A 40,954-nucleotide genomic window follows, 5' to 3' on the forward strand; every position below is an offset into this window, starting at 1 on the left:
CGGCAGCGCGAGGCCCGCGATCCGCCACCGGCGAAGCGGATCGCGCCGGCCGGCGGCTGGCGAAGCGGGGCGGCGGGGCGCGAGCGTGTCGTCGCGGGCGGCGGTGTCGGTCATGGAGGGCAGCTCAGCGCGACGCGTCGACGAGCGGGCGCGCGAACGACGGATCGATCAGCGTATCGACGATCTTCGCGGGATCGACGCCGGGCTTGGTCAGCTGTTCGGCCGTCAATACGGGGGCGGCCGCCTTCAGCGCCGCGCGCTGGATGTCGCCCGGAACGGGATCGCTGAAGTCGTTGCGCTGCAGCTGCAGTTTCGCCACCGGCAGCGATACCTTCGATTCGTCGGCGACGATCTGAGCGGTGTCGGCCGGATGCGCGACGATCCACTGGCGCGCGCGATCGTAGACCTTCAGCACGCGCGTGACCGCCTGCGGGTACTGGCTGGCGAACGCGTCGCGGACGTTCAGGAAGCCATAGGTGTTGAACGCAACGTTGCGATAGAGCAGGCGCGCGCCGTCGTCGAGCTGCGCCGCGGCCATGTGCGGATCGAGGCCGGCCCACGCATCGACCTGGCCGTTCGCGAGCGCGGTGCGCCCGTCCGGATGCTGCAGGTTGACGATCTCGACGTCGTCGCGGGTCAGGCCGACCGTGTGCAGCGCGCGTAGCGTGAACAGGAACGGATCGGTGCCGCGCGTCGCGGCGATTTTCTTGCCCTTCAGGTCCGCGAGCGAGCGGATCGGCGAATCCTTGCGAACCACCAGCGCGGTCCACTCGGGGCGGGAGAACACGTAGACGGTATGGATCGGGTTGCCGTTCGCGCGTGCGAGCACCGACGCGAGGCCCGCGGCGGAACCGAAATCGACCGCGCCGCTGTTCAGGTATTCGAGCGCACGATTGCTGCCCAGGCTCAGCACCCAGCGAATCGACGTGCGGTCGGCCTTGAATTCGTCTTCGAGCCAGCCGAAGTGGCGGATCACCAGGCTCTCCGGCGAGTAGTACGCGTAGTCGACGCGGATCTCCGCGGGCGTCGCGGCGCGTGCGTGCACCGGAACGAGGCTGGCGAGCGCGGCAACGACGAGGGCCGCGGATTGCCACGCGCGGGACCAGGACAGCTTCATCGGGGATTCTCCGGAAGGGCGGCAAGATGCCGCGAACAGGCAGGGTGACCGGTCAATGTAACGAAGCATCGGCGCGCCGTGAACGAAGCAATTCGCGATTGAACATGCACGCTGCTGCTAAGCGTGGACGGCGGGCAACTTTATGACGCGGGCCGATTAATTTATCGATTTATATCGCTTGGGATAACGGAATCGGGAGAACAGAATGCGTGCTGCCGGAACGTGATGGCGTCGCGTGTCGGGAAGCGCTCGGCTGCCTGGGTTCTCTGCCGGTCGCGATTGAATACGCCCGACTTCCGGCTCCATGCGGACCTCGCCGGTCATGCGGCGAAAAACTAAGGAATGCGATGAGTTCGATCGATCTGAACGCCGTGACACCGGTTTCCTCGCCCATTCGTTCGGCAAGCGACGTCGCGCGGCTGATCAACACGGTGGACAGCTCGGTCAGTCATGCCCGGATGATCGTGCTGCTGGCGCTCGGCGGCGTGTTTCTCGATGCGTACGACCTGACGACGCTGTCCTACGGGATCGACGACGTGGCGCGCGAGTTCGGCCTGACACCCGCGCTGACCGGGCTGGTCGGGTCGGCGATCATGATCGGCACGATCTTCGGCAGCCTGATCGGCGGATGGCTGACCGACAGGATCGGCCGCTACCAGGTGTTCATGGCCGACATGCTGTTTTTCGTGGTCGCGGCGATCGCGGCCGGGCTGGCGCCGAACGTCTGGGTGCTGATCGGCGCGCGCTTCGTGATGGGGCTCGGGGTCGGCATCGACCTGCCCGTCGCGATGGCGTTTCTCGCGGAATTCTCGAAGTTCAACGGTCGCGGCAACAAGGCGTCGCGGCTCGCGGCGTGGTGCCCGATGTGGTACGTGGCGTCGTCGGCCTGCTTCCTGCTGATCTTCGGGCTGTATTTCCTGCTGCCTGCCGAGCACGCGGGATGGCTGTGGCGCGCGTCGCTGATCTTCGGCGCGGTGCCCGCCCTCGTCATCATTCTGTTCCGGAACCGGTTCATGAACGAATCGCCGCTGTGGGCCGCGAACCAGGGTGACCTGGCCAACGCCGCGCGGATCCTGCGCGAGTCGTACGGGATTCATGCACACGAAGCGGAAGATGCCCGACGCGCGCCGAGCCAGCCGCCCGTGCGCATTCGTGTGCTGTTCCAGCGCCCATACCTGGGGCGCACGATCGTCGCCAGCGTGATGAACCTGTGCATCCCGTTCGAATACACGGCGATCGCGTTCTTCCTGCCGTCGATCCTGTCGCAGTTTCTCGGCGCGGGCGTGTTCGAAACGATCGCGGCGTCGCTGGCGCTGAACGTGCTGTTTGCGTTTACCGGCGGCTTGCTGGGCATGCGCCTTGCCCATCGCCATGCGTCGCGCCATGTCGCGATCGCGGGGTTCGCGCTGCAGTTCGTCGCGCTCGTGGCGCTCGCGCTGGCAGGGCATCCGCATGGTGCAGTCGCGATCGGCTTCGTGCTGCTGATGCTCGGCACCTGGCTGTTCGCCGAAGGGTTCGGGCCCGGCGCGCAGATGATGATCTACCCAACGCTGTCGTATCCGGCGGCGATCCGCGGCACCGGCGTCGGCTTCGGGCGTTCGCTGTGCGGCATCGGCCAGGCGCTCGCGCTGTTCGTGCTGCCGATCCTGCAGGCGCGGCTCGGCACGGACATGTTCTGGGTCGTCGCGATCAGCGCCGCCACGCCGATCGTGTTCCTGCTGATCGTGCGTTACGAGCCGACGGCGCGGGATATCGACGACGACGGCGCGGTTTGAACGCGATCGAGGTCGCTCATCGTCAGGGAAACGCGCGCACGGTGGGTGCGCGCGTCGTCGTGGGTTGGGTTGCCGCGGCCGTAAGATTCGCCCGCTCGAGGGACGAGCGCGGAAGCAGCGCCCGCATCGGGGCTGCACCGGTTGTCGAGTGAGGGAAGAGGGCCGATCAGGCGGCGTGCCGGGCGAGTGGCGGCCCGACGCACCGGTTGCTGCTCATCGTGAAGCCGGCCGGCCCGCACACTGCGGGCCGACCAGCCGCCGAATGTTGTCACGCTCAGGCAGCCGCCCGTTCGGCATCGCGCTTGACCTGCTCGATGTCGCGATACTGCGCGGCCGGATGTTCGTCCGGCAGCCGCGCCGACCCGCCGAACAGTTTCTCGCGCAGCGTGCCCGGCGCATAGCCGGTCGGATACACGCCGCGCCGCTGCAGTTCGGGGACGAGATAACGCACGACGTCCTCGAAGGTTTCGTGCGCCACCGCATACGCGAGGTTGAAGCCGTCCACGTCGGTGGCCGCGACCCATTCCTGCAGGATGTCCGCGACCGTTTCCGCCGACCCGACGAACACCGGCCCCAGGCCGCCGATGCCGCCCCAGGCCGCCAGTTCCTCGATCGTCCACGCGGTGTCACCGCCCGCGAGGTGCTCGACCGCCGACACGATCGCATTCGTTTCGACGCGCCGGACGGGGTCGTTCGGCGCGTACTGGCCAAAGTCGATGCCGGTCCAGCCGGACATGAACACCAGCGAGCCGTCGTACGACACGTACTTGCGGTATTCGTCAAACTTGGCCTGCGCCTTCTCGTCGGTTTCGTCGACGATCACGGTGACGAGGTTGTAGATCAGGACCTTGCTCGCGTCGCGCCCGGCGGCCGTGGCCTGCGCGCGCACCTCGGCCACGTAGCGCGCGAGCTGCGGGCGGGTCGGCGCGGCGACGAACACGCATTCCGCGTGCTGCGCGGCGAACGCCTTGCCGGGGCCGGACGCGCCGGCCTGGAACAGCACCGGCGTGCGCTGCGGTGACGGCTCGCACAGGTGGTAGCCGGGCACGTCGAAGAAGCGGCCCTTGTGGCCGATCTCGTGCACCTTCTCCGGATGCGTGAACACGCGGCCGTCGCGATCGCGGACGACCGCGCCGTCTTCCCAGCTGCCCTCGAACAGCTTGTACAGCACCTCGACGTATTCGGCCGCGACCGCATAGCGGTCGTCGTGCGTGCGCAGGCCGTTGTCGCCGACGTTCTTCGCACCGCTTTCAAGGTAGGACGTGACGATGTTCCACGCGAGCCGGCCCTTCGTGTGATGGTCGGCGGTCGACAGCCGGCGCGCGAACGTGTAAGGGTGCTCGAACGTCGTCGACGCGGTGATGCCGATGCCGAGATGCTCGGTCGCCATCGCGATCGGCGCGGCGAGCTGCAGCGGATCGTTGACCGGGATCTGCGCGGCCTGATGCAGCGCGTGGTAGTTGCTGCCCTTGTAGACGTCGTAGTAGCCGATCACGTCGGCGATGAAGATCGCGTCGAAAATCCCGCGTTCGAGCACGCGGGCGAGGTCGGTCCAGTAGTCGAGATCCTTGTATTGCCACGACCGGTCGCGCGGATGGGCCCACAGCCCGGGCGACTGGTGGCCGACGCAGTTCATCTCGAACGCATTGAAGCGGATGGTCTTGCTCATTGGGCGGCTCCTGTCTCTGCGTGCGTGCTCGCGCTCGAACTCGCCCCCGGGCCGTTGCCGATCTGCCAGACGAACGGCGGCGTGCGCCCGTTGATGACCCAGTCGCCGACGATCCGCGCCTTGTAGACGAGCGGGTTGTGCGACGACACGGTGCGCGCGTTGCGCCAGTGACGATCGAGCGCCGTCGTGCTGCGGGTCGCCGACGCGCCGAGCGCGTCGAACAGGCGCGTCGCCGCGCGCAGCACGAGGTCCGACACGACGAGCTGGCTTTGCGCGGATTCGATCTCGGCCGCGACGTTCGCATCGTGCTCGGCCGCCTCGTCGCCGCCGAAGTGCGCTTCGTAGGCCCGTTGCAGCGGCTGCGCGGCGCGCAGCGCGAGCGCGTCGGCCGCATAGGCCCACGACGCGATCTCGCCGATCACCTGCTGCAGCTGCGCGTCGTCGGCCGCGCGCGGGGCGTTGCCGTGGCTGTACACGCGGGTGCGGCGACGCACCAGGTCGCCCGCGTCGCGCACGATCGCGTGGCCGATGCCGGCCAGCGTCGCGACGTGGAAGAGCTGGTAGAACGCCGTCTGGTACTTGAAGCGTCGCGCGAAGTCGATCACGTCCCGTGCGTCGACCGTCGCGTCTTCGAAGCGCGTGGTGCCGCTGCCGGTCGTCGTCTGGCCGAAGCCGTCCCAGTCGTCTTCGCGGATCACGCCGGGCTGCGCGGTCGAGACGGCGACGATCACGTCGCTGCCGTCGTCCGCGCGTTGCGCGAACACGTCGATCCAGTCGGCGAACAGGCTGCCGGTGCTGTAGAACTTCCGGCCGTTCAGCACGAGCCGGCCATTCTTTTCGGATACTTTCGTGATGGTCTGGCCGAGCGCCACGTCGCCGGTTTCCGTCCATGCGTTGCCGACGAGCTGGCCGCTCGCGAAGCGGTCGAACCAGGTCTGGCGATCGGCGCCGGGCGGCGCGTTCAGCCAGTCCTCGACGAACGCGAAGTGCCCGCGCAAGGCCTGCGGCAGATTGGAATCGGCGGCGGCGAGTTCGGTCAGCAGCCGGAACAGCTGCGGCAGCGACGCGCCGGCGCCGCCGTCGCGCACCGGCAGCCGCACGGCGCCGAAGCCGGCGGCCTTCAGCCAGCCGATCGCCTCGTGCGGCAGCTCGCGGCGGCGTTCGCGTTCCGCGGTGCCGGCCGCGATGCGTTCGAAGATCGGCCTGAAGCGGCTGGCAAGCGCGTCATAGTCGGTGCCGGTGGAAAGTTCGGTTGCTGCGGGAGACGAAGTCATGCGGAGGTCCTTGAAAGGCGGGGCCGTCGATGCCGGCAGGCCAGTATAGGAATCACGCTGCGCACGATCCAATAACGGATTCGTACATCGTTATCGTCACCGGGCATTACGCGGGCGAGGCGGCGTGGCGTCGATGCCGGGGCGTCGATTTCGTCGCTGACGCGCGATTCATGGCGGGCCGCGCACCGCATCGTTTGTCATGCGAAGGAATATCGTTGTGCGAATCGCTCGGTTTGCCGGCGTGCGGGGCGCTGCTAGATTGAATGTTTCCGTCAATCAGCAGGAGAGCCCGATGTCAGAGACGAGCGCCACGATCCAGGAACGGCCGGCCGATACGCAACCGCAAGCGGCGCACGTGATCGCCGATGACGCGCAGGCCATCGCGGCCGCGCATGCACTTGCGCAGCGGCTCGCGGAAGGGGCGGCCGAGCGCGACCGGGAGCGCCGGCTGCCGCGTGACGAGATCGAATGGTTCTCGCAGTCGGGGCTGTGGGCCATCACCGTGCCGAAGGCATACGGCGGCGCGGGCGTGTCGCACGTGACGCTGACGGAGGTGGTGAAGATCGTCGCGGCGGCCGATCCGTCGCTCGGGCAGTTGCCGCAGAATCATTTCGGGCTGGTCGACGTGATCGCGCTGACCGGCACCGACGCACAGAAACGCCACCTGTTCTCGGAAGTGCTGAGCGGCAAGCGATTCGGCAACGGCTTTTCGGAGAAAGGCACGAAGCACGTGCTCGACCTGAAGACGCGCGTGCGGCGGGACGGCGACGATTACGTCGTCGACGGCACCAAGTTCTATTCGACCGGCGCGCTGTTCGCGCACTACGTGCCGGTGCTTGGCCTCGACGACACGGGCCAAGCGTGGCTCGCGTACATTCGCCAGCCCGCGCCGGGGCTGACCGTGATCGACGACTGGTCGGGGTTCGGGCAACGGACCACCGCGAGCGGCACCGTCGTGCTCGACAACGTGCGCGTGCCGGCGTCGCATGTACTGCCGGCGCAGCGCGTGTCGGATCTGCCGACGCTGAACGGCCCGCTGTCGCAGATCATCCAGGCCGCGATCGACGCGGGCATCGCGAAGGCCGCGCTCGACGATACGCTGGCGTTCGTGCGCTCGCGCACGCGGCCGTGGGTCGACAGCGGCGTCGAGCGGGCGGCCGACGATCCGCTGACGATTCGCGAGGTCGGCCACCTTCACATCCAGCTGCATGCGGCGGAGGCGCTGCTCGAGCGCGCGGCGCGTACGCTCGACGAGATCGCGGCGAGCGGCGACGTGACCGACGACGATGTCGCGCGTGCATCGGTGGCGGTGGGCGAGGCGAAGGTGCTGACGACGGAGATCGCGCTGCTCGCGGGGGAGAAGCTGTTCGAGCTGGCGGGCACGCAGTCGACGCTGGCCGAGCACAACCTCGACCGGCACTGGCGCAATGCACGCACGCATACGCTGCACGATCCGGTGCGCTGGAAATATCACCTCGTCGGCAACTACTACCTGAACGGCGTGCGGCCGGCGCGCCATGCGTGGAATTGAACGCGTGACGATCGTGGTGTCATGGCTCGGTGACGAATGAGTGCGTTACCGCGGTCGAACACCACCACGCGATCATGATCGAACCCGGCATTGCCTTCGTCGAAGCGCAATCGCCGGGTATCGGGCAGGCGAATGCTGTACGGAGAGCGCTACTGCGCCAGCGCGGCGACGCGACGAAATCGCCGCATCCCCATGAGTCGCCTTACCGAGACGAGTCAGGCAACGTGTAGTCGAAGCGGTACGAATGCAGGCCGTTGTCGATGATGATGATCATCGAGCCGGCGAGCCCCAGCAATTCTCCGGTGCCGGAATCGGGCACGACGGTGATCGACTGCTGCGGCTGCCCGCGCGTCATGGTGGAGCTGTGCTGCAGGACGAAACTGCCGTGGCGGCCGCCCAGCGCGCCTTGCACGGTTTCCATCGCCACATAGCCGGCGGAGCCCTGGACGCTGCTTCGAAACGCGAGCATCTCTCCCTGGCTGACGGCTTCCAGGTCGCCGTGATACTGCTTGTCCAGCGACATGCGGCCGAGCCCGGTCGGTTCCGCGACGGCACTCAGGGATTCCGGATTCAGCTTCACTTCAAACGGACCATTGGCCAGCAGTGTCATTGCAGCGCTCCTCGTCGAATTGGCAACCCGCACTATAAGCCAACCGGGTGTTGCAGGAGGTAACGGTTTGCCTGATCGGTCGGAATCAAGGGCGCATCGGATTGCGGATCGTATGCCGCGCGTCGCTTGCGGCGATAATCGGGATCCCGACCTCGACCGCTTTCCCCGATGACTCTCCCTGCGTTCGCATCCTTTCAGGATCTGGCCAACGCGTTGCTGGCTTGACGAAGACTCCACGGTTCGATTGTTTCGAATCGCCGCGACCCCGTCGGCGCGCAACGCGATGCTTCAATCGTCACCTGCCTGATAAAGCGCCCGCACCTGCGTCAACTCGTCGATGAACTGCTCCTTGAGCGCTTGCGGCCCGAGGATCTTCACGTGTGCGCCGAACCCCAGCAATTTCCGCGCGCCGTGCTCGATCGATTCGATCGGCATCAGGAACGCTTTCCATCCCGGCGGCAGCTCCGTGTTGCCTTGTTCCGGCGCGACAGGCTCGGCCTTGATCCGCGCATTGGCCAGCCAGGTTTCGCCGCGTGGCGACACGGCGATATGGGCGGTCAGCCGATTGAGGTCGGCTTCGTACCGGCTCATCGCGTCGCGCCAGTGCGTCGCGAGGTCGAATCGCGCGGGCCGCTTGAAGCGGCGGCGCGATGCATCGAGTTCGAGGATATTCGCGAGCCGGAACGTGAGTACGCCGGGCTTGCCGGCCACCCGGGCAACCAGGTACCACGCACCGCCCTTGAGCACCAGGCCGAGCGGTTCGAGTGCGCGGCGGGACACGCCGCGCCAGCTCCGATACTTCACGTCGATACGGTACGAACCCCACACCGCATCGGCCACTTCACGCAGGAAGGCCGGCGTTTCCTGCGCGCGGTACCAGTCGACGGTGTCGACGTGCAGCCGGCTGGCGACGCGATCGGCATGCTCGCGCGAGCCGGGCGGCAGGCTCGCGATCATCTTCAGCCGAGCGGAAGTCGCCATGCCGTCGAGGCCCAGTTCTCGCGCCGGCCCGGGCAAGCCCGCCAGAATCAGCGCGTGCGCTTCGTGCTCGGTGAGCCCGGTGAGATCGGTACGCCAGCCGTCGCTCAATTGAAAGCCGCCGTTGCGGCCGCGATCGCCCCAGATCGGCACGCCGGCCGTGGAGAGCTGGTCGATGTCGCGCAGGATCGTGCGCTCGGACACTTCCAGCGCTTCCGCGAGCGCCGGTGCGGTCATCCGGCCGCGCGCTTGCAGCATCATCATGATCGACAACAGGCGGCTCGCTTTCATGAACGACACGTTACCTCAAATACCTGACATGAGGTGTCATGTTTTCGGGCTTATGCTTTTCCACATTCCCGATCCGTTTCATCGACGCGGGTGACGCAGCATGACATCACGAGGGATCAAACGATGAAGATCATTTCCGGGCCACTGAGCATGTTCGGGGCGAAGGTCGAGATCGCGGCGCACGAGAAGGGCATCGAGTTCGAACTGGTGATGGTGCCGTTCAGCCAGCGTCGCGGCTACGATCCCAAGCATCCGGACGTGCTGCGGATCAACCCGAAGCGGCAGGTACCGGTGCTGATCGACGGCGATCTGGAACTCTTCGATTCCACGCAGATCTTCGAGTATCTCGAGGACCTGAAGCCCGATCCCGCGCTATGGCCGGCGCATCCGGCGGCGCGCGCGATCGCGCGTCAGCTCGAGCACTGCAGCGACGAAATCCATTTTCCGCATGTCGTCAGGCTGATGGGGCTGGAGGAGACACCGGACGATCCGGCGGCACAGGCTGCGCGCGCCGCGGCAGCCGAATACTATCGGCGCATGGAGCACGTGCTGGCGGATCGCGCGTTTCTGGCCGGAACGTATTCCTATGCCGACATCGCGTTCTACATGGCGCAGCTGTTCGGCGCGCGCAAGGGCGCACCGATGACGGACGAAACGCCCCGCCTGCTCGCGTGGCGTGAACGGATGACGGCACGCTCCGCCGTGCGCAAGGTCGCCAGTGCGATGGCCGGCTATCTTGCGTCGATCGGTGAAGCCGTTCCCGACTTTCTTCGCGGGCTCGACTAGCCACGTTCGAGCGCGGGCAGGAGACGCCCTTCAGATGCAAGGGCAACTGAAGGCCGCACGGGCACCGTCGGTGTTCAGCCGCGGATGAACGCGAGCAGATCGGCGTTGATCGTCTCGGCGTTGGACGTGGGCATGCCATGCGGGAAGCCGGAATACGTCTTCAGCGTGCTGTTCCTCGCCAGCTTCGCCGACAGGAGCCCGGAATCCGCATACGGGACGATCTGGTCGTCGTCGCCATGCATCACCAGCACGGGGATCGTGGTGCTTTTCAGGTCCTCGGTGAAGTCGGTCTGCGAGAACGCGACGATGCCGTCGTAGTGGGCTTTCGCGCTACCCATCATGCCCTGCCGCCACCAGTTCCAGATGACGCCTTGCGATGGCTTCGCGCCGTCGCGGTTGTAGCCGTAGAACGGGCCGGCCGGCACGTCGTAATAGAACTGCGCGCGGTTCGCCGCGAGTTGCGCCTGGAGGTTGTCGAACACGTCTTTCGGCAGGCCGCCCGGATTGCTGTCCGTCTTGACCATCAGCGGAGGAACGGCGCTGATCAGCACGGCCTTGGCCACGCGGTCCTCGCCGTGACGGGCGACGTAGTGGATCACCTCGCCGCCGCCGGTCGAATGGCCGACATGAACGGCGCCTTGCACGCCGAGGTGATTCACGACCGCGGCGACGTCGTCCGCGTAGTGATCCATGTCATGACCGTCCCAGACCTGGCCGGAGCGCCCGTGGCCGCGACGGTCGTGTGCGATCACGCGATAGCCCTGTGCCAGGAAGAAGAGCATTTGCGCATCCCAGTCGTCGGCGCTGAGCGGCCAGCCATGATGAAAGAAGATGACCTGCGCGTCGCGCGGCCCCCAGTCCTTGTAGAAGATGTCGACGCCATCCTGCGTTGTGACGTATCCCATGTCTGCTCCTGTTCGGTGGGCGATATCGATCCGTGACGGTCCTGCCGGTCGCGAGCGTCGCCGGGCCGGCGCTGCGCATGCGGTGGCATCCGCGGCCCGCCTGCCTTGGCGATGCACTTACTCTAGGTTTAAAGTTAGGTTTAATGTCAACACGCTGGAGAGGCAGGTATGCGAATCGGGGAGCTCGCGAAGCGCAGTGGCCTGACGGCCTCGCGGATCCGTTTCTACGAGGCTGAAGGGTTGCTCACGGCCGTCGAGCGCGGTGCGAATGGTTATCGGGACTACGGCGAAGACGCGGTGTGGATGCTCGAGATCATCGCCGGCGCGCAGAGCGCCGGGTTCTCGCTGGAACAGATCCGCCATCTGCTGCCGTTGAAAGCGGGCAACTGGCAGCATGACGGGCTGGTGGAGGCGCTCGAACGGAAAGCCGCCGAGATCGACGCGATGCAGAAGCGCCTCGAGGAGAACAAGGCGCAACTGCGCGTCGCGATCGACAGCATCAAGAACCGGCCGACCGAACTGACCTGCTCGGAGCGTACGCGCTGGGTGATGGACCGGTTGCGCAATCCGGGCGAGGTGTCGACACCCGGCAAGGGTCGTCGCACGACCGCCAAATGATCCGGCACTGGCATGCTGAGCGCCTGCCGGTCGCCCGGATGCAATCCGACGTACCCCTCTATTCGTGCCCTTGACCTTGAAGTTGACTTAAATCTTAGAGTGCTTGCTGACGGCGGTGAGTCAGCGGGCATCGGGTGTTGCCTGCCACGGTCGATCATCGACGAGAGGCAACGAACATGGACAGGCGTTTTACACAGGTCGAATTCGGTCCGCACAAGGTCGACGTGCCCGAAGGCGGGTACTACGACCGGTTCCGGATGAACCCTGACCTCGACGAGGTGGCGCGCGATCCCGCGGCGGGGAACATCGATTTTTTCCGTCGGATTCCGAAGCGTCAGGTCGCGTCGCGGGTCGGCCCGACCTGGGCGCCGAATTTCTACTACCGTTCCAGCAGCATTCAGCTGCTGTTCCTGGCGCCGCTCGAACGCCTGCGGACCACGCTGCCGGTGCCGCTCGAGCCGCTGCGCGCGCTCCCCGGGTACGGGCTGGTCGCGCTGACCTTCTTCTCGTATTCGGTGTGCGACAACGATCCGTACGACGAAGTGTCGGTCGCGTTGGTGATCCGCCGTCCCGGCGCAACCGGGTCGCACGCGCTCGAGCTGCTCGATTCGATGCGGCGCCGAAGCTTCTTCGCGCACGTGCTCGCGCTGCCGGTCACCACGGAAATCGCGCGGGTGCGCGGCGTGCACGGCTATCAGCTGCCCAAGTGGCTCGCCGATATCGACGTGAACCTCGGCGCCACCGCCAGCGCCCGCATTGCCGGCCCGGGCGGCCGGCCGGACCTCAGCCTGAGCGTGCCGATGCCCGCGCTGACGAACGTCGCGTCGCAGTCGCACATGGGCACGTCGACGATGATCAACCGCATCGACGGCGAATGGCACCAGACGTTGGTGCAGACGAATGCGCTATCGTTCGCCCAGCGCCTGCTGCCGCGCAACGTCGAGCTCGTGCGGCACGGCGGCCCGCTGAGCCAGTTGCTCGACGGACTGGGCGCGTCGACCATCCTGCGTCTGGACGTGGTGAAGGACGCGCAACTGGTGCTGAACCTGCCGACCCCGTTGAAGGCCTTCGATGAACCCGGAAAGCCACGCTGACGCCACGCCACTTCGCGGCACGCCCGCGCCGAAGGAATCGCCCATGACCCGTCCGACCCACGATCTCGTCGTATTCGGCGCCACCAGTTTCGTCGGGCAGATCCTCGCCCGCTACCTGGCCGAGTACCTGTCAGGCAGCGGCGAAACGCTGCGCTGGGCCATCGCCGGCCGCTCCGAAGCAAAGCTCAGGCGGGTCAGGGATACGCTGGGCGCGGCCGGGCAGTCGGTGCCGATCATCGTCGCCGACGCGGCCGACGAAGCGCAGCTTCGCGCGCTCTGCGCGCAGACGCGGGTGGTCGTGTCCACCGTCGGCCCCTATGCGCTTTACGGGGAGCCGCTGGTCAGGGTCTGCGCGGAAACCGGCACCGACTACTGCGACCTCACCGGCGAGACGCAGTGGATCAAACGGATGATCGACAAGTACGAGCCAGCGGCCCGGCAATCCGGCGCGCGCATCGTCCATTGCTGCGGTTTCGATTCGGTGCCGTCGGACATGGGCGTGTTCTTCCTGCAGCAACAGGCGCGACAGCAGTGGGGCGTGCCGGCAGCGCAGGTGAAGATGCGGGTGAAAACGCTGAAGGGCGGCGCGTCGGGCGGCACGGTGGCGAGCGTGATCAACGTCGTCCGGGAAGCGGCGGCCGATCCCGCGTTGCGAAGGGAACTGCTTGATCCGTATTCGCTGTGCCCGAAGGGGCATGGCTTCACGGCCCGCCAGCAGGCGGTGCGATCCGCTTCATTCGATCGCGACTTCGACGCATGGATCGCGCCGTTCGTGATGGCGGCGATCAACGAGCGCGTCGTGCATCGCTCCAATGCGCTGGCCGGCAACGCGTACGGCAGCCGCTTCACATATGACGAAGCGGTGATGACGGGCACGGGCCTCAAGGGCCGCCTGACCGCGGTGACGATGGTGGCCGGTCTCGGCGCGTTCATGGTGGGTGTCGTCATCAAGCCCGTGCGCAGCCTGATGGAGCGCTTCCTGCTGCCGAAACCCGGCGAGGGGCCGAGCGCCGCGGCGCAGCTGGCCGGCCGCTACGATCTGCGCTTCTTCGGCCGCACCGACGACGGGCAGACCCTGCGCGTGAAAGTCACCGGCGACCGCGATCCGGGCTACGGCTCCACCGGCAAGATGCTCGGCCAGGCCGCGATCAGTCTCGCGCTGGATTGCGTCGGCGACGGCGTCAAGACCGGTCGCGGCGGCGGCTTCTGGACGCCCGCGACGATGTTCGACGCGCGCTACATCGAGCGCCTGGAGCGCCATGCGGGGCTGCGTTTCGAAGTGATTTGAGCGCGCATCGTCCGCGCGCCATTCGACAGGAAGCCGATAAAGATCGGATTGCGAATCAACATCGGGAGACAGCTGACAGTCACGACGACACAGATGGCACAGATGGCCGGGCACGATTCGGCCGAGGAGTATCGGAACATGAAGATCGGGGAACTGGCGGAACGCACCGGCCTGACCCCTTCGCGCATCCGCTTTTACGAACGCATCGGTCTGTTGACGCTCGTCGAGCGCGAAGCGAACGGCTATCGCACCTATCCGCAGGAAGCGGTGACGGTGCTCGACCTGATCACGGCCGCGCAGAAGGCGGATTTCAGTCTCGACGAGATTCGCACGCTGATGCCGGCCGACCTCGCGCAGTGGCCCTGCGCTTCGTTGCTGGACGCGCTGTGTCGCAAGGTGCGGGACATCGAGGCGCTGGAGGCGCGGCTCGCGCAAAGCAAGGCGCAGATCATGTCGCTGATCGCCGACATCGCCACGAAACCGGAGTCGGTCGATTGTGCAACCCATGCGAAGCGGTTACTGTCGCGCATCCCCTCGGGGCATGCGGTGGAGGGTGGCGGGGCTGCGACTGCCGCCGCGGATCTCGATGAAGCGGTTGTGCGCCGCCGGTCGCCCCGCACCTAGCGGCACCGCGCCAGCGCATCCCGTCACAGCAACGCGACGACCTGTTCCGCGGTCGCTTTCGCCGATTGCGGATTCTGGCCGGTCACGAGCCGGCCGTCGACGACGACATTCGACGTGAACGGTAGCAGCGCCTTCTCGTAGCGCGCGCCACGCAGCTGCATCTGCGCCTCGACGTTGTAGGGCACTTTCTTCGCGACGCCGGCCAGGATTTCCTCGACCCACGAATAGCCGGTGATCCGGCGGCCGGCCACCAGCAGCGAGCCGTCCGACAGCTTGGTATTCAGCAGTCCGCAGTAGCCGTGGCAGACCGACGACACGATACCGCCGCGCTCGTAGATCTCGCGCGTGAGCCGCTGCAGCCCAGCATCGTCCGGGTAGTCCCACATCACCGCGTGGCCGCCGGTGAAGTAGATCGCATCGAAATCGGCCGGATCGATCTCGTCGGGGCGCGCGGTGGTGGCCAGCAGCGCTTCATTGGCCTTGTCGGCGCGCCACGCTTTCGTGGCCGCGTCGGCGTGCGGCCATTTGAGCGAGCGCGGCTCCAGCGGCGACAGGCCGCCCTTGGGGCTCACCAGCCGCTGCTCATAGCCTTTCGCCGCGAAGATGTGATGGGCGTGGGTCAGCTCGGACAGCCACAGGCCGGTCGGTTGCGACGGATCGGCGTAGTGCGCGACATTGCTGACCACGTGAAGGATGCGCTTGCTCATGATGCGGTTCCCTTTCATCGGCCACGGGCGGACGTCGTCGACGCGCCGCCGGATTGTCGGATGGCAGTACCCATACCCATGGCCTCGATACGCTGCCGAGGCAAACCATAACCTTTAAGCGAAGTTGAAGGTCAAGGTCTTTTCGCCTTCGCCGACCGCGCGGGGCGGGCGGGCAGCACGAGACCGTCCAGCAAGGTGGTCAGCGCATCCTCGATCGCGTGATCGCCGACCTTCTCGCGCACCAGCCGCCCGTCGATCGCCAGCATCGTCAGCCCATGCAGATGCGCCCAGCAGGCCGTCGCCTGGCCGAGCGCCGGGCGCGGGCGAATCGTGCCGGCGCGCTGGCCGTGTTCCAGGATCTCGACGACCAGCAGGAACGGCGCCTGCACGCGCGGATCGAGATGGATGTCCGAGGGCTCGCCGGCATCCGCGGCAAACATCAGTCGATAGAGATCCGGGTTGCGCCGGCCGAACGCGAGATGGGCGTAGGCCAGCGCGAGCAGCACGTCCGGTGCGTCCGCTGCAGGATCGACGGACGCGGCGAGGTCTTCGTTCAGCCGATCGAAGCCGATCAGCGCGAGCTCGTGCAGCAACGCGGCCTTGTCCGGGAAATGCCGGTACGGCGCCGAATGGCTGACGTTCGCGCGCCGCGCGATTTCGCGCAGCGTGAACTGCCAGCCCTGTTGCTCCTGCAGCGTGTCGAGCGCCGTGTCGATGATCGCGCGCCGCAGATCCCCGTGGTGATAAGCCTTTTGCCCGGCGTCCGCAGCCTCATCCGACGACATCGCGTTGCTCCTATGTTGACAGGGAACACATTGTGAGCCTATGATCCGCCGCATGCAAGTTGACAGTGTCTACATCGACGCAACCTCGTGAGGTGCACCATGGCCGTTTCCGCAGAATCCAGCTCGAGCTTCGACCCGGCGGCGCTGCTGGCCCGTCAGCGCAACGCATTCGTCAGCGAGGGGCCGCCGAGCGTGCAGCAGCGCAAGGCGCGGCTCGCGCGGCTGCGCGCCGTGGTGCTTGCGTATCGCAGCGAAGTGGAGGAGGCGGTCAGCGCCGATTTCGGGCACCGCTCGCGACACGAGACCGCGATCATGGAACTGGTCGGCGTGATCCAGGCGATCGACTACCTGACGCGCAACCTGCGTCGCTTCATGAAGCCGCAGCGCCGGCACGTCGGGATCTTTTATCGGGCGGGGAACGCGCACGTGGAGTACCAGCCGTTGGGTGTCATCGGCGTGATGGCGCCGTGGAATTACCCGTTCGCGCTCACGTTCATTCCGCTGGCCACCGCGCTGGCCGCGGGCAACCGCGCGATGCTCAAGCCGTCGGAACTGACACCGCGCACCAGTGAGGTGATGCGCCGGATGCTCGCGGAAACCTTCCCGAGCGAGGAAGTCGCGGTCGTGCTCGGCGGCCCGGAAGTCGGCGCCGCTTTCAGCGGTTTGCCGTTCGATCATCTGCTGTTCACCGGCAGCACGCAGGTGGGCCGCAAGGTGATGAAGGCCGCCAGCGACAACCTGGTGCCGGTCACGCTCGAACTCGGCGGCAAGAGCCCGGCGATCGTCGCAAGGGGGCACGTCGACGGCCGGACGATGTCCAGCATCGTGTTCGGCAAACTGTCGAACGGCGGGCAGACCTGCGTCGCGCCCGACTATGCGCTGGTGCATGAAGACGACCTCGACGCGTTCGTCGCGCAATACGATGCGGCCGTCGCGCGCTTCTACCCGGGCGGGCCGACCAGCCCCGACTACACGTCGATCGTCAGCGACCGGCATTTCGATCGCCTGAAAGGTCTCGTCGACGAAGCGCGCAGCAAGGGCGCGCGCGTGATCGAGGCGGGCGTGAACCCGCGGCAGGCGGCCACCCGCAAGCGGACGCTCGCGCCCACGCTGATCGTCGGGGCCGGTGACGATACGACCGTCATGCAGGAAGAGATCTTCGGGCCGATCCTGCCGGTGCGCACGTATCGCACGCTCGACGAAGTCGTCGACTACGTGAATGCGCGTCCGCGGCCGCTCGCGCTGTATTACTTCGGCGTGCAGGACAGCGATTGCGAGTCGTTGCTCAAGCGCACCACGTCGGGCAACGTCGGCATCAACAACACGCTCCTGCATGTCGCGCAGGACGACTTGCCGTTCGGCGGCGTCGGTCCGAGCGGGATGGGCGCGTATCACGGCATCGAGGGATTCCGCGCGATGAGCCATGCGAAGGGCGTGTTCGTGCTGGGGCGCTGGAACCTGCCGAGCCTGCTGCGTGCGCCGTTCGGCAAGCTCGCGGATCTGTCGCTGGCGGCGCTGCTCGGGCGCAGCCGGGAACCGGCGGGCGTGCGGGCGGGATTGAGCGCGAAGCGCTGAGACCGGCGATGCACCGCGACCGGCGCGCGGCTGCTTTGCACGCAGCGCGCCGTTGTGGACGAACGCTCAGGCGTCGGTGAGTGCCTGGATCGAAGCTCGGCCGTGACGGGTGCCTGCTAGGGCCGGTTGAGCATGCCGGCCCCGTTGCGAATCGCGGTTTCATCGACAAGCGTCGCGGCGAATTCGACGGCGGCCGGCATTCCCGCGTCGTGCATCATCACGAATTCCATGTCCGGCAGCGCCGGCAAGCCTTCTGGCACGCCCAGCTCGCGGAGCGTGTCGTCGATCGCGCTGCGCGGCACCGGCGCGATCGCGATGCCGGCGCGAGCGAACGTGCGGATGCCGGTGACGCTCGGGCTTTCGCAGGCAATGCGATAGGGCATGCCGGCCAGCGCGAGCGCCTTGATGGCCGCGCCTCGGTACGGGCACGGATCGGGGAAGCACGCGAGCGGCACATCGCCTTCCGGCAGCGGCTCGTGGCGCGCAAACGCCCAGACGAGCGGCTCTCGCCACAACGTCGCGCCCTGGCCCGTGTGCGCGCACCGGCTGCCGATCACGAGATCGAATTCGCCGTTGGCGTGCCGTTGAAACAGGCTGTCGCCGATGTCGACCGTCAGATTCAGCCGCAAGCCGCGCCGCGCGGCGCCATGGCGGCGCATCACGTCGGGAAGCCAGCCTCCCGCAAAATCCTCCGATGCGCCGATCCGCAGCGTGACATCGACTGCGTTGCCGGTGCCCAGTTTCGTCCGCGCTTCCTCGCTCAGGTTGAGCATCGCGCGCGCGTAGCCGAGCAGCATCCGGCCATGCTCGGTGAGCGCGACGCTGCGCGTATTGCGCACAAGCAGCGCCCGGCCGACCTGCTCCTCGAGGCGAGCGATCTGCGCGCTGACCGCGGACTGGCTGAGATGCAGCCTGCGACCTGCACCGGTAAAGCTCCGCACGTCGGCGATGGCGACGAACGTATGAAGCAGTGATGTGTCGAGCGGCGGGTTCATTGATCACCAATTCGGGTTAATTCGATCAATTCATATCGTTTCCGGATTATAGGTCGATCCGATAGGCTGCGAAGGGCAGTGGGCGATCGCGCATCCCGCGCGTCGCCGTCACTTTCGGCAAGGACCGGTTTCATGACACGCGTGCTCTATATCGAAGGCTCACCCAACAAGGACTATTCGGCATCCATCGACGTGTGCAATGCCTTTCTCGATGCGTACCGCCATACGCATCCCGAACACGAGATACAGAAGCTCGACATCTGGAATCTGGCGATACCCGAATTCGACGAAGCCGCGCTGGCCGCGAAATATGCGGGACTGAGCGGCAAGGCATTGACGCCGGCTCAGGCGGCGGCATGGCAACGGATCGAGCAGCTTGCGGCGCCGTTCCACGAGGCGGACAAGCTCCTGTTCGGCGTGCCGCTGTGGAATTTCAGTATTCCGTACAAACTCAAGCACCTGATCGATGCGATCTCGCAGAAGGATGTGCTGTTCACGTTCGACGGCACAGGTTTCGCCGGCAAGCTGGCCGGGAAAAAGGCGGCGGTGGTCTACGCGCGCGGGCTCGGTTATCAGTCGCCGGGCTCATTTACGCCTGCGGCCGAATTCGATCTTCAGCGCCCGTACATGGAGACCTGGCTCAAGTTCGTGGGCGTGAAGGACGTCACCGGGATCGTCGTCGAGCGCACCTTGTTCGGTCCCGACGGAGCGGTCGATCGCAGTCGTGCGATCGATGAAGCCCGCACGATCGCGCGGACGTTCTGACACTGCCGAGTGGCGCATGCGGCACGCCGGCGAAGCGCGCCCGTTGGTTGGCATCGACGGGTGGCGCGCCGTTTCGAGTCAGCGCCCGCCGCGCGCGATGGCGAGCGCGACGCCGAAGCCCACGAGCAGGCAGCCGAAGGTGCGGTCGATCCAGTGCCGCAGCGCCAGCAGGCGATCGCGGACGGCCGTCGCGGAGAAGCACAGGGCCACCAGGCTGAACCAGCCGGCGTGTGCGACGGCGATGAACGCGCCGTAGCCGATCTGCACGGTCAACGGCGTGTCGGGCCGCACGGCCTGCATGAACAGGCTGACGATGAACACCGTGGTCTTGGGGTTCAGCGCATTGGTCAGGAAGCCGGTGCGCAGCGCTGCCAGGTCGGACAGCGGTGCGGCCGGTGCATCCGTGTGCCCGTTGCCGGCCTTCGTCATGAGCATCTTCGCGCCGAGGTAGATCAGGTAGATCGCGCCGACCAGCTTGACCGCATTGAAGAGCCACAGCGATTGGCGGATCAGCAGGCCGACGCCTAGCAGCGTGTAGCTCACGTGAACCGTCACGCCGAGCCCGATACCCAGCGCGGTGAGCACGCCCGAGCGGCGCGACAGCATCAGGCTGTTGCGCGTGACCATCGCGAAGTCCGGCCCCGGGCTGATCACGGCCAGCAGCGTGATGGTGACTACAACTATCAGTTCGGTCATCGTCTTGTCCTTGCGATTGATGGCTTGATGGCGCAATCTTATGGATCATGTTCCATCGGGGAAAGCGATGATTTCTGACCAGCATGGTGAGATTGACTCACCATCCGTTCGCACGAACCTGCCCTCGCTGATGGCGTTGCGTTGCTTCGAGGCGGCGGCGCGTCACGAGCATTTCAGCCGTGCGGCCGACGAGCTGTGCCTGACCCATGGCGCGGTCAGCCGCGCGGTGCGATTGCTCGAGGACGACCTGGGCGTCGCGCTGTTCCAGCGGCGCAGCCGTCGCGTGTTCCTGACCGATGCGGGCCGCAAGCTGGCGCAGGCCGTTCACGACGGGCTGGGGCTGATGCGCCACGCCGCGCAGGAATTGCGTACCGAGGCCGCCCGGGCGCGGCGCTGGGTGCTGTCGTGCGAACCGACGCTGCTGATGCGCTGGCTGATTCCGCGCTGGCCGGATTTTCAGGCGCGGCATGCGGGCGTCGACATTCACCTGGCTGCCGCGGGCGGCCCGTTTTCATTCGACAGCGGCATCGACATGGCGATTCGTCGCAATGACTTTGCGTGGCCGGCGGGCTATCACGCGGAGCGGCTGTTCGCGGAGCAGGTGGGGCCGGTCTGCCGGCCGGATAAGGTCGATGCGTGGTTTTCCGCGCGACGTGGCAGTCGATCGTTGAAGACGGATGTTCCGCGATTGCACACGCGGACACGGCCGGACGCGTGGAAGGAATGGGCGGCGGCGGCGAATCAGCCGGCCGCAGGCGGGCGCGGGCAGATGTTCGACCATTTCTATTTCAGTCTGCAGGCGGCGGTCGCGGGGCTCGGTGTCGCGATCGGCCCGTGGCATCTCGTTCGCGATGATATTGAAAGCGGGGTGCTGGTCGCGCCGATGGGGTTCGTCGAGGACGGTTCGCATTACTCCTTGTTGACGCCGGAACCGGTGGTGACCGGGAGTGCGCAGGGGGAGGTGCTGGGGTGGTTGAGGGCGGTGGTTTGATGGGCGTGTGTGTGCGCAAATGGGGGTGACGCTGCGCGCCCCCATCGAAGGGGCGTGGTGAAGCTCGGCGCAGGCATCGCGATCGGTCGTCCCGGCGCACGGTATCGCATGCCACGGTGATTGGCGTCGCTACTGCCGCGAATCCGGTGCGAAAGTCCTGCCCGTCACGCCAGCGATGAAGTCGATCGCCGCGCGAATCGACGGCGAATGCCGGAGATCGGCGTGCACGACCAGCCAGATGTCGCGGGCGTGCGGTTCCCCGTCGAACGGCAAGCGCTGCAACCCCCGATCGCCGTCGCCCATGAACACGGGCAGGCCCGCTACGCCGATGCCCGTCCGGGCCGCGACCTGCTGCGTCGTGATGTCGCTGACTTCGCACGCGATGCGGCGACCTCGTGCGATCGACTCGAGCCACTTCTGATGCGGCATTTCCGCGAATTGCGCGTCGTAGCAGATGAACGCCCAATCATCGGGCGTCGACGCGTGCGCATAGTCGCGACACGCATAGAGCCCGAAAGCCATCTCGCCCAGCTTGCGCGTCACGTTTTGCGGCTCCTCGGGGCGGAACAGGCGCACGGCGATATCCGCTTCACGACGGGCGAGCGAAACACCGACAGCCGAATTCCCGGATGCATTTGCGCGAACGCATACAGATGATTCGCGTAGAAATTGTTGGCGAGCACGGGCGGCACGCTGATCGTCACGGTGCCGTGCATCGGCAGATGTTCCGTCAGCGCGAGGCGCTCGATCGCAGTTGCGTGCTCTTCCATTTTCCCGGCGAACTCGAGAATCTGCCGGCCGGCGGCGGTCGGCCGGCACGCGCGCGGCAATCTCGCTAGCACCTTGCGTTGGTGCCGGTTTCTATTAGGGAAATCCCGATAAAGCTAAGGGTTATCAGACGCGATTAACTTATATCAAACAAATTTTGACGACGATTTATGTTCCTGATATGGTTTTTCGCACCTGCAAAGCGCGCCTTGGCTGCGTAGTTGCTTGGCGAAGCGGTTCGCGCCCGTCGCCAGCGGCTGACCGGCCGCTCGATCGACTTGCGGTCGAGGCGGGTATGCCCAGGCCGTTCGTCGTCGCGGGTGGAGCGTGGTCCGGTTTCGTCATCGCTGACCGCGCTCGCGGGTAGTGCATGGGCTTGGTCCATGACAATGGAGTACTTCTTCGAAATGCCATCGGAGAAACGTTCGGCTTGGCGTGCTAGTCCGCTCGAGTTTTTCGGCTTTGTGGAATCGGCACATGACCCATCCACGGTGCCGCATGGCTCGAGCGACAACAAAAGCAAGGCGGCGGCTTTCGTCCAGGCGGGACGCCGCGATGGTTCCAATCGATGGAATGCCGGGCAGGTCGAGATGCGAGGCGCCTTCCTGCATGAAATTTTGAGGATGACGAAATGATCGAGTCGAATATGCCGAACTGGCGAACATGAAGCCGGTTGTTGCAACCTGAGACGACGCGCGGGCCGTGCGCCGTCATCTGCATTCTCGAATACAACAAAACCCGTTTCAAACAATCCCGCAACCACTCCTGACAGTGAAATACAGATGAAAAACAAGAAAATCAAGGTCAGCGTTATCGCTGTTGCCGCCTTCGCAGCATCGTCGGCAGCAATGGCACAGTCGTCGATCACCCTGTACGGCATGCTCGATGCAGGTATCGGCTACACGTCGAACATCAATGGCCACAAGCGGTTCGGCCTCGATGGTGGTGCCGCAGGTTCGAACAAGTGGGGCCTCAGGGGGACGGAGGATCTCGGTGGCGGCCTCAAGGCGATCTTCAAGATCGAAAACGGCTTCAACATTGGTACCGGCGGCATAGGCGGCCAGGGGCCTATCGGTTCCACGCGTTCGTTGTTCAACCGCCAGGCCTACGTGGGCCTCTCTTCCGATCAGTACGGTACCGTGCGGTTGGGGCGCCAGCTCGACGCCGTGACGGAAATGGTTCAGGTCCTGACGGGCGACGCCATTTCGGCGTCGACGTTCTCGACCCCGGGCGACGTGGACAACAACGACAACACGACGAACCAGAACAGCGCCGTGAAGTACATTTCACCGCTGTACCACGGCTTCCAGGCTGAAGGCGCGTACTCGTTCGGCGGCGTGGCCGGTTCGACGGGTTCGGGTCAGTCGTGGTCGGTGGCCGCGAACTACGCTCAGGGTGGTCTGACGGTCGCCGGCGGCTACTTCCGTGCTGTCAACCAGGGTGCGAACGGGTGGACCAACGCCACGGCGCAACCCAGTTTCGGTGGTGCGCTGGGCTATCCGAGTTCGGGTTACAACGGCGGCAATGCATTCAAGAGCGCGGGCATCGCGCAAGTCGCGACTCAGTACCAGATTGGTCCTTACACGGCGGGCTTGCGCTACTCGAACGCCCAGTACCAGGGCAACGCCGGCCAACCGTCGATCCACTTCAACGTGCTGGGTGCCCTTCTGCAGTACCAGGTCAACCCGGCGCTGTCGCTGGCGACCGGATACACGTATGTGTACGGCTCCGCGGCCACGCCCGCGCTGGCTGCCGAAGGCCGCACGATGGCGTCGATCAACCAGGTGTCGCTGGGTGCGACGTACTCGCTGTCGAAGAGCACCGCGCTGTACGCGATGGGCGGGTACGTTCATGCCAAGGGCGCTCAGGCTTCCGTTGCCGACTTTGGCAACACTGCATCGGGCGGCAACCAGGTTCAAGTCAACATCGGTATGTACCACGGCTTCTGATCGCCGGCGTGGAAGTCCGGAGTAGTGGCTGCACTACTCCGGCAAAGCAGCATTCTTCTGGCAGCACCTCACCTCGAGCGGGTGTCGTGAGTTGAAAATTCCCCTCATCGGTCGTTCGTTCTGCAGATAGTGACGAAGTCGATGCATGGCGGGATGATGATCCCGCATCCGCATCCGCATCCGCATCCGCATCCGCATCCGCATCCGCATCCGCATCCGCATCCGCATCCGCATCCGCATCGCGTACAGCGGCGTATGTCGGTTGCTGGGATTTCCAATGACCGATGGGCCGCCTCCGGCGAACATCAACCGCCAGGTCGCGCTCAGATTCCCATCCGCTCCGCGACACCATCCCGATCGACGAACTTGTGTTTCAGCCCGGCCGCGACGTGCATGACCAGCAGCAGGCCAAGCGTCAGCACCAGCGCGCGATGCAATGCATCGGTCAGGAGTCGCAGCGGTTCGTCGCGGCCAACCAGCACCGGCAATTCCGTGATGCCGAAGAAACTGACCGGATGGGCGCCAGCGAGGCGGTGCACGTAGCCGGTCAGTGGCACGAGACACAGCAGCAGGTACAGCACGCCGTGCAGTACACCGGCGATCCGCGCCTGCCATGCCGGAACGCTGGCCGGCAGCGGCGGCGGCGTATGCGTCGCACGCCACGCGAGGCGCGGCACGGTCAGCATGAAGATCAGGCTGCCGATCGACGCGTGATAGAACAGGATGCCGTTGAACTGAGTCGAGTTGTGCGGAAAGGTATCCATGTAGATCCCGATCATCAGGTTCAACAGGATCAAGATGGCGATCGACCAATGCATGGCGATCGCGAAGCGTGTGTAGGCGGCGTGGTTGGGCTGTGACATTGCGGTCTCTCCGTTTCGGTTGGGCGTCGTGCACCGGCTCGTTCGGCGTGGTGAGCGGCCTGACGCCCCGATATACCGGAGCCCGCATGGTTTTATTCCCGCGGTACGGATCGATCGCGATGCTTTTCGCGTGGAGGGCAATCGAAATGTCTTGAAAGGAATCGGATGTCCTTGGCGGCATTGCACCAGCCGCAATACCCGAAACGCATGAGGGGCGGCTTGTTTCGGCGCGGCCATCACCGATGTTCGACGGCTATGCCAACGGTCGCTTTCCGTCACGGCGCCGATCCTGCCGCGAGCGTGCGCGCGATCGTTGCGATGGATCCGCCGACATCGATGCCGAAACGGTCAATCGGTCAGCCTGTCACGTCCGCTCCAGACATGCCGAACAGCCGGGCGACGACCGAACGCAGCCAGCGATTGCCGGCCTCCTGGTGGTAGCGTGCGTGCCAGTGTTGCCGAACGGCGAAGCCCTCGACGGGAATGGGGCAGGGATGTACCGAGAGATCGCTGGCCTGAGCCAGCGTCTCGCCGATATGGCGCGGCAAGGTCGTGATCAGATCGGTGGTCTGCACAATGGCGCCGAGCCCCAGAAAGCCGGGCAATTCAAGCACCACCCGCCGTTCAATGCGTTCCCGCACGAGCGCCTGCTCGAGCAGCGCCGTGCCCGTTCCCCCCGTGATCGCCACATGGCCTTCGGTGCGATACGCGTTGACGCCGAGCCGCTTGTGAATACGCGGATGATGGCGATTCGCCAGGCACACCCAATCCTGCTCGTATAGCTGTTGCTGATAGATGCCGCCGCTCAGCCACGGCACGTAGCCAATCGCAAGATCGGCCTCGCCCGATTCGAGCGCCCGTTCCGTGTGGCCGTCGATCCGCGCGGCTTCCAGGCGCACGTGAGGCGCTTGCGCGCGCACGTGGGCGAGCAGACGCGGCAGCAGCGTCACGTGACTCGCATCGGTCATGCAGATGCGAAAACGTCTCTGCGCGGTCGCTGGATCGAAGGCGATTTCCCAGGCCGAGAAGCGCCGCAACGATTCGAGAATCTCCCGACAGGGGCCGATCAGCGCATCCGCCTGCGGTGTGGGCGCCATGCCGCCGGGCGTCCGGATAAAAAGGGGATCGTGCAAATGCTCGCGCAACCGCGCGAGCCAGATGCTGACGGTCGGCTGGCTCTGACCGAGTTGCTCGGCCACGCGCGTGACGCTGCGCGTGTCGTAGAGCAGGTCGAACAATTGCAGCAGCTTGAGGTCGGGCAGATCGGTCGGGATCATCGCAGGTCAACGTTATTGCGTATGGCAATGATGTCATTGTATCCATTGTATTGCGACATGATGCGGCGGCTCCTATCGTGACGTCACACGTTAAGGAGACGCACTTGAAAATTGCCATTCTGGGTGCCGGCGCGCTGGGCTGCGCGATTGGCGCGACGCTCACCGAAGGCGGCCATGAGACCTGGCTGATCGACCGCTCCCCCGATCATGTCAATGCGATGCGGGCCCACGGCCTGCGCGTCGACGACGCAAGCGGCACGCGCCAGGTGCAAGTCCGCGCGACTACCCGGCCGGACGAAGCAGGGGTGGCCGAGGTCGTGATCGTGCTCGTCAAATCGTTCCACACCGATGCGGCGATTCGCGGCGCGCAAGCGCTGGTGGGACCTGAAACGCTGGTGCTGTCACTGCAAAACGGCCTCGGTCACGAAGACATTCTTGCCGACGCCGTGGGCCGCGAACGCGTGCTCGCGGGCAAGACCTATGTGGGGGGTGTACTGCGCGGCATCGGGCATATCGAGTCGGGCGTCGTGGGCAAGCACACCATCATCGGCGAACTGGACGGACGCGTGACGGATCGCGTTCGACGCATTGCCGACGCATTCAGCCACGCGGGCCTCGACACGCAGGTCAGCGACAACATCGTCGGCACCATGTGGGACAAGTTGCTCGTGAATGTCGCGACGGGCGCGCTGACCGGCATCACGTCGCTGACTTACGGCCAGCTTTATGACGAGCCGCTGCTCAAGGCCACTTCGCTGGCGGCCGTCGCGGAAGCGATCGCGGCCGCGAAGGCGGCAGGCGTCACCCTGTCGATGAACGATCCGGAGCAGGCGTGGTCGCTGGCCGCCGAGGGCTTGCCCGCTGCGTTCAAGACGTCGATGCTGCAAAGCCTCGAAAAAGGTTCCGTGACCGAAATCGACTTCATCAACGGCTCGGTCGTGCGCTGGGGCGCGCGTTACGGTGTGCCGACGCCCGTCAACGCCACGCTGGTTGCGTGCATCAAGGGCATCGAGCGCGCGATGGCCGACCGCCGGAAAGCGGAGGCGCAAGCATGAGCCAACCGAAAGCCTATCTCGAACACGTCGCCGTCTTCGTGCGCGACATCCACTGGCACATCCGCTTTTTCGAGGAGGTGTTCGGCATGACGATGCGCGAGGTCGATGGCACAACCGACGCGCCGCGCCAGTACTGGACGCTCGGCGGCATGCAGTTCATCCACCAGCCGGATTTTTCGGGCCCCGAAGGAAGGCTTGGCCATCTCGGCATCATGTGCGAGGACGTCGAAGCGTCGCTTGCCGCCGCCCGCCGCTACGACGTGCAGCCCATGCCGCAGGGTGCGAACTGGCTGCGTTTGCCCGATGGTCTCGCCATCGAATTCATTCAGGCGAAACCCGCGCGCTGCGTGGAGCAGGCGCTCGCCATCAATCCGCGCGCGGAGGCGTGACATGACCATCGTCGAAAAATACTGGGACGACGCACGCGAAGGCGACGAATGCGTGAGCCCGCACTACACCGTCACGAAGGAACGCATTCTCGCGTATGCCGATCTCACCGGCGATCACACCCCTGTGCACGTCGATGAAGCGTATGCGAACGCGAGCCACTTTGGCTGCCTCGTCGCGCATGGATTGTTTGGTCTTTCGATTGCCGATGGCCTGAAGACCCGGAGCGACTATCGCTTCGTGCCGGGCATGTCGCTGGGCTGGAGCTGGGACTTCGTTCTGCCGATCAAGGTCGACGACGTGCTGCATGTGAAATTTCGCATCGGCGCGATGCGCCCGAGCAAGAGTCGCCCGGACTGGGGCATCGTGACGCTTCCTTCGGAGCTGATCAATCAGCACGGCGAAGTCGTGCAGCGAGGTGAGCATCGCCTGATGGTGCCGCGCCGGCCGGGAGCCGACCGATGAAACAGGCGCGTCCACTCGAAGGGATTCGTGTCGTCGACTACAGCCACTTTCTCGCGGGTCCGTACGTGGGGCGTTGCCTCGCGGCGCTGGGTGCGGAAGTGATCAAGGTCGAGCGACCTGGCAGCGGCGACGCGGGACGCCAGCACGCGACCGTGCTTGACGATCGCTCGAGCGGCTATTTTCTGCAGCTCAATATGGGCAAGCGCGGCGTCAGCGTGAACATGAAGGACCCGCGCGGAAAGGTCTTCATGGAGCGGCTCTGCGATTCGGCCGACGTATTCGTGGAGAATTATCGGCCGGGCGCGCTCGACAAACTCGGGCTCGGCTACGAAGCGCTTTCCGCGCGCAATCCGGGGCTGGTCTACTGCTCCATTTCCGCGTATGGCCACACGGGGCCGGACGCGCATCGCGCGGGTTTCGGACTGATCGCCGAGGCCAAGAGCGGCATCATGCAGATGGTCGGCACACCGGGCGACCGCCCACCGCTGCTGCGTATTTCGCTCGGGGACATGTACACGGGCATTCACGCGGTCGCGGCCATCAATGCGGCATTGCTCGGCCGCGTGAAGAGCGGGCGGGGGCAGCACATCGACATGGCGCTTTACGACACGCTCGTCTCGATGCACGAATATGCAGTCCAGTGCTACACGCTTGCAGATGTGCTTCCCGAACAGACCGGGCACGACATGCCCGGCTCGACGTTGTATGGGGTGTTTCGCGCGACCGATGGCGATCTGGTGATCGCCGCGCAAGTGGACGATGCGTGGAAGCGCTTCGCGTCGCTGATCGAAGCGAGCGGCGGGCCGCGCGGCTTTGGCACCGACGAGCGGTTTCACCATAGCGTGGGTCGCAATACTCATCGGCTGGACATTCTGGGCGTGGTCGAGCCGTGGGTCGCCGCGCGTACGGTGACGCAAATTCTCGAACTGCTCGACGGCATCGATGTGCCTTGCGCGAAGGTGCAACGTATCGACGAAGTGATCGCCGATCCGCAAATTCAGGCACGCGGCATGATCGTCGAACAGGAGCATCCGCGTTACGGCACGCTGCGCCTGCCGAACCTGCCGTTCCGGTTTTCCGCGTGCGATACCACGATCCGCGAGGTTGCCCCCGATCTGGGGCAGCACAATACCGAAGTCGCACAATCGCTGGGTTTCACGCCCGCCGAGATCGATGCGATGCAAACCGACGGCGTGCTGTTCGACAAGTGAGACGACGATGAGCGATACCTATGCGGTGATCGGCAATCCGATCGGCCATACGAAATCCCCGCTGATTCATGGTCTTTTCGCCGAAGCGACGCAACAGGCGATGCACTACACGGCCATCGAGGGGCCGTGCGAACCGGATGACGCGTTCGCGGTAACGGTGCGGAAATTTATCGCGGCCGGCGGCAAGGGCATGAACATCACGGCGCCGTTCAAGCTTGCGGCATTCGACATGGCCGATGAGCGCAGCGAGCGCGCGACGCTTGCCGGCGCGGCGAACGCGTTCAAGTTCGAGGGCGGTCGGATTCTCGCAGACAACTTCGACGGCATCGGTCTGCTGCGTGATATCGAGGTGAATCTTCACACGCCGTTCGCGGGCAAGCGTGTGTTGCTGCTTGGTGCCGGCGGCGCGGCCCGCGGCGCGTTGCTTCCCTTCCTGGGCGCGCACCCCGCACAACTGGTGGTGGCGAATCGTCACGTCGAGAAAGCGCAAGCGCTGGCATCGCGATTGGCTTCGTATGGCCCGATCACGGCGTGCGCTTACGGGGAACTCGACCGCATGGGGCGCTTCGATCTGGTGGTCAACGCGACGTCCGCGAGTCTGACAGGCGATTTGCCGCCCGTGCCGCCCGGCGTATTCAGCCCGCATGGTACAGCCTATGAACTGGCCTATGGCAAGCACCTCACACCGTTCTTGCGACTGGCGCGCAATGCCGGGGTCGCAGGTGTAGCCGATGGTGTCGGCATGCTGGTGGAGCAGGCGGCGGAAGCCTTTGCGTGGTGGCGCGGCGTGCGCCCCGAGACGCAAGCGGTGATCGACCTGCTTACCGTTCCACTGGATCGCGTGTGAACGGGAGGCGGTATGAAAGCATGCGGATGTTGACGGCATTGATCACGACACGTTCGGCGGCATGCGAAACGCTATGATGCGTTTTCCGGCGAAACGAGTCGGCGTCAAGGGTGATCGTTGGACTACGGCGAATAGTCCGCGTCACGCAACGCACGATTCGTTCCCCTGAATGCCACCGATGAGGCCACCCCATGCAACTTCAAACCGGCAATCTTTTCGCCACCGACGGCCAGCGCGGTAAAGATGAACAAATCGACCGCCTCGTCACCGGGCAGCATCTGAACGTAGAGCGAATCGTGTCGATGGGGCACACGAGCCCCGATGGATTTTGGTATGACGACTCACGCGCCGAGTGGGTCGTATTGCTGTCGGGCGCAGCCGTACTCGAATTCGAAGCAGGCCCGACGCGGCATGAAATGCATCCCGGCGACTACGTGCTGATCGAGCCGCATTGCCGACATCGCGTCGCGTGGACGCACGAAACAACGCAATCCGTCTGGCTTGCGATTTATTACGAACGTTGAATCAGGAAAGTTTGGGCGACACGAAATCCGGCGCGTAGCGTGCAACCACGCGCCGGATGGCGCAAATCTTCACCACACCGGAGCGGCTTTTAAATGCCGCCGGTATCGATGCCCAAATAGCAGGGCGGCGCGCTAGCGCGCGCCGATGCCCGTCGAGAATCTTATTCCTGGATCAGGAATCGATTGCGATTCTTCGCGTCCTTGATCCATGCGGGCGCGCGACCGCGGCCCGACCAGGTTGCCCCGGTCTTCGGGTCGCGATACTTTGCCTGCACAGGGGCGGCCGCTTGCTTGGCCGGTCGACCACGACGCGTACCGAAAATGTCTTTCTCGGTAATGCCGAATTCCGCAACTTTGGTGCGGATGTCGTCGACGATCGCCTGGAATTCCGCGGCACGTGCAGCTTCGGCTTTCTCGGCCAAAGCTTCCATTTGGGCTTTCAGTTCCTTGTACGTTGCCATGTATCACTCTTCAGGTTGAGTACACATATGATAGCGGTTTCAGCGGCAAATTTTCAGGAAATTCTCTTCGACTACGAGATTTGTCGTCGATAAATCAATGCAGGACTGCTTCGGACACTTGAAAAGTGTGTCATGTTTGAGAAAACGTAGAGGATTACCCGGAATCTTTTAACGGCGGCGGCGCGTCGCTTTGATCGTTCGCGGCGGGATTTCTTCCTCGAGACAAGCGGACGAGACTTAATTATTCTTTACATTTTTCTGAAGTATCGGGGAATTCACTAATGAACAGGGACGATAAGCTGGCGCAGGTCGCGGCCGAATTCGGCTTCAATCCGGACGAGGAAGTCAGGATCGGCGGAAAGTACACGCCCATTCTGGTCGACGGGAACACGGCCTACATTGCCGGTCAGATTCCGCGGATCGGCGACGTGGTGCATTTCGTGGGCGTAGTGGGGGAATCCGTTTCGCTCGACGAAGGTCGCCGGGCCGCCGGCGTATCGGTGCTGCGTGCGCTGTCGCTGATCAGGAAGCACCGCGGCACGCTCGACGCGATCGCGACCGTGCCGCGCATCACCGTGTATGTGCGAAGCGCACCCGGCTTCACGATGCAGAGCGAAGTTGCCGACGGCGCATCCGACATGCTGTCCGCGGTGCTTGGCGACGCAGGCGTTCATACGCGTACGTCGGTCGGCGTGCTGCAATTGCCCAAAGGGGCGTCGGTGGAAGTCGATTTCATTGTCGGGCTGAAGCAGGGCGATGTCGGTATCTGACTTCAGCGGATCCTGTCTCGCGAGTGTGTAGTTGCGCGAAACATTCCCGTACTCGACGCACGACGTGCCTGCTGGTGAAAGCACGCGCCGGCGATACGGAAAGCAAAGCAAGCAATTACCGCCCAAGGACTTCGACAGGCTGCTCGCCGAGGAGGATCTCGCGAAGCTTCAGGCGGCAACCGCATGCCTTCCGCGCACCGCCCGACGATCTGACAATTCCGGAAAACACCGCCCCGCCAATATCGCCCCGCATCTCCATTTTGGGAGATGTCATCGCCCGACAGTCAGCCTACGATTGACCACAGGGCATCGGGGCCGGAAGTCGTCGGAACAATCGGACAGGCTCCCCATTCCGTATCGAAATCAGCAAATGCCCATGCGGTTTACTGACACAGCGCCTGCGTACGACGGCGACAGACGTGTGCGGTGAATGCTTTACACCGCAACACGATGGCGCGTTGATGACGGAAGGCCTGCTGTCGTATTTCGGGGAATTTCAATCAATATGCTGGCACGAGACTATGCGGAACGAGAGCTCTCACACATTCAGCGAATGGTGGCTCTCCTGGACAGCGAGACGAACGCTGACGATGTGTCGATGTCGGGTGCGGCGCGCGTGCGGCATCCAAGCTATTGGCGCGGGCGGATCGAGGAGCTGCTGTCGGCGCCCGATGTGCCGCGCCACGTCAGAACGCTCAGCGAAGCGGTGCTCGCGAAGATCAACGCGATGGAAATGCGGTTCGCGACGATGAAGTAAGCACATCGTCGGATACGGCGCGGGCATGTGTTTCATCGCCCGTCGACCGGATGGCCGGTCGCTTATTCGAGCGCGATCACATCAAGCAGCGCCGCACGAAACGCGGCCATCTCCGCGCCGGTACCGATCGACACGCGAAGATACGCCGGCGGCCCGGACTCCCGAATCAGGACCCCGTGGCGCAGGAGGCCGCTCCAGATCCGGTGCCGATCCGCAAACTCGCCGAACATCACGAAGTTGGCATCGGAATCGGCCACCGTGAGGCCCAGGCCACGCAGCCAGTCGACGGTCGAATCGCGCTCGGCCTTGATCGCCTCGACTTGCGACAGCATCTCGTCGCGCGCAACCAGCGCCGCGCAGGCCGCCGCCTGGGTGAAGGCGGACAGGTGGTAGGGCAATCGAACCCGCTTCAGCGCGTCGACGGTCGCAGGCGCGCACGCGCAATACCCGACGCGGCCGCCCGCGAACTTGAACGCCTTGCTCAGCGTGCGGGTGACGATGAGCCGGGGATGCTGCGGCAGCAGCGTCACCGCGCTGGGGACGCCGTGACGCCGGAATTCCGCATAGGCTTCGTCGACGACGACCACGCCCGGCGCGACGTCGAGTATCGCGCGGATATCGTCGACCGGCAGCGCGGTGCCGGTCGGGTTGTTCGGCGACGTCAGCAGGACGACGCTCGGTTGGTGCTCACGGATGCTGTCGAGGGCCCGATCCAGATCCAGCGCGAAATCCCGGGTGCGCGGCAATGTATGCAGGCGCGTGAAAGTCGTGCGGCAGTATTCGTCATACATGGGATACGCGGGCGTAAAGGCCAGCGCCGATCGCCCCGGGCCGCCGAACGCCTGCAGGATCTGCTGGATCACTTCGTTCGAGCCGTTGGCCGCCCACACGCTCGATGCGTCGACCGCCACGCCGGTGTCGTGCATCAGATACGCCGCCAGATGCGCGCGCAGCTCGGCAAAGTCGCGGTCGGGATAGCGGTTCGCCGCGCGCGCGGCGTCGGCCACCGCGGTCGCGATGCGCGCGACGAGCGCGGGCGACGGCGGATAGGGGTTCTCGTTGACGTTCAGGCAGACCGGCACATCGAGCTGCGGCGCCCCGTATGCGTCCCGCAACTTGAGATCCTCGCGCAGCGGTAAATCCGACAAGGCGATGTCTTTCCAGGGCTGTTGCATTGAAAACACTCCATACGGGTTCGATTGAGCGGCGCGGTCCGCTTTCAGGGCCGCAAAAAACAAAAAAGGCGCCGGAGGCGCCTTGGTTGTCGTCTTGATCGGGCATTCACCCGATGCAATTGCTAGATGCGAAACGAGCCACGGCGCAACAGCGGGCGTCCGTGGTGATGGTGCAGCGAGAGCGTGGTGTTTCGAATCGTCATGCGCTGCATCATGGCATACCGCGATCCGGATGAAAAGCGGGCGGCACCGTGCGGGCCGGAATAACGGCCAATACGTCTGACGATAGACGGTAACAAACGTGGTATTTCGATCAAACGCGAACGAGTGATTTAAACGCGGGCGCCGATTGACTAAGATGCGCAGGAGACGTTCGACAAAAACGCACGGCGCGGGGTGGCCAGATGCCAATGAACGGGTTGATTCCATCCGCATGGATCGATGACGTCTACGCTGCGGCGCTGGGCGATCAACGATGGGAAACGGTACTGGACGGGCTGCGATCGTGGGTCGGCGTGCGCATGGTCACGCTGCTGTCTTTCGACGACGCGGCGCGGGTGCCGGCGATCGAGCAGGCGGCGGGTGACGACGCGTCATGGGTTGCCGCGTGTTATCACACCTACAACACCGAGTTCTATCGGTACGACCCGGTCGTGCCGGTCGCCGCCGACTGGCCGGCGGGCCGCTGGTTCGAGGACGTCAAGCACCTCTCCGCGCACCAGCGCGCGCACAGCGCGTTCTATCAGGAATTCCTTCACCCTTTCGGGCTCGGCAGCATCTCGGGCCTGTACATCCATCGCAGCGAGGGCTCCGGCGCATTCCTCAGCGTCCAGGGCGGCCTCGAATCGCAGGGGCTGTCCGACGATCAGCGCCACGCGATTGAAAACATGGGCATGCACATCAGCCGCGCGCTGCAGATCCAGGCGCGGATCGGCGAGCTCGAGGCGCGCGTGGCCGCCGCCGAATCGACGCTCGATGCGCTGCCGGTGCCGGTCTTCCTGCTCGGTGCGCAGCGTGAACTGCGCTACACCAATCGCGCGGCCGATCAGCTGATCGCGGCGGAACCGGCGCTGCGGGTCGTGAACGGGCGATTCGCGCCGGAAGGCTGCGTCGACGACGCGCAATGGCGGCACGCGTACGCGCGCGGCGGGCTGTTGTTACGGCGCACAACGGGCGAGCCGTTGCCGCTGGCGCTGATGCCGGTGCCCGTGCAGTCGCGCCTGATGCGCGAGCGGCCGGGCGTCGCGACGCTGATGACGGCCGCCGACCTGCGTTCGCCGTCGGCCCGCGCGCAGCGGTTGCGCGTGTTCTACGGGCTGTCGTCGGCCGAGGCTGATCTTGCCGTGCTGCTGTGTTGCGACGGGCTGTCGCCGCAGGAGTGCGCGGCGTTGCGCGGCGTGTCGATCGGCACGATCCGCACGCAGATCAAGTCGATCTACGCGAAGACGGCGGTGGCGCGGGCGGCGCAGCTGACGTCGCTGGTCATGCAGACGTGAGGGGGAGGCGCGTCGGCTTAGGGGGCTAGGGTATCGGCAACTGCTCGTGCAGAAAATCGGCGACTAACGTCTAGTCGCGCCACCGGCGCTGGGGGCGGTGCGTCGGAGTTCGTGCGATCGGTTTGCTGCGGCGCCAACGTAGTGGCATTTCGTTGTACCCGGTTGACTGCAGCCGACCCTGGGCGGACCGTCGGTCATCTCGGCAGCAGTCGTTCCCGTGGGTCAGTCGGGACCGTTCCGATCAACCCCCTGTCTCCCGAGGGGCAGTCGCGCCGACGACTGTTCGAGCCGCCCGGCTCAATTGGCTGAATCGTCAGAAATGTGTGGCAGACGTCTGAAAGCATGTGCATTGTTCGGTGGCGGACGTCTTGGGCTCAAGGGTTGCACACCGCATACTCCCGATGAAACATCGGTGCCTCCTGTTGATCGTCCTGATCTGGCTCGCATACGAAAAAACGAATATATTCCCGAGTCATGACTAGACTGAGCTACGAAGAATCTTGCCGGCGCCTCCAGGAACATCACCTCGATCCGGACAGCATCCCGCCCATACCCGATCGCCTGCCACAGGCCGATGATCTGGAACCCTTGGGTGTTAGCTTCTTCCGCGTATTTCTTGGCGACCGCGAAGACATGTCAAACCTCACCTTGCCACGCACCTTTTTCGGGCGTTCCGAATTCAACGGTGTTCGTTTCTGCAATACCGAACTCACCGAATCCAACCTGTGCTGGAACGACTTCGTCGACGTTGATTTTTCCAGCGCCGTACTGACGCGTAGCGACCTGCGAGCCAGTCTTTTCGACCGAGTCCGATTTACCGGGGCCGATCTTTCGTTCGCCGACTTGCGCCAATCCTCGTTCGTACAATGCGACTTCGGTGAGGCCATCATGACTGGCGTCATCATGACGCACGCCGGAGGGAAAGCGCTTGAGCTATCTGAAAAGCAGCGTCAGGAAATCGCGTGGACCGACAACGAAGGCCCTGAACCGGCAGGCGGATGAACCCGCGTCATTGCATGCGGAACGCGAGTGGCACGGGTGATTTGGAAGATGGTTCAGGCGCATTGAAACCGAGATGACAACAGGCAGGAGCGGGGTTGAATGGGACTCGACTGGAATCCGCTTGGCAAAGCCACGCTTGGGGCGGAAGAAGAGTATTACTGTCGGCTTGGCCAACTTGGAAGGGCCGAGGACTGGATGCAGCCTGTGCCGTTTGCTTTCTCTTCGATCGGCGACGCCCAACAGGAGGAAGTGCTTCGGCGCTTTTTCGAGATCCAGATTTCGCCCTACGAGACCTTGAGTCCGCCGCGCGTTGGCTACGACCCTGAGGCCGATGACTGGATACGATCAAAGTATGAAGGCGCGCCAAACAAGCCATCGACGATTGAGGAATGGGTCCGGTCGTTCAATGGCTACTGGGTGATGGCACTCCTGCCCGAGAACGACGGGCTACCTTTCTACAGCAACGCCTCGCTCGATGCCCAGTGGGAACGATGGAGTTTCCGCGCGGAGTTCTTTCGCGATTGCGAGGATGTGCTGGGCGAGCGCTTGTTCAACGAAGCCTGGCTCAACCATCTCCCGGATCAGCTCGCCGACTACGGCCGTGGGTTGATGAACTGCGCCAGCATTTATGCGAAAACTCACGACGTGGCACATATTCTGAACCTGCGCGCGTATCCCGCGGACAATCTGGCTCTCAGTACTGTCGAGGGTGGTCCGGCTTACAAGGCCCACATCATTGCATCTGCAGCACGATGGGCACTGTTCTGGTCGGCGCGCGGACACGGCATGCACGCAGATTATTGAGCAGGCGGCTACGAAGGGTCGCTCCTGCCGGCAGCCGTCGGTCGTGATCTCCAGCAACTGGCCGAACGGCGAACTTCGAGCGATCCCGTGCGGACCGCTGGTAAACTCGGGCAGCCAAAGTAACTTTTCCCGGTCACATGAGCACGCACCCCACCGCAGCACCTGCACCCGTCACTCCAATGATGCAGCAGTACCTGCACCTTATCTGATAAGGCTCGATGGATAAACCTACGCCAAGACCTACGCCCTCGAATTTCTGAAGTGGATGCTTCCCCTGCGTAAGACACGAAGCCCAAGCTTTAGGCTCTCAAGGTGCTATGGCAATCCATTTCACGCGACCATAACGCGCATCTTTTAAGCAAATGGACATCAAATGCGGATAGTCCTGCCGTTCATCACGCTCCTTGTTACCGCCCTACCCACGGTCGTACTCGGTCAAACGGCAAATACTCCCCCGCCGACTTTGGGGCAAACTGCGCATCCGCCTGCCCCAGAAGCAGAGGTATACGCCCGAACGATTATTCAGAAAGTGAAGCCCCATCTTGCGTGGCAAGAGCAGTCCTCGGGCGCTGCGCCGGTGAAACTAACTGCCAATATTGACGATACCGGCGCAGTGCTTTCGGTCGACATTCTGCAGTCGAGCGGAAGCGTTGCTTGGGATCAGGCGTGTGTCGAAGCCGTCAGACAGGCCAGCCCTTTACCGCTCCCTCCTGCGAAGTCACCGAAGCACCGGATCATGATGACTTTTCTGCCGAAGCATGATTGGTAAACCTGATCCACAACCCGTTCGAAGCGGGCTGCCGCTCGGCGCGGTCGACCGTAACCGACCCATTTCGGTCGTCTGGGTTCGCGCCTCGACTGACTGCTACCGATCCATGATCAGACACTTGTGGCGATGATAGATGGGCTGGTTTGCGCGCGTATTTAGCGCTGCCGCCGGGTAAAATTGCTAGGAAGTGATCCGCTGAGGAGGCAAGTGCTCATGTCCACGATCGACGATTGCGAGGATGCCTGCAATTTCTGAGCGTGTTTTTATCACCTCCGGCGTCTCGTTCATCGCATATTTGATGGTCTGTACTGTTACGGCGTCGTAGGAATGCTCCATCCCAAGCTCTACGATGGCATCCCTCGGTTCGAACGATCCCATGCGCGAACGCACCCATTTAAATGCATTTGGATCCATCGCATTGCTCTTTAGTACTATCCCGGCGAAACGAGACTCATACCGAATAGACTTTGGCTGGTCCGAGAATACAAATCTCTTTGTGAACAGTAGTCGGCAAACGGGCACAGCTATCAAGGCCGAGTAGAGTGCCACTATCCATAGGCCGGCTGCATGAGTGCCTCGATACAGCCTCAAGCTGCTTGCCGAAACTGCTGTGAAATAGGCGAAGGTCGGCCATATGCGTCCTCGCGTCCAGCACGGCACTATTAGCTCGTGTTTCATCTCTTCCGCCTGCGCATGATTCGATTTTGGGATTCGGTACCGCTGAAATCGCAAACAACCAGCGTTGTCTGTTCTGTCATATGTAGCAAAGACGAATGTACGCTCCGGCACCAAATTCGGCCATTCAGCGTGTCAATGCCGTTGTCCCAAATTGGCCGACAGGCGCCCGCTCGTCGTGCCGCTACACACCAAAGAGCGCCAGCCCTGCCAGCACGACGCCGATCGCGGCAGCACCCATCGACAGGTGTTGCATCCATTTCCGCCGCGTGAGAATCGTGATCGCAGCAAGCGCGATCGAGATCTGGATGATGGTAGTGGCCTGCGCCCAACGATGATGCCGGTGTAGCCGCTCCTCGCTTGCAGCATTGCTCTTCACGACCTCTTGCTCGAGCGCTTCGGCGCGCTTGCGGATCGGTTCCTTCTCTTCGCGATACCGTGCCGCGTCTGCATCGAAACGCTTTCTTTGCGGCGACGCTTCCTGGCTCAACGCCGCACCGAGCTCGGCTAGATTCTGCTTCTCACCCTTTGCCTGGTAATAGCCCCAAAGGTTAGCTGCCTCGGTTTTCTGGATCGCGGCCTCGTTCTTGTGCAGCAACGCTAAATTCTCTTCCGCCCCGCTCTGATATGCGGAAATCGCGCCGATGCAGGCGAGGACAGCAGTCATCACGGCGATGCGCGCCGCTCCGTGGCTTTCTTCATGCGCCGCAGGGTGCTCTACTGCATGATCGTGCGGGCCGTGAACTTCGAAATCTTCTGGCATGACAAGAACGTTCGCATGAGTTGAAGGGCTTGTACGCGGTTCCCGCGCACGTGAGGCGCGTGTAGCAAAAGTGGTGGCGCTATCGCTGGGTCGCAGCTCAACTGGCGCAATCCGTTCGTGCGAAAGTATGAACGAACAGACATGGTCTGCGGAACCTCACGCGATTTGAACGCCGACTCCCGCCAAAAGGGCTACGGTTCGACATTGTGCATGAATTGCCACTTTCCCAGTATGGGTCGACAGCAGTCGACCCGGAGCAGCCATTGGTTGCCTCCACTCTCAATGTCCGTTTCCAGAGGCTACCCGCCAACGGAACCCAAAGGGCGCCACAGGGCCAAGTTGCAGACTCAACGCCGGCGATATCTCCGCGAGATGTAACGTGCCGGGGCGGGCATCCGGCCAGAGCGAGTCATCGCGCCTACAGAATGCGTCCACAATGAAGCCGTGACGCCCCGCCTCAGAGGGACTTGCTCGCGCCGGGGCCGAGGAAGGGGAACGCGGGTGCGCGTTGAAAATCCTTCGAGACTTCGCCGCCGAATGAATTGCGCTGATCCTTGCCGAGGTCGAGACGTTTGACGGGTGCGCCGGCGGAGAAGTCGACCTTGTTGAGATCAACCCAGAAAGTACTCGGCGTGACGGCCGATTCGAAGAAGTAAAGCATGCGCTTGTGATCGGCAACAGTGCGCCAGCGTGTGGACGATATATTCGGCTCGCCCGGGGTCGTGATCCCGAACGGTACCGACACGTTACGGATCACGCTGAAAACGCTGGCAAGTGCAATGGCGGGGTCTTCACTCTTGGGGATAGCGTTGACGTAGAACGAGGCGCGCGCGAACCGGTCGGCAGAGCGATTGGTGCCGGGCAGCCAGACGGTGCCGCCTATCCGCTTCCAATATTCGTTCAGTGCAAGCTGCTCGTCGAAGGTCGGTGAGTTGGTCATGACCTGATACTGGCGACCATGATGGATGATCTGCTTTCCGCCGATGTACTCGACGATGGCGCTGTCGCCCGTCGCGTCCGACATGGCGAGGTGCAGTGTGGTGAGGCGCTGTTCTCCGGGGACGTTGTCGGTCACGATTGTGAACGGCTCTTTCTCGAGCGCAGCGACGGCTTCCGCGACGGTCGCAAAATTGTCCAGCACGTACTGCGCCCATGCGGCGATGGTGAGTCCCGGTTTCGAGTTCTTGTCGGAGGGGGGATATTGCGACTCGACGAGCCAGAGCAGTTCAGCGGCCAGCCCCTTTTCGTTCATGCCATCGGTGGTGGAGACGTCATAACCCGTCGCCACGACGCTACCGTATTTGGCGGTCCATTTAATAGAGTTAGGACCGGATTCGCCGGTGCGGGCGATGCCACGCGGCAGGATGTAAAGATTGGTGGCGACGTCGAGCTTCCAGTCCATCGATCGGGCGGTGATGACGTCGTCGTTGTTGCCGAGATAGACGATGCGTGTGCAGGCTAGCGATCCGGCCGAATCGACGAGGAGCGTCGCTGCTGCGGCGAGACAGGTCAGGACGACGCGAATAGGGCGGCGCATGGAATTCCTCACGCTGTGTTGGTGATTGCATATTGTTCGACGCCGACGCTCGCTGCGAAGGCGACTCGCGTCCGCCTGCCGCGCATTGATTACCCGGCAATATCGCGTCGACAACGCTTGAGGAAAGGAAGTATTGGATTTCCGTAATGCAGTTGTCAACCGGGCCGTTGCAATCAAGTGTGAGATCGGAGCGCACGCTGAACCTGTCCGCATTTTTGTGGGCGAGGCGGTTGAACAGCACGTTATCCGCGCGCCTGCATAAATCGCTCTCCGAACAGGATAGCAAACTGGTTCATCGCTGATTTCCAGTCGAAGGCGGACCGCA

Annotated in this window: 42 protein-coding genes; 23 read left to right on the plus strand and 19 right to left on the minus strand. The window is 64.2% G+C overall.

Going from position 1 to position 40,954, the window contains the following annotated elements; translation table 11 throughout:
• Positions 1-124 precede the first annotated feature (124 nt).
• Positions 125-1,117, minus strand: coding sequence for an aliphatic sulfonate ABC transporter substrate-binding protein (locus tag G3N96_RS21150; RefSeq protein ID WP_206138361.1), 993 nt, complete (start codon positions 1,115-1,117; stop codon positions 125-127).
• A gap of 347 nt (positions 1,118-1,464) precedes the next feature.
• Between G3N96_RS21150 and G3N96_RS21155 the strand changes: the two genes are divergently transcribed.
• A complete protein-coding gene (locus G3N96_RS21155; RefSeq protein ID WP_206138362.1) occupies positions 1,465-2,892 on the plus strand; it encodes an MFS transporter in 1,428 nt (475 codons plus the stop codon).
• A gap of 274 nt (positions 2,893-3,166) precedes the next feature.
• Here the strand turns inward: G3N96_RS21155 and G3N96_RS21160 are convergent, their stop codons facing one another.
• On the minus strand, positions 3,167-4,561 hold the full coding sequence (locus G3N96_RS21160; RefSeq protein WP_206138363.1) for an LLM class flavin-dependent oxidoreductase: 1,395 nt from the start codon (positions 4,559-4,561) through the stop codon (positions 3,167-3,169).
• Entirely contained in the window at positions 4,558-5,835 is a 1,278-nt protein-coding gene (locus G3N96_RS21165; protein ID WP_206138364.1) for an acyl-CoA dehydrogenase family protein, read from the minus strand. The genes G3N96_RS21160 and G3N96_RS21165 overlap by 4 nt, the downstream gene beginning before the upstream one ends.
• Before the next feature lie 292 nt (positions 5,836-6,127).
• On the opposite strand from G3N96_RS21165, the gene G3N96_RS21170 reads away from it, so the two are divergent.
• On the plus strand, positions 6,128-7,366 hold the full coding sequence (locus G3N96_RS21170) for an SfnB family sulfur acquisition oxidoreductase (RefSeq protein WP_206138365.1): 1,239 nt from the start codon (positions 6,128-6,130) through the stop codon (positions 7,364-7,366).
• A 202-nt stretch (positions 7,367-7,568) separates the two neighbouring features.
• Here the strand turns inward: G3N96_RS21170 and G3N96_RS21175 are convergent, their stop codons facing one another.
• Entirely contained in the window at positions 7,569-7,976 is a 408-nt protein-coding gene (locus G3N96_RS21175) for a DUF3224 domain-containing protein (protein ID WP_206138366.1), read from the minus strand.
• 288 nt (positions 7,977-8,264) lie between these two features.
• On the minus strand, positions 8,265-9,245 hold the full coding sequence (locus tag G3N96_RS21180; RefSeq protein ID WP_206138367.1) for a YafY family protein: 981 nt from the start codon (positions 9,243-9,245) through the stop codon (positions 8,265-8,267).
• A gap of 123 nt (positions 9,246-9,368) precedes the next feature.
• Between G3N96_RS21180 and G3N96_RS21185 the strand changes: the two genes are divergently transcribed.
• Complete coding sequence (locus G3N96_RS21185) at positions 9,369-10,031, plus strand: glutathione S-transferase family protein (RefSeq protein WP_206138368.1); 663 nt, start codon at positions 9,369-9,371, stop codon at positions 10,029-10,031.
• 74 nt (positions 10,032-10,105) lie between these two features.
• Here G3N96_RS21185 and G3N96_RS21190 read toward each other — a convergent pair whose 3' ends face one another.
• Positions 10,106-10,936 (minus strand): alpha/beta hydrolase, encoded by an 831-nt coding sequence (locus tag G3N96_RS21190; RefSeq protein WP_206138369.1) that lies wholly within the window; start codon positions 10,934-10,936, stop codon positions 10,106-10,108.
• A gap of 168 nt (positions 10,937-11,104) precedes the next feature.
• Here G3N96_RS21190 and G3N96_RS21195 point away from each other — a divergent pair, with 168 nt between their 5' ends.
• The 4 genes from G3N96_RS21195 to G3N96_RS21210 all read left to right on the plus strand — a co-directional run bounded on the left by G3N96_RS21195 (position 11,105) and on the right by G3N96_RS21210 (position 14,560).
• Positions 11,105-11,554, plus strand: coding sequence for a MerR family transcriptional regulator (locus G3N96_RS21195; RefSeq protein ID WP_206138370.1), 450 nt, complete (start codon positions 11,105-11,107; stop codon positions 11,552-11,554).
• A gap of 176 nt (positions 11,555-11,730) precedes the next feature.
• The gene (locus tag G3N96_RS21200) at positions 11,731-12,648 is read left to right on the plus strand and encodes an acetoacetate decarboxylase (protein WP_206138371.1); all 918 of its coding nucleotides are present in this window, start codon (positions 11,731-11,733) and stop codon (positions 12,646-12,648) included.
• Positions 12,649-12,691: 43 nt separating this feature from the next.
• Positions 12,692-13,936 (plus strand): saccharopine dehydrogenase NADP-binding domain-containing protein, encoded by a 1,245-nt coding sequence (locus G3N96_RS21205; protein WP_206138372.1) that lies wholly within the window; start codon positions 12,692-12,694, stop codon positions 13,934-13,936.
• A gap of 138 nt (positions 13,937-14,074) precedes the next feature.
• Positions 14,075-14,560 (plus strand): MerR family transcriptional regulator, encoded by a 486-nt coding sequence (locus G3N96_RS21210; protein ID WP_206138393.1) that lies wholly within the window; start codon positions 14,075-14,077, stop codon positions 14,558-14,560.
• A 23-nt stretch (positions 14,561-14,583) separates the two neighbouring features.
• Here the strand turns inward: G3N96_RS21210 and G3N96_RS21215 are convergent, their stop codons facing one another.
• Positions 14,584-15,267, minus strand: coding sequence for a type 1 glutamine amidotransferase domain-containing protein (locus G3N96_RS21215; protein WP_206138373.1), 684 nt, complete (start codon positions 15,265-15,267; stop codon positions 14,584-14,586).
• A 131-nt stretch (positions 15,268-15,398) separates the two neighbouring features.
• Positions 15,399-16,052 carry a TetR/AcrR family transcriptional regulator gene (locus tag G3N96_RS21220; protein WP_206138374.1) on the minus strand — a complete coding sequence of 218 codons (654 nt, stop codon included), beginning with the start codon at positions 16,050-16,052 and terminating at the stop codon, positions 15,399-15,401.
• A 99-nt stretch (positions 16,053-16,151) separates the two neighbouring features.
• Here G3N96_RS21220 and G3N96_RS21225 point away from each other — a divergent pair, with 99 nt between their 5' ends.
• Complete coding sequence (locus G3N96_RS21225; protein ID WP_206138375.1) at positions 16,152-17,627, plus strand: coniferyl aldehyde dehydrogenase; 1,476 nt, start codon at positions 16,152-16,154, stop codon at positions 17,625-17,627.
• Between the two features lie 116 nt (positions 17,628-17,743).
• Here G3N96_RS21225 and G3N96_RS21230 read toward each other — a convergent pair whose 3' ends face one another.
• Complete coding sequence (locus G3N96_RS21230; protein ID WP_206138376.1) at positions 17,744-18,622, minus strand: LysR substrate-binding domain-containing protein; 879 nt, start codon at positions 18,620-18,622, stop codon at positions 17,744-17,746.
• A gap of 132 nt (positions 18,623-18,754) precedes the next feature.
• Here G3N96_RS21230 and G3N96_RS21235 point away from each other — a divergent pair, with 132 nt between their 5' ends.
• The gene (locus tag G3N96_RS21235) at positions 18,755-19,387 is read left to right on the plus strand and encodes an NAD(P)H-dependent oxidoreductase (protein WP_089459557.1); all 633 of its coding nucleotides are present in this window, start codon (positions 18,755-18,757) and stop codon (positions 19,385-19,387) included.
• 78 nt (positions 19,388-19,465) lie between these two features.
• Here the strand turns inward: G3N96_RS21235 and G3N96_RS21240 are convergent, their stop codons facing one another.
• Positions 19,466-20,083 (minus strand): LysE family transporter, encoded by a 618-nt coding sequence (locus G3N96_RS21240; protein ID WP_206138377.1) that lies wholly within the window; start codon positions 20,081-20,083, stop codon positions 19,466-19,468.
• A 67-nt stretch (positions 20,084-20,150) separates the two neighbouring features.
• Between G3N96_RS21240 and G3N96_RS21245 the strand changes: the two genes are divergently transcribed.
• Positions 20,151-21,074, plus strand: a complete 924-nt coding sequence (locus G3N96_RS21245; protein ID WP_206138378.1) for a LysR family transcriptional regulator — start codon at positions 20,151-20,153, stop codon at positions 21,072-21,074.
• Positions 21,075-21,203: 129 nt separating this feature from the next.
• On the opposite strand, the gene G3N96_RS39290 is transcribed toward G3N96_RS21245, so the two are convergent.
• Positions 21,204-21,650 carry a LysR substrate-binding domain-containing protein gene (locus tag G3N96_RS39290; RefSeq protein ID WP_346778904.1) on the minus strand — a complete coding sequence of 149 codons (447 nt, stop codon included), beginning with the start codon at positions 21,648-21,650 and terminating at the stop codon, positions 21,204-21,206.
• 53 nt (positions 21,651-21,703) lie between these two features.
• Between G3N96_RS39290 and G3N96_RS39295 the strand changes: the two genes are divergently transcribed.
• Complete coding sequence (locus G3N96_RS39295; protein ID WP_241022760.1) at positions 21,704-21,913, plus strand: hypothetical protein; 210 nt, start codon at positions 21,704-21,706, stop codon at positions 21,911-21,913.
• A 65-nt stretch (positions 21,914-21,978) separates the two neighbouring features.
• On the opposite strand, the gene G3N96_RS21255 is transcribed toward G3N96_RS39295, so the two are convergent.
• Positions 21,979-22,644, minus strand: coding sequence for a hypothetical protein (locus G3N96_RS21255; RefSeq protein ID WP_206138380.1), 666 nt, complete (start codon positions 22,642-22,644; stop codon positions 21,979-21,981).
• On the opposite strand from G3N96_RS21255, the gene G3N96_RS21260 reads away from it, so the two are divergent.
• A complete protein-coding gene (locus G3N96_RS21260) occupies positions 22,625-23,791 on the plus strand; it encodes a porin (RefSeq protein WP_124579012.1) in 1,167 nt (388 codons plus the stop codon). The genes G3N96_RS21255 and G3N96_RS21260 overlap by 20 nt on opposite strands.
• Positions 23,792-24,114: 323 nt before the next feature.
• On the opposite strand, the gene G3N96_RS21265 is transcribed toward G3N96_RS21260, so the two are convergent.
• Together G3N96_RS21265 and G3N96_RS21270 are read right to left on the minus strand one after the other, a co-directional pair.
• Positions 24,115-24,654, minus strand: coding sequence for a cytochrome b/b6 domain-containing protein (locus G3N96_RS21265; protein WP_206138381.1), 540 nt, complete (start codon positions 24,652-24,654; stop codon positions 24,115-24,117).
• A gap of 356 nt (positions 24,655-25,010) precedes the next feature.
• Positions 25,011-25,931 carry a LysR family transcriptional regulator gene (locus G3N96_RS21270; protein WP_206138382.1) on the minus strand — a complete coding sequence of 307 codons (921 nt, stop codon included), beginning with the start codon at positions 25,929-25,931 and terminating at the stop codon, positions 25,011-25,013.
• Between the two features lie 104 nt (positions 25,932-26,035).
• Between G3N96_RS21270 and G3N96_RS21275 the strand changes: the two genes are divergently transcribed.
• The 6 genes from G3N96_RS21275 to G3N96_RS21300 all read left to right on the plus strand — a co-directional run bounded on the left by G3N96_RS21275 (position 26,036) and on the right by G3N96_RS21300 (position 30,420).
• Positions 26,036-26,986, plus strand: coding sequence for a 2-dehydropantoate 2-reductase (locus G3N96_RS21275; protein ID WP_206138394.1), 951 nt, complete (start codon positions 26,036-26,038; stop codon positions 26,984-26,986).
• Positions 26,983-27,375: a VOC family protein gene (locus tag G3N96_RS21280; protein WP_206138383.1), complete on the plus strand. Its 393-nt coding sequence runs from the start codon at positions 26,983-26,985 to the stop codon at positions 27,373-27,375. Before G3N96_RS21275 ends, G3N96_RS21280 begins: the two co-directional genes overlap by 4 nt.
• Before the next feature lies 1 nt (position 27,376).
• Positions 27,377-27,838, plus strand: a complete 462-nt coding sequence (locus tag G3N96_RS21285) for a MaoC family dehydratase (protein WP_206138384.1) — start codon at positions 27,377-27,379, stop codon at positions 27,836-27,838.
• The gene (locus G3N96_RS21290) at positions 27,835-29,049 is read left to right on the plus strand and encodes a CoA transferase (protein ID WP_206138385.1); all 1,215 of its coding nucleotides are present in this window, start codon (positions 27,835-27,837) and stop codon (positions 29,047-29,049) included. Before G3N96_RS21285 ends, G3N96_RS21290 begins: the two co-directional genes overlap by 4 nt.
• 7 nt (positions 29,050-29,056) lie before the next feature.
• Complete coding sequence (gene aroE, locus G3N96_RS21295; protein WP_206138386.1) at positions 29,057-29,896, plus strand: shikimate dehydrogenase; 840 nt, start codon at positions 29,057-29,059, stop codon at positions 29,894-29,896.
• 191 nt (positions 29,897-30,087) lie between these two features.
• Positions 30,088-30,420, plus strand: a complete 333-nt coding sequence (locus tag G3N96_RS21300; protein ID WP_124579025.1) for a cupin domain-containing protein — start codon at positions 30,088-30,090, stop codon at positions 30,418-30,420.
• A 161-nt stretch (positions 30,421-30,581) separates the two neighbouring features.
• Here G3N96_RS21300 and G3N96_RS21305 read toward each other — a convergent pair whose 3' ends face one another.
• On the minus strand, positions 30,582-30,881 hold the full coding sequence (locus G3N96_RS21305; RefSeq protein WP_011350136.1) for an H-NS histone family protein: 300 nt from the start codon (positions 30,879-30,881) through the stop codon (positions 30,582-30,584).
• Positions 30,882-31,162: 281 nt separating this feature from the next.
• Between G3N96_RS21305 and G3N96_RS21310 the strand changes: the two genes are divergently transcribed.
• Positions 31,163-31,651, plus strand: a complete 489-nt coding sequence (locus G3N96_RS21310) for a RidA family protein (protein ID WP_206138387.1) — start codon at positions 31,163-31,165, stop codon at positions 31,649-31,651.
• 505 nt (positions 31,652-32,156) lie between these two features.
• Positions 32,157-32,408 carry a hypothetical protein gene (locus tag G3N96_RS21315; protein WP_206138395.1) on the plus strand — a complete coding sequence of 84 codons (252 nt, stop codon included), beginning with the start codon at positions 32,157-32,159 and terminating at the stop codon, positions 32,406-32,408.
• A gap of 62 nt (positions 32,409-32,470) precedes the next feature.
• Here G3N96_RS21315 and G3N96_RS21320 read toward each other — a convergent pair whose 3' ends face one another.
• The gene (locus G3N96_RS21320; protein WP_241022762.1) at positions 32,471-34,012 is read right to left on the minus strand and encodes a histidinol-phosphate transaminase; all 1,542 of its coding nucleotides are present in this window, start codon (positions 34,010-34,012) and stop codon (positions 32,471-32,473) included.
• On the opposite strand from G3N96_RS21320, the gene G3N96_RS21325 reads away from it, so the two are divergent.
• From G3N96_RS21325 to G3N96_RS21335, 3 genes are all read left to right on the plus strand, one after another.
• Positions 33,994-35,079 carry a helix-turn-helix transcriptional regulator gene (locus G3N96_RS21325; RefSeq protein ID WP_241022763.1) on the plus strand — a complete coding sequence of 362 codons (1,086 nt, stop codon included), beginning with the start codon at positions 33,994-33,996 and terminating at the stop codon, positions 35,077-35,079. The genes G3N96_RS21320 and G3N96_RS21325 overlap by 19 nt on opposite strands.
• A gap of 474 nt (positions 35,080-35,553) precedes the next feature.
• A complete protein-coding gene (locus tag G3N96_RS21330; protein ID WP_206138389.1) occupies positions 35,554-36,081 on the plus strand; it encodes a pentapeptide repeat-containing protein in 528 nt (175 codons plus the stop codon).
• Positions 36,082-36,180: 99 nt separating this feature from the next.
• The gene (locus G3N96_RS21335) at positions 36,181-36,885 is read left to right on the plus strand and encodes a hypothetical protein (protein WP_124579033.1); all 705 of its coding nucleotides are present in this window, start codon (positions 36,181-36,183) and stop codon (positions 36,883-36,885) included.
• A 949-nt stretch (positions 36,886-37,834) separates the two neighbouring features.
• Here the strand turns inward: G3N96_RS21335 and G3N96_RS39300 are convergent.
• From G3N96_RS39300 to G3N96_RS21355, 3 genes are all read right to left on the minus strand, one after another.
• On the minus strand, positions 37,835-38,068 hold the full coding sequence (locus G3N96_RS39300; RefSeq protein ID WP_241022764.1) for a hypothetical protein: 234 nt from the start codon (positions 38,066-38,068) through the stop codon (positions 37,835-37,837).
• A gap of 445 nt (positions 38,069-38,513) precedes the next feature.
• Positions 38,514-39,092: a DUF4337 domain-containing protein gene (locus tag G3N96_RS21350; protein ID WP_206138391.1), complete on the minus strand. Its 579-nt coding sequence runs from the start codon at positions 39,090-39,092 to the stop codon at positions 38,514-38,516.
• Positions 39,093-39,549: 457 nt separating this feature from the next.
• Entirely contained in the window at positions 39,550-40,629 is a 1,080-nt protein-coding gene (locus tag G3N96_RS21355) for a linear amide C-N hydrolase (RefSeq protein WP_206138392.1), read from the minus strand.
• Between the last annotated feature and the right edge of the window lie 325 nt (positions 40,630-40,954).

It is taken from the genome of Burkholderia sp. Se-20373 (genome assembly GCF_017104705.1).
GTDB lineage: Bacteria > Pseudomonadota > Gammaproteobacteria > Burkholderiales > Burkholderiaceae > Burkholderia.

What these genes read in the sequence shown, in the direction of transcription:
- G3N96_RS21260 (WP_124579012.1), top strand. Translation starts at nt 22,625, where the DNA reads ATGAAAAACAAGAAAATCAAGGTCAGCGTTATCGCTGTTGCCGCCTTC.
- G3N96_RS21320 (WP_241022762.1), bottom strand. Translation starts at nt 34,012, where the DNA reads ATGGAATCAACCCGTTCATTGGCATCTGGCCACCCCGCGCCGTGCGTT.
- G3N96_RS21330 (WP_206138389.1), top strand. Translation starts at nt 35,554, where the DNA reads ATGACTAGACTGAGCTACGAAGAATCTTGCCGGCGCCTCCAGGAACAT.
- G3N96_RS21215 (WP_206138373.1), bottom strand. Translation starts at nt 15,267, where the DNA reads ATGAGCAAGCGCATCCTTCACGTGGTCAGCAATGTCGCGCACTACGCC.
- G3N96_RS21150 (WP_206138361.1), bottom strand. Translation starts at nt 1,117, where the DNA reads ATGAAGCTGTCCTGGTCCCGCGCGTGGCAATCCGCGGCCCTCGTCGTT.
- G3N96_RS21155 (WP_206138362.1), top strand. Translation starts at nt 1,465, where the DNA reads ATGAGTTCGATCGATCTGAACGCCGTGACACCGGTTTCCTCGCCCATT.
- G3N96_RS21285 (WP_206138384.1), top strand. Translation starts at nt 27,377, where the DNA reads ATGACCATCGTCGAAAAATACTGGGACGACGCACGCGAAGGCGACGAA.
- G3N96_RS21240 (WP_206138377.1), bottom strand. Translation starts at nt 20,083, where the DNA reads ATGACCGAACTGATAGTTGTAGTCACCATCACGCTGCTGGCCGTGATC.
- G3N96_RS21210 (WP_206138393.1), top strand. Translation starts at nt 14,075, where the DNA reads ATGAAGATCGGGGAACTGGCGGAACGCACCGGCCTGACCCCTTCGCGC.
- G3N96_RS21220 (WP_206138374.1), bottom strand. Translation starts at nt 16,052, where the DNA reads ATGTCGTCGGATGAGGCTGCGGACGCCGGGCAAAAGGCTTATCACCAC.
- G3N96_RS21335 (WP_124579033.1), top strand. Translation starts at nt 36,181, where the DNA reads ATGGGACTCGACTGGAATCCGCTTGGCAAAGCCACGCTTGGGGCGGAA.
- G3N96_RS21185 (WP_206138368.1), top strand. Translation starts at nt 9,369, where the DNA reads ATGAAGATCATTTCCGGGCCACTGAGCATGTTCGGGGCGAAGGTCGAG.
- G3N96_RS21225 (WP_206138375.1), top strand. Translation starts at nt 16,152, where the DNA reads ATGGCCGTTTCCGCAGAATCCAGCTCGAGCTTCGACCCGGCGGCGCTG.
- G3N96_RS21280 (WP_206138383.1), top strand. Translation starts at nt 26,983, where the DNA reads ATGAGCCAACCGAAAGCCTATCTCGAACACGTCGCCGTCTTCGTGCGC.
- G3N96_RS21245 (WP_206138378.1), top strand. Translation starts at nt 20,151, where the DNA reads ATGATTTCTGACCAGCATGGTGAGATTGACTCACCATCCGTTCGCACG.
- G3N96_RS39300 (WP_241022764.1), bottom strand. Translation starts at nt 38,068, where the DNA reads ATGGATCCAAATGCATTTAAATGGGTGCGTTCGCGCATGGGATCGTTC.
- G3N96_RS21290 (WP_206138385.1), top strand. Translation starts at nt 27,835, where the DNA reads ATGAAACAGGCGCGTCCACTCGAAGGGATTCGTGTCGTCGACTACAGC.
- G3N96_RS21235 (WP_089459557.1), top strand. Translation starts at nt 18,755, where the DNA reads ATGACACGCGTGCTCTATATCGAAGGCTCACCCAACAAGGACTATTCG.
- aroE (WP_206138386.1), top strand. Translation starts at nt 29,057, where the DNA reads ATGAGCGATACCTATGCGGTGATCGGCAATCCGATCGGCCATACGAAA.
- G3N96_RS21195 (WP_206138370.1), top strand. Translation starts at nt 11,105, where the DNA reads ATGCGAATCGGGGAGCTCGCGAAGCGCAGTGGCCTGACGGCCTCGCGG.
- G3N96_RS21165 (WP_206138364.1), bottom strand. Translation starts at nt 5,835, where the DNA reads ATGACTTCGTCTCCCGCAGCAACCGAACTTTCCACCGGCACCGACTAT.
- G3N96_RS21270 (WP_206138382.1), bottom strand. Translation starts at nt 25,931, where the DNA reads ATGATCCCGACCGATCTGCCCGACCTCAAGCTGCTGCAATTGTTCGAC.
- G3N96_RS21350 (WP_206138391.1), bottom strand. Translation starts at nt 39,092, where the DNA reads ATGCCAGAAGATTTCGAAGTTCACGGCCCGCACGATCATGCAGTAGAG.
- G3N96_RS39295 (WP_241022760.1), top strand. Translation starts at nt 21,704, where the DNA reads ATGCATTTGCGCGAACGCATACAGATGATTCGCGTAGAAATTGTTGGC.
- G3N96_RS21190 (WP_206138369.1), bottom strand. Translation starts at nt 10,936, where the DNA reads ATGGGATACGTCACAACGCAGGATGGCGTCGACATCTTCTACAAGGAC.
- G3N96_RS21200 (WP_206138371.1), top strand. Translation starts at nt 11,731, where the DNA reads ATGGACAGGCGTTTTACACAGGTCGAATTCGGTCCGCACAAGGTCGAC.
- G3N96_RS21170 (WP_206138365.1), top strand. Translation starts at nt 6,128, where the DNA reads ATGTCAGAGACGAGCGCCACGATCCAGGAACGGCCGGCCGATACGCAA.
- G3N96_RS21175 (WP_206138366.1), bottom strand. Translation starts at nt 7,976, where the DNA reads ATGACACTGCTGGCCAATGGTCCGTTTGAAGTGAAGCTGAATCCGGAA.
- G3N96_RS21325 (WP_241022763.1), top strand. Translation starts at nt 33,994, where the DNA reads ATGAACGGGTTGATTCCATCCGCATGGATCGATGACGTCTACGCTGCG.
- G3N96_RS21205 (WP_206138372.1), top strand. Translation starts at nt 12,692, where the DNA reads ATGACCCGTCCGACCCACGATCTCGTCGTATTCGGCGCCACCAGTTTC.
- G3N96_RS21315 (WP_206138395.1), top strand. Translation starts at nt 32,157, where the DNA reads ATGCTGGCACGAGACTATGCGGAACGAGAGCTCTCACACATTCAGCGA.
- G3N96_RS21230 (WP_206138376.1), bottom strand. Translation starts at nt 18,622, where the DNA reads ATGAACCCGCCGCTCGACACATCACTGCTTCATACGTTCGTCGCCATC.
- G3N96_RS21180 (WP_206138367.1), bottom strand. Translation starts at nt 9,245, where the DNA reads ATGAAAGCGAGCCGCCTGTTGTCGATCATGATGATGCTGCAAGCGCGC.
- G3N96_RS21305 (WP_011350136.1), bottom strand. Translation starts at nt 30,881, where the DNA reads ATGGCAACGTACAAGGAACTGAAAGCCCAAATGGAAGCTTTGGCCGAG.
- G3N96_RS21310 (WP_206138387.1), top strand. Translation starts at nt 31,163, where the DNA reads ATGAACAGGGACGATAAGCTGGCGCAGGTCGCGGCCGAATTCGGCTTC.
- G3N96_RS21265 (WP_206138381.1), bottom strand. Translation starts at nt 24,654, where the DNA reads ATGTCACAGCCCAACCACGCCGCCTACACACGCTTCGCGATCGCCATG.
- G3N96_RS21160 (WP_206138363.1), bottom strand. Translation starts at nt 4,561, where the DNA reads ATGAGCAAGACCATCCGCTTCAATGCGTTCGAGATGAACTGCGTCGGC.
- G3N96_RS21300 (WP_124579025.1), top strand. Translation starts at nt 30,088, where the DNA reads ATGCAACTTCAAACCGGCAATCTTTTCGCCACCGACGGCCAGCGCGGT.
- G3N96_RS21355 (WP_206138392.1), bottom strand. Translation starts at nt 40,629, where the DNA reads ATGCGCCGCCCTATTCGCGTCGTCCTGACCTGTCTCGCCGCAGCAGCG.